Source organism: Pelagibacterium sp., from assembly GCF_035555455.1.
In the GTDB taxonomy this organism is placed as follows: Bacteria; Pseudomonadota; Alphaproteobacteria; order Rhizobiales; family Devosiaceae; genus Pelagibacterium.
Genome location: NZ_DATMGM010000037.1, coordinates 1 through 55,658, shown reverse-complemented (window position 1 = coordinate 55,658; position 55,658 = coordinate 1). Strand labels below are relative to the sequence as shown.

Annotated in this window: 56 protein-coding genes, 1 tRNA gene and 1 pseudogene (1 of these 58 running past the window's edge); 17 read left to right on the top strand and 41 right to left on the bottom strand. The window is 63.4% G+C overall.

Translation table 11 applies throughout. The annotated features are described in order from the left end of the window. The 11 genes from VNS12_RS06685 to ccoN form a co-directional block, all read right to left on the bottom strand. Positions 1 to 183 carry the 5' portion of a glycosyltransferase family A protein gene (locus VNS12_RS06685; RefSeq protein ID WP_325487135.1) on the bottom strand. 855 nt of this gene lie to the left of the window's left edge, so 183 of the gene's 1,038 nt are visible here — the first part of the coding sequence; its start codon is at positions 181 to 183; its stop codon lies off the left edge, out of view. A gap of 44 nt (positions 184 to 227) precedes the next feature. Continuing rightward, a complete protein-coding gene (locus VNS12_RS06680; protein ID WP_325487067.1) occupies positions 228 to 1,292 on the bottom strand; it encodes an endo-1,4-beta-xylanase in 1,065 nt (354 codons plus the stop codon). A gap of 235 nt (positions 1,293 to 1,527) precedes the next feature. Continuing rightward, complete coding sequence (locus VNS12_RS06675; RefSeq protein ID WP_325487066.1) at positions 1,528 to 2,901, bottom strand: aminotransferase-like domain-containing protein; 1,374 nt, start codon at positions 2,899 to 2,901, stop codon at positions 1,528 to 1,530. Positions 2,902 to 2,979: 78 nt separating this feature from the next. Continuing rightward, entirely contained in the window at positions 2,980 to 3,135 is a 156-nt protein-coding gene (ccoS, locus tag VNS12_RS06670) for a cbb3-type cytochrome oxidase assembly protein CcoS (protein WP_325487065.1), read from the bottom strand. Next, positions 3,132 to 5,354, bottom strand: a complete 2,223-nt coding sequence (locus VNS12_RS06665; RefSeq protein ID WP_325487064.1) for a cation-translocating P-type ATPase — start codon at positions 5,352 to 5,354, stop codon at positions 3,132 to 3,134. Before VNS12_RS06665 ends, ccoS begins: the two co-directional genes overlap by 4 nt. Next, complete coding sequence (locus VNS12_RS06660; RefSeq protein ID WP_325487063.1) at positions 5,351 to 5,848, bottom strand: FixH family protein; 498 nt, start codon at positions 5,846 to 5,848, stop codon at positions 5,351 to 5,353. Before VNS12_RS06660 ends, VNS12_RS06665 begins: the two co-directional genes overlap by 4 nt. After that, a complete protein-coding gene (gene ccoG, locus VNS12_RS06655; RefSeq protein ID WP_325487062.1) occupies positions 5,845 to 7,404 on the bottom strand; it encodes a cytochrome c oxidase accessory protein CcoG in 1,560 nt (519 codons plus the stop codon). Before ccoG ends, VNS12_RS06660 begins: the two co-directional genes overlap by 4 nt. A 34-nt stretch (positions 7,405 to 7,438) precedes the next feature. Then, complete coding sequence (gene ccoP / locus VNS12_RS06650; RefSeq protein ID WP_325487061.1) at positions 7,439 to 8,308, bottom strand: cytochrome-c oxidase, cbb3-type subunit III; 870 nt, start codon at positions 8,306 to 8,308, stop codon at positions 7,439 to 7,441. Next, a complete protein-coding gene (locus VNS12_RS06645) occupies positions 8,301 to 8,462 on the bottom strand; it encodes a cbb3-type cytochrome c oxidase subunit 3 (RefSeq protein WP_325487060.1) in 162 nt (53 codons plus the stop codon). Before VNS12_RS06645 ends, ccoP begins: the two co-directional genes overlap by 8 nt. Before the next feature lie 11 nt (positions 8,463 to 8,473). Continuing rightward, complete coding sequence (ccoO, locus tag VNS12_RS06640) at positions 8,474 to 9,205, bottom strand: cytochrome-c oxidase, cbb3-type subunit II (RefSeq protein ID WP_325487059.1); 732 nt, start codon at positions 9,203 to 9,205, stop codon at positions 8,474 to 8,476. A gap of 11 nt (positions 9,206 to 9,216) precedes the next feature. Further along, positions 9,217 to 10,836: a cytochrome-c oxidase, cbb3-type subunit I gene (gene ccoN / locus VNS12_RS06635; protein ID WP_325487058.1), complete on the bottom strand. Its 1,620-nt coding sequence runs from the start codon at positions 10,834 to 10,836 to the stop codon at positions 9,217 to 9,219. A 465-nt stretch (positions 10,837 to 11,301) separates the two neighbouring features. On the opposite strand from ccoN, the gene hemA reads away from it, so the two are divergent. Then, on the top strand, positions 11,302 to 12,525 hold the full coding sequence (gene hemA / locus VNS12_RS06630; protein ID WP_325487057.1) for a 5-aminolevulinate synthase: 1,224 nt from the start codon (positions 11,302 to 11,304) through the stop codon (positions 12,523 to 12,525). Between the two features lie 391 nt (positions 12,526 to 12,916). Here the strand turns inward: hemA and VNS12_RS06625 are convergent, their stop codons facing one another. Both VNS12_RS06625 and VNS12_RS06620 read right to left on the bottom strand, forming a co-directional pair. Continuing rightward, positions 12,917 to 13,852: an isocitrate lyase/PEP mutase family protein gene (locus tag VNS12_RS06625; protein ID WP_325487056.1), complete on the bottom strand. Its 936-nt coding sequence runs from the start codon at positions 13,850 to 13,852 to the stop codon at positions 12,917 to 12,919. Positions 13,853 to 13,896: 44 nt separating this feature from the next. Further along, the gene (locus VNS12_RS06620; protein WP_325487055.1) at positions 13,897 to 14,562 is read right to left on the bottom strand and encodes a GntR family transcriptional regulator; all 666 of its coding nucleotides are present in this window, start codon (positions 14,560 to 14,562) and stop codon (positions 13,897 to 13,899) included. 124 nt (positions 14,563 to 14,686) lie between these two features. Between VNS12_RS06620 and acnA the strand changes: the two genes are divergently transcribed. The 8 genes from acnA to VNS12_RS06580 all read left to right on the top strand — a co-directional run bounded on the left by acnA (position 14,687) and on the right by VNS12_RS06580 (position 24,384). Next, the gene (gene acnA / locus VNS12_RS06615) at positions 14,687 to 17,419 is read left to right on the top strand and encodes an aconitate hydratase AcnA (protein ID WP_325487054.1); all 2,733 of its coding nucleotides are present in this window, start codon (positions 14,687 to 14,689) and stop codon (positions 17,417 to 17,419) included. Beyond that, positions 17,416 to 18,774, top strand: coding sequence for a dihydroorotase (locus tag VNS12_RS06610; protein WP_325487053.1), 1,359 nt, complete (start codon positions 17,416 to 17,418; stop codon positions 18,772 to 18,774). The genes acnA and VNS12_RS06610 overlap by 4 nt, the downstream gene beginning before the upstream one ends. Then, positions 18,771 to 19,505, top strand: a complete 735-nt coding sequence (locus tag VNS12_RS06605) for an isochorismatase family protein (protein ID WP_325487052.1) — start codon at positions 18,771 to 18,773, stop codon at positions 19,503 to 19,505. Before VNS12_RS06610 ends, VNS12_RS06605 begins: the two co-directional genes overlap by 4 nt. A 190-nt stretch (positions 19,506 to 19,695) precedes the next feature. After that, the gene (locus tag VNS12_RS06600) at positions 19,696 to 20,895 is read left to right on the top strand and encodes an FAD-dependent monooxygenase (RefSeq protein WP_325487051.1); all 1,200 of its coding nucleotides are present in this window, start codon (positions 19,696 to 19,698) and stop codon (positions 20,893 to 20,895) included. Positions 20,896 to 20,898: 3 nt separating this feature from the next. Then, a complete protein-coding gene (locus VNS12_RS06595) occupies positions 20,899 to 21,684 on the top strand; it encodes a maleate cis-trans isomerase family protein (protein ID WP_325487050.1) in 786 nt (261 codons plus the stop codon). Positions 21,685 to 21,708: 24 nt separating this feature from the next. Then, positions 21,709 to 22,731 (top strand): ABC transporter substrate-binding protein, encoded by a 1,023-nt coding sequence (locus VNS12_RS06590; protein ID WP_325487049.1) that lies wholly within the window; start codon positions 21,709 to 21,711, stop codon positions 22,729 to 22,731. Between the two features lie 7 nt (positions 22,732 to 22,738). Continuing rightward, positions 22,739 to 23,554 carry an ABC transporter ATP-binding protein gene (locus VNS12_RS06585; RefSeq protein WP_325487048.1) on the top strand — a complete coding sequence of 272 codons (816 nt, stop codon included), beginning with the start codon at positions 22,739 to 22,741 and terminating at the stop codon, positions 23,552 to 23,554. Between the two features lie 62 nt (positions 23,555 to 23,616). Continuing rightward, positions 23,617 to 24,384, top strand: a complete 768-nt coding sequence (locus tag VNS12_RS06580; RefSeq protein WP_325487047.1) for an ABC transporter permease — start codon at positions 23,617 to 23,619, stop codon at positions 24,382 to 24,384. Here the strand turns inward: VNS12_RS06580 and VNS12_RS06575 are convergent, their stop codons facing one another. The 4 genes and pseudogenes from VNS12_RS06575 to VNS12_RS06560 all read right to left on the bottom strand — a co-directional run bounded on the left by VNS12_RS06575 (position 24,385) and on the right by VNS12_RS06560 (position 27,432). Beyond that, a complete protein-coding gene (locus VNS12_RS06575; RefSeq protein ID WP_325487046.1) occupies positions 24,385 to 25,629 on the bottom strand; it encodes a sensor histidine kinase in 1,245 nt (414 codons plus the stop codon). 3 nt (positions 25,630 to 25,632) lie between these two features. Further along, positions 25,633 to 26,329: pseudogene (locus tag VNS12_RS06570) on the bottom strand (response regulator). A 20-nt stretch (positions 26,330 to 26,349) separates the two neighbouring features. Next, positions 26,350 to 26,877 (bottom strand): cytochrome b, encoded by a 528-nt coding sequence (locus VNS12_RS06565; RefSeq protein ID WP_325487045.1) that lies wholly within the window; start codon positions 26,875 to 26,877, stop codon positions 26,350 to 26,352. Positions 26,878 to 26,949: 72 nt separating this feature from the next. Then, positions 26,950 to 27,432: a Spy/CpxP family protein refolding chaperone gene (locus VNS12_RS06560; RefSeq protein ID WP_325487044.1), complete on the bottom strand. Its 483-nt coding sequence runs from the start codon at positions 27,430 to 27,432 to the stop codon at positions 26,950 to 26,952. A 199-nt stretch (positions 27,433 to 27,631) separates the two neighbouring features. Between VNS12_RS06560 and VNS12_RS06555 the strand changes: the two genes are divergently transcribed. Next, complete coding sequence (locus VNS12_RS06555; protein WP_325487043.1) at positions 27,632 to 28,324, top strand: ArsR/SmtB family transcription factor; 693 nt, start codon at positions 27,632 to 27,634, stop codon at positions 28,322 to 28,324. Between the two features lie 59 nt (positions 28,325 to 28,383). Continuing rightward, a complete protein-coding gene (locus VNS12_RS06550; RefSeq protein WP_325487042.1) occupies positions 28,384 to 29,625 on the top strand; it encodes an MFS transporter in 1,242 nt (413 codons plus the stop codon). Between the two features lie 7 nt (positions 29,626 to 29,632). Here the strand turns inward: VNS12_RS06550 and VNS12_RS06545 are convergent, their stop codons facing one another. From VNS12_RS06545 to dsbG, 4 genes are all read right to left on the bottom strand, one after another. After that, positions 29,633 to 30,331, bottom strand: coding sequence for a L,D-transpeptidase (locus tag VNS12_RS06545; protein ID WP_325487041.1), 699 nt, complete (start codon positions 30,329 to 30,331; stop codon positions 29,633 to 29,635). Positions 30,332 to 30,417: 86 nt separating this feature from the next. After that, positions 30,418 to 31,224: a TlpA disulfide reductase family protein gene (locus VNS12_RS06540; RefSeq protein ID WP_325487040.1), complete on the bottom strand. Its 807-nt coding sequence runs from the start codon at positions 31,222 to 31,224 to the stop codon at positions 30,418 to 30,420. Positions 31,225 to 31,226: 2 nt separating this feature from the next. Beyond that, positions 31,227 to 33,035 (bottom strand): protein-disulfide reductase DsbD, encoded by a 1,809-nt coding sequence (gene dsbD, locus VNS12_RS06535; protein WP_325487039.1) that lies wholly within the window; start codon positions 33,033 to 33,035, stop codon positions 31,227 to 31,229. 40 nt (positions 33,036 to 33,075) lie between these two features. After that, a complete protein-coding gene (dsbG, locus tag VNS12_RS06530; protein ID WP_325487038.1) occupies positions 33,076 to 33,858 on the bottom strand; it encodes a thiol:disulfide interchange protein DsbG in 783 nt (260 codons plus the stop codon). 89 nt (positions 33,859 to 33,947) lie between these two features. On the opposite strand from dsbG, the gene VNS12_RS06525 reads away from it, so the two are divergent. Both VNS12_RS06525 and VNS12_RS06520 read left to right on the top strand, forming a co-directional pair. After that, positions 33,948 to 35,318, top strand: a complete 1,371-nt coding sequence (locus VNS12_RS06525) for a MalY/PatB family protein (protein WP_325487037.1) — start codon at positions 33,948 to 33,950, stop codon at positions 35,316 to 35,318. Next, the gene (locus VNS12_RS06520) at positions 35,315 to 35,932 is read left to right on the top strand and encodes an SAM-dependent methyltransferase (RefSeq protein WP_325487036.1); all 618 of its coding nucleotides are present in this window, start codon (positions 35,315 to 35,317) and stop codon (positions 35,930 to 35,932) included. The genes VNS12_RS06525 and VNS12_RS06520 overlap by 4 nt, the downstream gene beginning before the upstream one ends. Before the next feature lie 27 nt (positions 35,933 to 35,959). Here VNS12_RS06520 and VNS12_RS06515 read toward each other — a convergent pair whose 3' ends face one another. Together VNS12_RS06515 and VNS12_RS06510 are read right to left on the bottom strand one after the other, a co-directional pair. Beyond that, on the bottom strand, positions 35,960 to 37,303 hold the full coding sequence (locus tag VNS12_RS06515) for an ATP-binding protein (protein WP_325487035.1): 1,344 nt from the start codon (positions 37,301 to 37,303) through the stop codon (positions 35,960 to 35,962). Further along, a complete protein-coding gene (locus VNS12_RS06510; RefSeq protein WP_325487034.1) occupies positions 37,303 to 37,965 on the bottom strand; it encodes a response regulator transcription factor in 663 nt (220 codons plus the stop codon). The genes VNS12_RS06515 and VNS12_RS06510 overlap by 1 nt, the downstream gene beginning before the upstream one ends. Before the next feature lie 441 nt (positions 37,966 to 38,406). Here VNS12_RS06510 and VNS12_RS06505 point away from each other — a divergent pair, with 441 nt between their 5' ends. Together VNS12_RS06505 and VNS12_RS06500 are read left to right on the top strand one after the other, a co-directional pair. Then, positions 38,407 to 38,886: a gamma-glutamylcyclotransferase gene (locus VNS12_RS06505; protein ID WP_325487033.1), complete on the top strand. Its 480-nt coding sequence runs from the start codon at positions 38,407 to 38,409 to the stop codon at positions 38,884 to 38,886. Positions 38,887 to 38,890: 4 nt separating this feature from the next. After that, positions 38,891 to 39,133 (top strand): gamma-glutamylcyclotransferase, encoded by a 243-nt coding sequence (locus VNS12_RS06500; RefSeq protein WP_325487032.1) that lies wholly within the window; start codon positions 38,891 to 38,893, stop codon positions 39,131 to 39,133. A gap of 148 nt (positions 39,134 to 39,281) precedes the next feature. On the opposite strand, the gene VNS12_RS06495 is transcribed toward VNS12_RS06500, so the two are convergent. The 7 genes from VNS12_RS06495 to VNS12_RS06465 all read right to left on the bottom strand — a co-directional run bounded on the left by VNS12_RS06495 (position 39,282) and on the right by VNS12_RS06465 (position 45,650). Beyond that, positions 39,282 to 40,073 (bottom strand): ABC transporter ATP-binding protein, encoded by a 792-nt coding sequence (locus VNS12_RS06495; protein ID WP_325487031.1) that lies wholly within the window; start codon positions 40,071 to 40,073, stop codon positions 39,282 to 39,284. Continuing rightward, on the bottom strand, positions 40,070 to 41,071 hold the full coding sequence (locus tag VNS12_RS06490; protein WP_325487030.1) for a FecCD family ABC transporter permease: 1,002 nt from the start codon (positions 41,069 to 41,071) through the stop codon (positions 40,070 to 40,072). The genes VNS12_RS06495 and VNS12_RS06490 overlap by 4 nt, the downstream gene beginning before the upstream one ends. A 1-nt stretch (position 41,072) precedes the next feature. Further along, positions 41,073 to 42,023, bottom strand: a complete 951-nt coding sequence (locus tag VNS12_RS06485) for a FecCD family ABC transporter permease (protein WP_325487029.1) — start codon at positions 42,021 to 42,023, stop codon at positions 41,073 to 41,075. 37 nt (positions 42,024 to 42,060) lie between these two features. Beyond that, complete coding sequence (locus VNS12_RS06480; protein ID WP_325487028.1) at positions 42,061 to 43,002, bottom strand: iron-siderophore ABC transporter substrate-binding protein; 942 nt, start codon at positions 43,000 to 43,002, stop codon at positions 42,061 to 42,063. Between the two features lie 198 nt (positions 43,003 to 43,200). Further along, a complete protein-coding gene (gene grxB, locus VNS12_RS06475) occupies positions 43,201 to 43,839 on the bottom strand; it encodes a glutaredoxin 2 (protein WP_325487027.1) in 639 nt (212 codons plus the stop codon). A 58-nt stretch (positions 43,840 to 43,897) separates the two neighbouring features. Beyond that, the gene (locus tag VNS12_RS06470; protein WP_325487026.1) at positions 43,898 to 44,692 is read right to left on the bottom strand and encodes an SDR family NAD(P)-dependent oxidoreductase; all 795 of its coding nucleotides are present in this window, start codon (positions 44,690 to 44,692) and stop codon (positions 43,898 to 43,900) included. Between the two features lie 10 nt (positions 44,693 to 44,702). Continuing rightward, on the bottom strand, positions 44,703 to 45,650 hold the full coding sequence (locus tag VNS12_RS06465) for an aldo/keto reductase (protein ID WP_325487025.1): 948 nt from the start codon (positions 45,648 to 45,650) through the stop codon (positions 44,703 to 44,705). 105 nt (positions 45,651 to 45,755) lie between these two features. On the opposite strand from VNS12_RS06465, the gene VNS12_RS06460 reads away from it, so the two are divergent. Then, positions 45,756 to 46,646 carry a LysR family transcriptional regulator gene (locus VNS12_RS06460; RefSeq protein ID WP_325487024.1) on the top strand — a complete coding sequence of 297 codons (891 nt, stop codon included), beginning with the start codon at positions 45,756 to 45,758 and terminating at the stop codon, positions 46,644 to 46,646. Positions 46,647 to 46,743: 97 nt separating this feature from the next. Here the strand turns inward: VNS12_RS06460 and VNS12_RS06455 are convergent, their stop codons facing one another. From VNS12_RS06455 to VNS12_RS06410, 10 genes are all read right to left on the bottom strand, one after another. Then, a complete protein-coding gene (locus VNS12_RS06455; protein WP_325487023.1) occupies positions 46,744 to 47,586 on the bottom strand; it encodes an MBL fold metallo-hydrolase in 843 nt (280 codons plus the stop codon). A 146-nt stretch (positions 47,587 to 47,732) separates the two neighbouring features. Next, the gene (locus tag VNS12_RS06450; protein ID WP_325487022.1) at positions 47,733 to 48,869 is read right to left on the bottom strand and encodes an NAD(P)-dependent alcohol dehydrogenase; all 1,137 of its coding nucleotides are present in this window, start codon (positions 48,867 to 48,869) and stop codon (positions 47,733 to 47,735) included. Between the two features lie 230 nt (positions 48,870 to 49,099). Next, positions 49,100 to 49,324 carry an FUSC family protein gene (locus VNS12_RS06445; RefSeq protein ID WP_325487021.1) on the bottom strand — a complete coding sequence of 75 codons (225 nt, stop codon included), beginning with the start codon at positions 49,322 to 49,324 and terminating at the stop codon, positions 49,100 to 49,102. A 16-nt stretch (positions 49,325 to 49,340) separates the two neighbouring features. Next, positions 49,341 to 50,306, bottom strand: coding sequence for a glutathione S-transferase family protein (locus VNS12_RS06440; RefSeq protein WP_325487020.1), 966 nt, complete (start codon positions 50,304 to 50,306; stop codon positions 49,341 to 49,343). A 1-nt stretch (position 50,307) separates the two neighbouring features. Continuing rightward, the gene (locus VNS12_RS06435; protein ID WP_325487019.1) at positions 50,308 to 51,180 is read right to left on the bottom strand and encodes a VOC family protein; all 873 of its coding nucleotides are present in this window, start codon (positions 51,178 to 51,180) and stop codon (positions 50,308 to 50,310) included. A gap of 55 nt (positions 51,181 to 51,235) precedes the next feature. Continuing rightward, complete coding sequence (locus VNS12_RS06430; protein WP_325487018.1) at positions 51,236 to 51,679, bottom strand: DoxX family protein; 444 nt, start codon at positions 51,677 to 51,679, stop codon at positions 51,236 to 51,238. Positions 51,680 to 51,704: 25 nt separating this feature from the next. Beyond that, positions 51,705 to 52,337: an NADPH-dependent F420 reductase gene (locus VNS12_RS06425; protein ID WP_414693077.1), complete on the bottom strand. Its 633-nt coding sequence runs from the start codon at positions 52,335 to 52,337 to the stop codon at positions 51,705 to 51,707. Positions 52,338 to 52,452: 115 nt separating this feature from the next. Continuing rightward, entirely contained in the window at positions 52,453 to 53,364 is a 912-nt protein-coding gene (locus tag VNS12_RS06420; protein WP_325487016.1) for a LysR family transcriptional regulator, read from the bottom strand. 84 nt (positions 53,365 to 53,448) lie between these two features. Continuing rightward, positions 53,449 to 53,670 (bottom strand): hypothetical protein, encoded by a 222-nt coding sequence (locus VNS12_RS06415; RefSeq protein WP_325487015.1) that lies wholly within the window; start codon positions 53,668 to 53,670, stop codon positions 53,449 to 53,451. A gap of 167 nt (positions 53,671 to 53,837) precedes the next feature. Further along, positions 53,838 to 53,914, bottom strand: a tRNA-Arg gene (locus tag VNS12_RS06410). A gap of 419 nt (positions 53,915 to 54,333) precedes the next feature. Between VNS12_RS06410 and VNS12_RS06405 the strand changes: the two genes are divergently transcribed. Next, the gene (locus VNS12_RS06405) at positions 54,334 to 55,143 is read left to right on the top strand and encodes a hypothetical protein (RefSeq protein WP_325487014.1); all 810 of its coding nucleotides are present in this window, start codon (positions 54,334 to 54,336) and stop codon (positions 55,141 to 55,143) included. Between the two features lie 181 nt (positions 55,144 to 55,324). Here the strand turns inward: VNS12_RS06405 and VNS12_RS06400 are convergent. Then, positions 55,325 to 55,658: hypothetical protein (locus VNS12_RS06400; protein WP_325487013.1), on the bottom strand; the 334-nt coding region annotated here is incomplete at its 5' end.

Genomic DNA, 55,658 nt, shown 5'->3' with positions numbered 1-55,658 from the left:
CTGGATTTCTTCCAAAGCGGAGAAAAGCGTGGTGCGCGCCTCCTCGTAACGACCGGCGCGATAGCGTCCGGCGCTGGCGAGGCGGGTATCGACGGTGATGACGACGCGCTCCACCTGTCCGCCCCACGCGCGCAACTGGTGCGGCAGGGTGTGAACGACATGCGGCGCATCGAACGGATGCATGTTGATCTGGAGTGCGGTGCGCACCCGCGTTGTGACCTTGCTGCTCACACTATGCTCCGGAATCGGTCGATGACGTCAAACATCGGTTTGCGCTGAAAGTTTTCATCCAGCGGCAGGGGCCGGTTGCCCAACCCGTCGCTTCGCCCATAGGCCCAGCGTATCCAGGTATATGTGTCGCTCAGGCCCCATGTGGTGATGGAGTGGAGGGGGCCGGAGGCGGTGATGGCGCCAAGAAAGTCCTCGACCTGCGCGGCGATGATCGCGTCACGCACGTCGGCGGGGCCGGGCAGATCCCGATCGATCACGTCGAGCTCGGTAACCATGATCTTGAGGCCAAGCTCGCGCATATCCGCAACAAATTGGGCCAGTTCATCCTTTGCGATGGGAACGCCGCCGCGCAGATGTCCCTGCAGGCCGACGGCATGGACCGGAACCCCTTTGTCCACCAGTTCGCGGATCAGGTGGGCAAACGCCTGGCGCTTGGCCGGAAAATACCCGGTGGCAAATTCGACATCATATTCATTGATGACGAGCAGCGCGTCGGGGTCGACGTCGTGGGCGATGCGAAAGGCCTGCGCGATGTGGTCGTCGCCCAAAAGGGCGCGCCAATGGCTGTCACGCCGGTCGGTTGGCCGGCGGGCGGCGTCGGGGATCGGTTCGTTCACCACATCCCAGCTGCGCGCCACATCCCCATAGCGCTGCATGGTTGTCACGATGTGTTCGGTCAGCGCGCGCTCGGCGTCCGCTGCACTGGTGAGCCGGGTCACCCACTCGGGCAGTTCGGCATACCAGACCAGCGTGTGTCCGTGCATGGCCAGAGCGTTGGTCCGGGCGAAATCGGCGATCTTGTCGCTGGCGGCAAAATCAAACAGGTCAGGGGCCGGGCGGGTGCTGATCCATTTGAGTTCGTTGACCGGCGTGACGGCCTGGCAATGGGCGACGATGGCGTCTCCCAGCCGGGGATCGGCTTCAAGGTCTGGCAGATAGACGGCGCCGCCAAAAGGAACAGGCCGGTGTGCAGGCTGGGCAGAAGCTGCTGTCCCTCCGGCAGCCGCCCAGCCGCACGTTGCAAGTCCCATTGCCAGAACGTCGCGTCGCGTCGGCCCCATGATATCGAGCACCCCTCATCTGGAGCATGTCATTGTTCGAAAGCAAACCATGAGATGCCCTGCGGCCCCGGTTTGCCGCGTTGGCAGCAGCAACGGTGACAGGCCAAAGACAGATTTGAAGACGAAATTGCCATGGCGGGCTGCAAAGCGACATCCGATTCGATATTCAGAGTTAACGCCGGTCCGCAGGCCCGCGTGCGTATCCTTTCTGTGCGGCCCTGGCCTGTGCATAGGGTCAGACCACGGCTCTGATGCCGATCGGGGGGTGCGCGATAAGGTTGGCCAATTGCGTGAGCCCATCCTCCAGATCGCCACGGTCGGGCGCGACCCCGAGGGAAATCCGCACCGCTTCGATAGGGTGGGGGACGGTGGCGAAGGCCGACGCCGGGACGATGGCGACCCCGGCCCGCTCCGCATGTTCGGCAAAGTCATTGGCGCGCCAATGGGACGGCAGGCGCAGCCACACATGATGGCCATGGGGATCGGCGGCAAAGCCGGTATCGCCAAGGATCGCAGCGGCCAGGTGCTGGCGCTCGGCATTTTCGGACCGGATCGCCTCGGTGATCTCGTTGAGGGTCCCATCGGCAATCCACCGGCTGGCCAGCGACGCCAGCAAGGGCGGCGCCATCAGCACTGTAGCCCGCAAGGTTCCGGCGAGCCGCAGCGCATCGGTTGCGCCCGGCGCGACCACATAGGCAACCCGCAAGGCCGGGGTCGCGCATTTGGAGAGGGTCGCGATGTGCCAGGTGATATCGGGCGCAAGCCCGGCAATGGCGGGAATGGGCTCGGGCCGCAGCGGGGCGTAGGGATCATCCTCGATGATGGTGATCCCGTGCTTGCGCGCGATCTCGATGAGGGCGCGGCGGCGCGCTTCCGGCAGGGTCGCCGTCGTCGGATTGTCGATGCTGGGGATGACGTAAAGGACCTTCGGCGCGGCCGTGCGGCACAGCTGTTCGAGGGCGTCGGGCACGATGCCCTGCCCATCCATGGCCAGCGGGGCAAGCGCGAGATGCTTTTGCAGTGCGACCGCCTTCAGGCCCGGATAGGTCATGGCGCCGGTGGCAATCACGTCACCGCGATCGAGCAGGGTGTCGCAGATGGCGAACAGGGCGGTTTGCGCGCCGCCGGTGACCACGACCCGCTCGGAGGTCACCCCATCGATCCTATTGGCGAGCCAGCCTGCCGCCGCGCGCCGGTCCGGCTCGGTGCCGGTGCTGTCCTGATAGTGCAGGCTCAGCAAACCCCGTGGCGTGGCCAGCACGCTGCCTATGGCCTGCGGTAACAGTTTGCGGAAATCGATCGCCGCGGGCTGCGGGGGGATGTTCATGCTCAGATCGATGAGGGACTGCGCCGGATGGGCGCCGCCCTCCAGCGTATCGCTGATGAAGGTGCCGCGTCCCGCCTGGGCCTGCACCAGACCACGCCGCCGCGCTTCGTTGAAGGCGCGGGTCACCGTGGTGAGGTCGACGCCCAGCGCCTCGGCAATGGCGCGCTGGGCCGGCAGTCTCTCACCCGGCGCGACCATGCCGGAGCGAATATCGGCCTCAAGCGCTTCGACAATGCCGAGATATTTCATCCGGGCCTGTTCGACCAGCCTCGGCTTCCACATGCGTTTCTCCCGATATGTATGGCTTCGTCGCCCTACACGATCTCTATCATGTGGGGTCCTGCAAGAACAGGGAGCCCGTCAGGATGCCGTCGAATCGTCGTCCTCGATGAGGATGCGCTCGCTCGCCCCGTCCAGATCGTCATACTGCCCGCTGCGTATGGCCCAGAAGAAGGCTGCCAGACCGGCGAGACCGAACAGCAGGGCCAGGGGGATGAGGTAGATCAGGATGCTCATGCCGGACGCGCCTGTGGCTGGGAGGGCGTTGCGGGCGCTCGGTCCGCTGTCGGGGCGGATATTTTCCGGCGGCCAAGGAGCAGGCGCAGCGCATTGGTGGTGACCAGAAGCGAGGAGCCCGACATGGCGATCGCGGCGACCAGCGGCGTCACATGGCCGAAAACGGCGATGGGCACCGCCACGATGTTATACGCGATGGCCAGGCCGATATTCTGCCGGATCAGCCGGCCAGCGCGCCGCGAGATATCGATGGCGAGGGGCACCGCGGCAAGGCTGTCGCGCAGGAAGACGAGGTCGGCGACAGAGCGGCCGATATCGGCGGCCGACGCGGGCGCCATCGACACATGGGCCGCGCCGAGGGCGGGCAGATCGTTCAGCCCATCGCCAACCATCAGCGTCCTGTGTCCGGCGTCGGCCTTTTGGGCGATGCGCTTGACCTTGTCGGTCGGCATCAGGGCAGCGGCGTAGTGCTCGATGCCGATACTGGCTGCGACCGCGCGGCAAGCCGCTTCGCTGTCGCCGGAGAGCATTTCGACCGACAGGCCCGCCTGCTGGAGACCTCGGACCGTCCTCGCCGCGTCGGGCCGAAGAGCGTCTTTGAATAGGAAACGGGCCTGCTCCTCCCCGTCCCGGGCAAGAACGGTTCCCGGCTGCGAGGCAGATGAAACCCCCTGTTCCGGCCCCAGCGCCCATGCCGCCCGGCCCAGCCGCCACACCGATCCGTCCGCTTCGCCCTCGATGCCGTAGCCGGGCACTTCGGTGATGCCGGTGAAATCGACGACAGACTTGTTTTCATCCACGCTGCCGGCGATGGCCTGGGACAGCGGGTGGCGCGATTGTCCGCCCAGATGGGCTGCAACAACAAGCGCTTCCGCGGGGATATCGCCTTGATTGACCAGAAGAGGGCGCCCCATGGTCAGGGTGCCGGTCTTGTCGAACATCACCGTGTCGATTTCGGCCAGCCTTTCCATCGCTGATCCGTCCCGCGCCATCACCCCCTGCTCGAACAGGCGGCGGGCGGCGACCACCTGAACGATGGGCACGGCAAGGCCCAGGGCGCAGGGGCAGGTGATGATGAGCACGGCAATGGCGATGGTGATGGCCTTGTACCAATCGCCATCGATCGCCATCCAGCCCAGAAAGGTGAGGAAGGCCGCCGAATGGACGAGTGGGGCATAAAGCGCCGCAGCGCGGTCCGCGATGCGCCGGTAGCGCGAGCGTCCGCCTTCCGCCGCCTCCATCATGCGCAGCATTTCGGCGAGAAAGGACTCGTCCGCGCTTGCACTGGCTTTGAGTGTCAAAGGTCCGGTGAGGTTGAGGGTGCCCGCCTGCAAATCCGACCCCGGCCCGACCGGTTGGGGCGTGCTTTCGCCATTGACGATCGAATAGTCGAGATCGGAAACCCCCGCGCTGACCTGCCCATCGACGGGAATGCGCTCGCCCGCCGCGATCAGCACATGGTCGCCCGCCTCGATCTGGTTGACCGGCCGGTATTCACGGCTGCCGTCAGCCATGAGCACGATGGCGCCGCGCGGGGCGAGACGCGCCAGATTCTGCACCGCCGAGCGGGCCTTGTCGCGCATCATGTGGTCGAGCGTGCGCCCGATCAGGAGAAAGAAGATCAGCGACACCGAGGCATCGAAATAGGCGTGCTCGCCATGGTTCATCGTCTCGTAAAGCCCCAGCGCATAGGCGAGGGTTATGCCGATGGCGATGGGCACATCCATGTTCACACGCCCATATCTGAGCGCCTGCCAGGCGGAGCGGTAGAAAAACCCGCCGCCCAAGGCCAGGGCGGGCAGGGCGAGCAGGGCCGAAACCCAGTGGAACAGGTCGCGCGTCGCGCCATCGGCCCCCGACCAGACCGAGACCGAAAGCAGCATGATGTTGCTGGCGGCAAAGCCGGAAACGGCCAGGCCGAGCAACAGGCGCGAAAACGTCCTGTCCTTCTTCTCGCTCGCCTCGTCGAACAGATGGGGGGGATAGCCGAGCCGTGTCAACGTCTCGACCAGCGGTGGCATGCGCGCGTCCGCAAAGCGGATGCTGACGCGCCGTGTCGAGAGGTTCACCCGCGCGCTGACGACGCCGTCAAGCCTGCCCAGTCCCTGCTCGACCTTGCGCATGCAGCCACCGCAATGGATGGCGGGCACCGAGAGATCGATCTGCGCGGTGCCGTCCCCCAACCGCCGGGCGGCATGTCGGAGTTCGTCACTGTTCATTGGAGGACCCCGTCTTTCAGGGTCAGCCGCCGTATATCGCGATAGGGACGCTCGATACCGGCCTCGGATTCGAACTCGGCGATCCAGGCCCCGTCACCCAGGAAATCGACCGGGGCGGAAAACCAGCCATCCGCTTGCGGGGTTAATGCCAGCTCGCTGTCTTCCGCGGCGGAAACGGGCCGGTGGAAAATAGCGGTTACCCGGCTCGCCGCCACCACGGCGCCGCCGCTGTCGACCAGGCGGTAGCGGACCATGCCGTCCGCCAGGATCAGTTCCGGCATCCAGCCCAACTCCGCCTGTGCCCGGCCCTCCGCTGCTTTCTGGTTGAACTGCTGGGAGGCAACATAGGTGTTTTCGACCACAAAGCCGGTCCAGCTAGACCGGGCGAACAGGGCCATGGTCAGGTTCACCGCGATGATGACCGAAAAGAACGCCACCATGATCACCAGCATATGCCGCCCGGTGAATTGACGCTGGTTTGCCTTGTCGATCATCTTCTTGTCTCCGGTGCGTCGAAGGTGGCGTCGTAGCGGTCGCTGTCCGACCCTGCTTCATCCGCGACCGTGAACGTGAAATGCTGCGTCTGGCCCTGGACCTCTTCGCGCGGCTGGCGCACGAAGATTTTCAGCGTGGTGAGTTGGTCGGGATCGGCTTCAACCGCAAACGAACGCGCTGGCGGCAGGTCCAGGCCAACGACATTCATCTCGGCACCCGGCAGGCCTTCGAGGGTGACGGTGAGGGTGCGCGGCTCGGGGATCATGTTGAGGAGCTTGACCGTATAGCCGTTGCGGACCGACCCGTCCGACAGCACCACATATTGCGGGTTGCGGTCGGCGAGCACGTTGACCTGAAGCCGGTCACGCGTCAGCAGGGCAAAGAGCAGCGCGAGCCCGACCAGCGACCATGCCGCGAAATAGATGAGGGTCCGGGGCCGCAGCAGCTTTTTCCAGTTGAAGGTGACGATCTTGTCCGACAGTGTCCCATCGGCGCCGCGGATGTTTTTCGGGTCGATCGCGGTCGTGCCACCCGCCGTCGCCAGCGCCATGTTGGACTGGTATTCGGCCAGCGTCGTATAGGAGATCAGACCCTGATCCCGGCCCAGCCGGTCCATGACGTCATCGCAGGCGTCGATGCACAGCGCGCAGGTGATGCATTCGAGCTGCTGGCCCTCGCGGATGTCGATGCCCATCGGGCACACCGCCACGCAGGCATTGCAATCGACGCAATCGCCGACCACCTCGCCCGCCGCAGCCGCCTTCTTGGAACCACGGCTGCGCGGCTCCCCCCGCCAGTCATTATAGGTGACGGTGAGCGAATTTTCGTCGAGCATCGCCGCCTGGATGCGCGGCCAGGGGCACATATAGGTGCAGACCTGCTCACGCAGCAGCCCGCCAAAGATGTAGGTCGTGGCCGTCAGCACCGCGATCGTCATATAGGCCACGGTGGCGGCCTGGCCGGTGACAAGGTCAATCAGTAATGCGGGCGCGTCGGCGAAATAGAACACCCAGGCGCCGCCGGTCGCAACGGCTATGGCCAGCCAGATCGCGTGCTTGGACAGCCTTTTCGTCAGCTTGCCGACCGACCAGGGCGCGCCGTCCAGCCGGATGCGGGCATTGCGGTCGCCCTCGATGGCGCGCTCGATGACGAGGAACAGATCGACCCAGATGGTTTGCGGGCAGGCATAGCCGCACCAGGCGCGCCCCACGGTCGAGGTCAGCAGGAAAAGCCCGAACCCCGCCATGATGAGCAGGCCCGCGATGAAATAGAATTCCTGCGGCCAGATTTCGATGGGGAAGAAATAGAAGCGGCGATTGGCGAGGTCGATGAGGACGCCCTGATCGGGGGCATAGGGACCGCGATCCCAGCGCAGCCACGGCGTGATATAGTAGATGCCGAGGGTGATCAGCATCACCAGCCATTTGAAGCGCCGGAACTGGCCCGACGTTCGTTTGGGGAAGATTTTCCTGCGCGCGGCGTAGAGAGGTTGCCGCATCCGCGCCGAGTTTACCGGCGTCGCATCAAACGTTTCGATGTCTGACGTATCGTGCATGTCTTTCTCCTGCCGTTTGTGTCAGGCGGGCCCGCTATTCGCCGCCGCCGAGCGAATGGACATAGACCGCAAGTTCCTTGACGGCGCTCTCGCCCAGGCGATCGTTCCAGCCTGGCATGACCCCGTGCCTGGGCGCCCGGGTCTGGGCGGCGATTTCCGCCGGGGTCGATCCGTAAATCCAGATGGCGTCGGTGAGGTCCGGGGCGCCAAGGTCGCGGTTGCCGGAGGCGTCATCGCCATGGCAGGCGGCGCAGTTCAGCGCGAAAATCTCCTTGCCGGCGGCGATATCCTCGCTGCTGGCGGTGTCGGCTGTGCCAGCGAAGGTCGCGACAAAGGCAGACACCTGGGTGATTTCCCTGGATTCGAGGATGCCGGCAAAGCCCGGCATTTCCGAATACCGCGTATCAGGATCGTCGGCGAAACGAATGCCATGCGCGATGGCGGTCCGGATGGCCTCCACCGTGCCGCCCCACAGCCAGTCGTCATCGTTGAGGTTGGGATAGCCGGGCGACCCCTGGGCGCCGGAGCCATGGCATTGGACGCAGTTGATCCGGAACGAGGCCGCGCCCGCCGATGCCGCGAAAATGCGCAACTGGTCGTCGGCGAGGATTTCCTCGACGCTCAGCGAGTCAATTGCGGCCACATAATCGGCCCTGGCGACCTCCGCCGCATCCAGCTCCGCCCGAATCTCGGCGCGGCTGGAATAGCCCAGCAATCCCGTCGTCGCCGTGGTGACCAGGGGCCAGGCCGGATAGAGCACCATATAGACCAGCGCCCAGGCGATGGTCACATACCAGGTGATCAGCCACCAGCGCGGCATCGGGTTGTCGAGCTCCCGAATGCCATCCCATTCATGGCCGGTGGTTTCGACGCCGCTATAGTCGTCGATATGCTTTTCACTCATGTCCATCGTCCCTGAGGGGAATGCGCGCGGCCTCATCGGCCTTGGAGCGGCTGCCGGGCCGGAAGGCGAAGAGCACCGCGCCAAGGAAAAACAGGGTCATGCCAAGCAGGGCCCAACTGTCGGCGAAGGTGCGCAGGGCGGTATAGGTTTCCATGGTGTTCGTCCTCAGCGATAGCCGGCGGTTTCGTCATAGGTCGAGAAATCGACCAGCGTTCCGAGCATCTGGAGATAGGCGACCAGCGCATCCATTTCGGTGAGCGCGCGCCGGTTGCCGTCGAAGTCGGCAATCTGAACCTTGGGGTATCGCTCCTGGAGGCCACTGGTATCGGCATCCGGATCGGCCTGGGCCCGCATATCCGCCTCGGCATTGGCGACCATATCTTCGGTGTAGGGGACGCCCACAGCCTGGTTGGCGATGAGATGAATGGAGGCGCCGTGCACGTCGAGCACCTTGTCCTGCAAGAAGGCGTAGCTCGGCATCACCGATTCCGGCACCACCGAGCGCGGCTCGATCATGTGCTGGACATGCCATTCATTGGAATAGCGGCCCCCGACCCGCGCCAGGTCGGGGCCGGTGCGCTTCGAGCCCCATTGGAAGGAATGGTCGTACATCGACTCCGCCGCCAGGCTATAATGGCCATAGCGCTCGACCTCGTCGCGGAAGGGGCGGATCTGCTGGCTGTGGCAGGCATAGCACCCTTCACGCACATAGATGTCGCGCCCGGCCAGTTCGAGCGGCGTGTAGGGCCGCATGCCGTCGACTTCTTCCACGGTGTTCTGCAGATAGAACAGCGGTGCGATCTCGACGATCCCGCCGATGGCGACCACGGCCAGCGAGGCCAGCAGCAGCACGGTCGCGTTTCTTTCCAGCTTGGAATGGTGCTTGAGGATAGACATGGATCGCGCTCCTATTTGGCGGGCTGCATGACGGGGGTTGCCGGTGCGACGCCGCCCATGGACACTTCCTCGCGCAGCCGGCCACGGATGGTCTGATAGACGTTCCAGGCCATCAGGAAGCCGCCGGCCAGGTAGAACAGGCCGCCGCCCACCCGCATCACATAATAGGGGTGCATGGCCGCCACGGTTTCGGCGAAGGAATAGACCAGGAAGCCCTGATCATCGTATTCGCGCCACATCAGGCCCTGCATGACGCCCGACACCCACATCGCCGAGGCGTAGAGCACGATGCCCAGCGTCGCGAGCCAGAAGTGCCAGTTGACCATGCGGATCGAATACAGCCGCTCGCGGCCCCACAGCTTGGGGACGAGGAAATAGACGGCGGCAAACGAGATCATGCCGTTCCAGCCCAGAGCGGCGGCATGAACGTGGGCGATGGTCCAGTCGGTGTAGTGCGAGAGTGAGTTGACCGCCTTGATCGACAGCATCGGCCCTTCGAAGGTCGCCATGCCGTAAAAGGCGATGGCGGTGACCATCAGGCGCACGATCGGGTCGGTGCGGATCTTGTCCCAGGCCCCCGACAGCGTCATCAGCCCGTTGATCATGCCGCCCCAGGAGGGCATCCACAGCATGATCGAGAACACCATGCCCAGCGTCTGCGCCCAATCGGGCACGGCGGTATAGTGCAGGTGGTGCGGGCCGGCCCAGATATAGAGGAAGATGATCGACCAGAAGTGCACGATCGACAGGCGATAGGAATAGACCGGGCGGTCCACCTGCTTGGGCACGAAATAATACATCATGGCCAGGAAGGGGATGGTGAGGAAGAAGGCCACTGCATTGTGGCCGTACCACCATTGGGTCACCGCATCCTGCACCCCGGCAAAGGCCGAGTAGCTTTTCGAGCCGAAGATCGACACGGGAAACGCCAGGTTGTTCATCACATGCAGCATGGCGATGGTGATGATGAAGGACATGTAGAACCAGTTGGCGACGTAGATATGCGGTTCCTTGCGCCGCAGCACGGTGCCCATGAACACCACGAGATAGGCGACCCAGACGATGGTCAGCCAGATGTCGACATACCATTCGGGCTCGGCATATTCGCGGCTCTGGGTGATGCCCAGCAGATAGCCGGTGGCCGCCATGACGATGAACAGCTGGTAGCCCCAGAAGACGAACCAGGCGAGATCGCCGCCGAACAACCGCGCCCGCGAGGTGCGCTGCACGACATAGAACGAACTGGCGATCAGGATATTGCCGCCAAAGGCAAAGACCACGCCCGAGGTGTGCAGCGGCCGCAGCCGGCCGAAATTGAGCCACGGTTCGAGGTTGAGGTCGGGAAAGGCGAGCTGCGCGGCGATCGCCACCCCGGCGAGAAAGCCGATGACGGCCCAGAACACCGTGGCGATGACGCCGTAACGGATCGGCCCGTCCAGATAGGCTGAGGGATCCTCCGGCTTTTCCGGTGCGAAGCCGGTGTTGCGCATCAGCAGGACGGTGAAGGCCACGAGCACGAAGAACGTGATCCACATATGCTGACGGAACGGCTCGTCAACCGCAAAGCCCGCAGCCACGAGGGCCATGAAACTCAGCAGCGCCGAGAAGGCGATCGCTTTTGCGTACTTCATGAAATGACGTCTCTCGCTATGTTTGCATTCGAAAATGAACCGGAGCGCATGGTTCTGCGGTGAAGCCGCCCTCGCCGATTGGCCGACAATGCAGGCAGCAACGAGGGCGCATAGGTAAACTCACTCTCTACTATCCGCTATATACGCATACAATGCGACATAATGTATGGCAATAAGCATGGCGGCAAGCATGGGTTGCCTGATGCTGGCCTCTATGCGGCCCGAGCGCGTCCGGAGTGGATGGCAGCGCTCGGCCTCGCCCAAATCGAGGTCGGCCAGGCGGTTGGTGCGGGTTTATCGCGATTTCCATATCCAGTGACCAGAAAAGGCCTTGCGGCATTGTGTCCGTCGTTGCGAGGGTGGGGTGTCTTGTTATGTAAGGCTTATAACCATACACTTTGTCCCTGCATGGTGTCCGGCCTGTATGCAGGGCGCCGCTCGCCGCAAGCCAATGAGGTAATCCGCATGGACTATGATGCCCGGTTCGAAAATCTCCTCGCCGAGATGAAGCGCGACGGCCGCTATCGCACCTTTGCCGAACTCCAGCGCCTCGCCGGCGCGTTCCCCACCGCGCTCCGGCACGGCCCCGATGGGGAGGCGCAGCGCGTCACCGTCTGGTGCAGCAACGACTATTTGGGGATGGGGCAGCACCCCGATGTCCTCGCCGCCATGCATGAAGCGATAGACGCATCGGGTGCCGGAAGCGGGGGCACGCGCAATATCTCGGGCACCAACCGCGAGCATGTCGCGCTGGAGGCCGAACTTGCCGACCTGCATAGCAAGCAGGCCGCGCTGATCTTCACCTCGGGCTGGATCTCCAATCTCGCCGCGCTGGGCACCCTGGGACGCGTGCTGCCCGATTGCGCGATCTTTTCCGATGCCCTGAACCACAATTCGATGATCGAAGGCATTCGCCGCTCCGGGGCGGAACGGTTCATCTTTCGTCACAATGACGCGGCGCATCTCGATGAACTGATGAGCAGCATCGATCCGGACCGGCCCAAGATCGTGGCCTTTGAGAGCGTTTACAGCATGGACGGCGATATCGCGCCCATCGGCGCGATCTGCGATGTTGCCGAAAAGCACAATGCGATCACCTATCTCGATGAGGTCCACGCCGTCGGTCTTTATGGCCCGCGCGGCGGCGGCATCGCCGAGCGCGACGGCCTGGCTCATCGCCTGACCGTCATCGAGGGCACGCTGGCCAAGTCATTCGGCGTCATGGGCGGTTATATCACCGGCTCCACCCAACTGATCGATGTGGTGCGCAGTCTGGCCGACAGCTTCATCTTCACCACCTCGCTGGCGCCTCACCTCGCAGCCGGGGCGCGGGCGGCGATCCAGCACGTCAAGGCCCACCCCCAATTGCGCGCCCGCCAGGCCGCTAATGTGGCGCAACTAAAGGCCATGCTGATCGCGGCGGGGCTTCCCGTGCTCGACACGCCAAGCCACATCCTGCCCGTCATCATTGGCGACGCCCATCTGTGCAGACAAATCAGCGAGCGCCTGCTCTCCGAGCACGCGATTTACGTCCAGCCCATCAATTATCCCACGGTGGCGCGCGGACAGGAACGGCTGCGCCTGACGCCGACGCCCTATCACACCGAGGCGGACATGCGCACACTGGTCGATGCGCTTGTTGCGGTCGGACGCGATCTGGGCTGGTCGGGGGCGCGACAGGCCGCATGATTGGGCCCTGACCCGAGCCTGACCCGGGGCGCAGTCGGCAAATGACGACTCACTGGCGCAAAAAGGGCAGGGATAATCTTATCTGCCGGAATTGAGCTGGCGGGTGGCGCGTGGCACGGCCAAACCTGATCGACGAGATTCTCTCGACCAGGCCAACAAGGCCGGCAATTATACGGTGCTCCGCGATCTGGGTCGCCCGCTTTCCAGAATAGCAGCGCCGCCCAGCTGGGCGAAATCTTTGCCACCCAATGCGCCGCCGGAGTTGGCCCCCGAAACGTCAGGTGAGCCGCCCATCGCTCCGTCAACGGACGTCAACCCGGCCCAAGCGCCGGGCCAGTGAGGGAAAGTTCGGGCCCCCCCCCACACACAGAGGGGCGGGCCCGAACCTCTTTCAGGTGGCGTCCAGCACGCGCGGGCGCAGCGTTGCGTCGTGGGGGTGGTTGTCCAGATCAAGGCCGTCGAAGGTATTGTAGCGCGCTTCGAGGGCTGCGAAATCCGCCGCACCCATCAGGTCCCAGATGTCGTCTATGCTCGCCAGCAGGTCAGGGCGGTCAACGATCTCACCGGTGGGGATGGACGCTTTCAGCACTTCAAGCGCGGTTTCCATGGCCTTTATGGCAGCGGCGGGCAGCATGCGGGGCAGGGTGACCCGCTTGACGCCCAGCTCCGCCAGCCGCTTGATGGGGATCAGCGGGGTGGTCGGGCGGTTGCGGATGCCAAAGCCCATATTGACCGATACGGGAATATCAACAGCATCCACCAGCGCCTTGATCTGATCTTCCCCCTTAATTGCGTCGGCGAAAATCAGGTCGGCCCCGGCCTTTTCATAGAGCCGGGCGCGGCGAATGGCGCCTTCGAGCCCTTCAATGGCAATCGCATCGGTGCGGGCCAGGACGACGAAATCGTCGTCGCGGCGGGCGTTGCAGGCGGCCTCGATCTTGCGGGCCATTTCGCGCGGGTCGACCACATCCTTGCCGGCCATGTGCCCGCAGCGCTTGGGGCTGACCTGGTCTTCAATGTTGACGCCGGCGACCCCGGCAGCCTCGAACAGCTGAATGGTGTGATAGACGGTGGCCGGGGTGCCATACCCGGTATCGGCGTCGGCCATGACGGGAATCGAGACGCTGCGCGCGATCATCCGGCAGGCTTCGACGTTGTCGCTCAGGCCCATGATGCCCACGTCTTCGACGCCGAGCCGTGCATTGGACAGTCCCGCACCCGTGGTGCAGGCGGTCTTGAACCCGGCCTTTTCCACCAGCTTCGCGCTATAGCCATCATAGACGCCGGGCGAGACGAGAATGTCTTGTGAGGCGATGAGATCGCGCATTCGGCGGGCCATGCTGGTCTGAGACGGCGTTTTCTTCATAGTGATCAATGTCCGTATTGGTGCGCGGGCTGAAGGGGAGCGTCCTGCCCAAGCAGGTCCTGCAACGCATGGGTTGCCTGGGCGATATGCGCCCGCATCAGGGATTCAGCCAGTTGGCCGTCACGCGCCTTGATGGCGCGCAGGATCTGCCAGTGTTCGGTGCTGGCCGTGTTGCGCCGCCCGGGAATTTCGCCTGAGCGGGTGCGGTAGAGCTGAAGCAGGTAGTAAAGTTCGTCGCACAGCAAAGAGCGGATGCGCTCGTTGCCGCTGCCTTCCGCGATGCGGGTGTGCATATCGAGCGGCGGCTTGCTTTGCGTGGCATGGGCCTCGTGATAGACGTCCAGCAATTCGTCGATGGCGGCATCGCTCATCCGTTCTGCCGCCAGCCTGGCAGACATGCCTTCGACGGATTCGCGCAGCTGGAATATATCGATCATATTGGCAACGGAGAGCTCGACGATCCGCGCCCTCATATAGGGCTTCTTGACGATCAGGCCCCGGCCTTGCAGCTGGCTGATCGCCTCGCGGACCGGGCCGCGACTGACGTTGAACCGCTCGGCAAGCGCCACTTCATTGACCACGCCATTCGTCGGCAGCTGGCCACTCAGCAACAGGTCAAATATCTTGTGGAAGACCTGGTTGACCAAAGTGGTTTGCTCGCGCTCTGACATGTGCTTTCCTGTTGACACTTTGAACGACATCTTCAAAAATGCGGCCAAGATACGGGACAAAGATGCTTTGCGCAAGCCGATTTCGCCAAAGTGTTGACACTTAGCATCGGCTTGGCTATCCCATATGATTATGGACGAACGCATCGTGATCCCAGACGCCCTTCTGCGCAACTTCGATATCCCCGGACAGTCGCCGGGAAGGATGATTTGCCTTGCCGAACTGATGGGCGCGCGCGCCGCGCCGCTGCCCTATGCCCTGCGGGTCGTGGCCGAAAATCTGGCGCGGCAGACGCTGGCGGGCACGGCGGGCGCCGAGCTGTTGGGCGCGGTGTTGGGCTGGACGCCCGAGAGCGGCGAGATCGCGGTGCCTTTGAAGGTCAGCCGCCTGATGTTGCCCGATTCCTCGGGCTTGCCGATGCTGATGGATCTGGCGGCCGCACGCGACAGGGTGGCCGAACTTGGTGGCGACCCCCAAACGATTGAGCCGAAGCTGCCGGTGACGCTGGTGATCGATCACTCGCTCAGCGTGGACCGCGCCGGGCATCCTAGCGCGCGCCAATTCAATATCGAAGCTGAATATCGCCGCAATCGGGAACGCTATTCCTTCTTTAAATGGGCCGAGCAGGCGTTTGAGAGTTTGCGCGTCGTGCCGCCCGGTGCCGGGATCATCCATCAGGTGCATCTGGAGCGGCTGGCGCGGCTGGTCGATGTGCACGACATGCCAGGGGAGGGGCCGGTAGTCGCGCCGGAGTTCGTGCTGGGCTGCGACAGCCACACCACCATGGTCAACGGCATCGGGCTCCTGGCCTGGGGCGTGGGCGGGATCGACGGCGAGGCGGTCGCGCTCGGGGAGGATTATGTCGTGCGCATTCCGCGCGTGGTCGGGGTGCGGCTCGACGGGCGGATGCCCGCAGGGGCCACGGCCACCGATCTGGTGCTGACGCTGACCGAGCGGCTCCGCCAGTTTGGCGTGGTGGGGGATTTCGTTGAATTTTACGGCCCCGGACTTGCGACGCTTTCCGTGCCCGACCGCGCCACTATCGCCAATATGGCCCCGGAATACGGGGCGACGGTGGGCTATTTTCCGATTGATGCGCAGACGATCCACTATCTTCGGACCTCGGGGCGCGATGATGCGCATGTGGCGATGGTTGAAGCCTATGCCCGGGCGGCGGGACTGTTTGCCGAAAGCCAAAGCCCCGATCCGGCCTATAGCGCCGTTCTGACCTTTGATCTGGAGCAGGTCTCGCCTTGCGTGGCAGGGCCGAAGCGTCCCCAGGATCGCGTGCCCCTCAACAGGCTCAAGGACTCTTTTCTCGCGGACCTGACCAAGCCGGTCAGTGCGCGCGGTTTCGGGCTTGTGCCCGATGAATTGGAGGCCAGCGCCGACGTTCCAGGCCTCGACGGGCCGCTGCGCCACGGCGCCATCACCATCGCCGCGATCACGTCGTGCACCAACACATCCAATCCTTCGGTGATGATCGGGGCGGGCCTTCTGGCGCGCAATGCCCGCGCGCGCGGATTGAGGGTGCCCAACTGGGTAAAGACCTCCATGGCGCCAGGATCGCGGCTGGTCGAGGATTATCTCGACAATGAGGGCCTGCTGACCCCGCTGGAAGAGCTGGGCTTCGGCATTGTCGGCTTCGGGTGCACCACATGTTCGGGCAAATCCGGCGCGGTGGGCGAGGGCATCGCCGAAGCGGTTGCCGACCATGGGCTGGTTGCTGCGGCGGTGCTCTCGGGAAACCGCAATTTCGAGGGCCGTATCCACAAGACCTGCCGGGCGGCCTATCTCGCGTCGCCGCCCCTGGTGGTGGCGCTGGCGCTCGCGGGCCGCGTCGATATTGATTTCGAAGCCGAGCCGCTCGGTCATGATGAGGACGGCGAGCCGGTCTTTCTGCGCGATATCTGGCCCGATCCGCACGAGCAGGCCCGCCTGGCCGCCCAGAGCCAGAAGCCGGCGCAGTTTACCCGGAGCTATGCGGGCCTGTTCAATTCGACCGGGCTGTGGGAAGACCTGGAAACCGCCACTGGCCCGCGCTTTGCCTGGGATCCCGCCTCCACCTATATCTGCCGTCCACCTTTTTTCGAGACGGTCGGCGAAGGTGTGCCCGATGTCATCGACGGCGCGCGGGTGCTGGTGCGTGCGGGCGATTCCCTGACCACCGATCATGTCACGCCCAGTGGTGAAATCCTGCCTGCCAGCCTTGCCGGGCAATATCTGCTGGAAGCGGGCGTGCCGCCCGAGGCGTTCAACGCCGTGACCCAGCGCCGCGGCAATCATGAGTTCATGGCGCGGGTGACCTTTGCCAACCAGCGCATGCGCAATCTGCTGGTGCCCGGGCAGGAAGGCGGCTTCACCCGGCTGACCCCGGACAGCGAGGTGGTCACCATCCACTCCGCCGCCATGGCGCTGCGCGATGCGGGCCAGCCCGCGATGGTGCTGGCCGGGGTGGATTATGGCATGGGGTCATCGCGCGACTGGGCAGCCAAGGGGCCTTTGCTGCTCGGCGTCAAGGTGATCCTTGCGGGCGGGTTTGAGCGCATTCACCGCGCGAACCTGATCGGTATGGGCATCCTGCCGCTGGTCTTTGCATCGGGCGAAAACCCCGAAAGTCATGGACTGAGCGGGTTTGAGACCTTCCGCTTCGAGGACATCCACGGCGCGCTGGCGAGCGGCGCGCCAGTCGCGGTCACCGCGACCGCGCCCGATGGCGTCGCCCGCCGCTTTTCCACGATGCTCGATGTCAGCAGTGATCATGAACGAATGCTGTTGCGCAAGGGCGGCATCTTCGCCGCAATCCTGCGCGACGCCTTGTCCGCCCTTCCCGAGCCCGGTGCCGGAGTTGCCCCATGAGCTTTGATCTGCTTGTCAGCAATGGTGAGATTGTCTTTCCCGGCGAAGGGGTGCGGCGCGGCAGCCTGGGGATTCGCAACGGCAGGATCGCGGCGATCCTTGCACCCGGTGAGACGGCCCATGCAGCCCGTGTCATCGATTGCACCGATCGCTGGGTCATGCCGGGCCTGATCGATCCCCACACCCATATCGGGTTTGGCGCGAAGGAGGCCGATTGGGCGACCGAAAGCGCCACCGCGGCCCTCGGGGGCGTGACCGGATTGCTCAGCTTCTGGCGCAGCGAAGACCTGGCCGCCTCAACCGACGCCTGGCGCGAGGCGGCGCTCGCGCGCTCCTGCATTGATTTCGGGTTTCATTTTGGCGTGACCTCGCGCCGCCATGTGGGGGAACTCGCAGAGCTCAGCCGTCGCTTTGGGGTGACCTCGATCAAGGTCTATCTGATGTACAAGGGCGCCACCGGGCAGGCCAAGGGCTTCACCGAGGTTGATGATGCGCTGCTTTTCGCCGCGCTCCAGGCGGGCGCCCGGTTGCGGGGCGGGGTGGTCGGGGTGCATTGCGAGAACACCGAGGTCATCCCGCTGTTCCGTGAGCCGCTGAAGGCTGCCGGACGGAGCGATCTGGCGGCCTGGGACGAGCAATCGCCGGGGTTCCTGGAAACGGAAAATGTCTTTCGCGTCGGCTATTTCGCGCAGAAGGCCGAATGTCCGGTCAATATCGTGCACATGTCCTCGGGGGAGAGCCTTGATGTCGTGCGCCGGTTGCGCCGTCCGGGCGGCGCGCCGATCCATGTCGAGACCTGCGTGCATTACCTCAGCCTGACCCGGGACGCGCCGATCGGCGCGGTCGGCAAGGTCAACCCGCCGCTGCGATCGCAGGCGGATGTGGAGGCGCTCTGGGACGGGGTGGCGCAGGGGGACATCACCACGATCGGTTCGGACCACGTGCCGCGCAAGCTGGCGACCAAGGGGCCGGACCTGTGGCAGGCGAGTGCCGGTTTCCCGGCCATCGCCCAGATTCTTCCGGTGCTGGTTTCGGAAGGCTACCACAAGCGCGGCATCGCGATCGAAACGCTGGCTGCCTGTACCTCGCGCAATGTTGCCGACCTCTATTCGATTCTGAACAAGGGCCGCATCGGGGTGGGGTATGACGCCGATCTCGCTATCGTCGATCCGGATGGGGAGACGCTGGTTGAAGCGCGCAATTACCCCTCGCATTCCGATTATTCGCCGTTCGAGGGGATGCGCCTTCGAGGCGAAGTCACCCACACAATCCGCCGGGGCGACATTCTGATGGAAACGGGCACGCTTGCGCCAGGATTGGCGGCTGGCGGCCATTACCTTCACCGGGCACCATGAAAAAGGACGATACCAACATGGCCGAACGCATCTGGGACAAGTTCCTGACCGAGAAAGACAAGGAGATCTACCAGCTTGCAGGCTATGGCAAGCGGGGCGGTTTCGGAAAACGCCCGGCGCTGTTCATCATCGACGTACAGTATAATTTCTGCGGCGATGAGCCGGGCGAGACCCAGCAGGAAGGCCTGAAGACATACCGCACCCATTGCGGCGAGGCAGGCTGGAACGCGGTTCCTCATATCGAGCGGCTGATGCTGATCGCCCGTGCCAGGAACCTGCCGATCTTTTACACGCAATCCGAGCGCCGGGCGGACATGCTCGACAGCGGTGTGCAGGTGGGCAAGAACCATCGCGGCACTGAAAAGACCTCGCAGGAAGGCAGCCATGCCACCCAGACAGTCGCGCCGTTGGCGCCGCGGCCGCAGGATATCCTGATCGGCAAGCGCAAGCCTTCGGCCTTCTTCGGGACCATGTTCATGAGCCACCTCAACTTTTTGGATGTCGACACGCTGATTCTCACCGGCTGTACCTCTTCGGGCTGCCTGCGGGCGACGGCGGTGGATGCCTATTCCTTCAACTTCAAGACGATCATCCCCGAAGAGACCGCCTTCGACCGGTTCGAGGCCAGCCACGCCATGAGCCTGTTCGATATCAACAGCAAATATGCCGACGTGATCCCCACTGATGAAGTCGCAGCCTATCTCGAAGGGATTACCCCGCGCGAAGCGTGAGCGCAGGGGCACGGCCTGCGGAGGCTCGTAGCCCCTCAACTGTCAACATTTTGTGCTTTAATATGGGATATTTGATATTTGGCGAGCGGTATCCGGAGTCCGGATCGGAAAGTGGGGAATTTTTGCCAAAAGTGTTGACAGTTTTAGGGCGCGGTGTAGAGTTGTAATGCAAATGGAGAGGGGAGCTCTTATGCTGGAGAGGCGAACGGCAGTCGTCAGCGGTGCGGGTCCGGTGGGCCTGGCGCTGGCCCTGCAATTGGCAAGGGCAGGGATCGACGTCGCGGTGCTTGAGTTGCGCGATACCGTCAACCTGGCGTCCAAGGCCTCGACCTTTCACCCTGCCACGCTCGACTTGCTCGATACGCTCGGGGTTGTGCCCCAGATGCTGGCGCAGGGCGTTCGCATCGATCATGTGCAGTATCGCGCTGCGAGCGGGGAAATTCTCGCTCGGCTGGGTTTTGACGCCCTGAAGGGCCGGACGGCCTTCCCCTTTCGCCTGCATTACGAGCAGATTCGTCTTTGCGGCCTGTTGCAGGACTTGCTTGAGGCCGAGCCCCGGGCGGAAATCCGCTTTCTCAGCGGGGTGAACGCGGTGAGCGAAGATGCCGATGGGGTCACCGTCGGTTACGAGCATGCAGGCGAGGCCCGTGAAATTCGCGCCGACTGGCTGTTTGGCTGCGATGGCGGCCTGTCAGGGGTGCGGTCCGCCTGCGGGATCGGCTTTGAGGAAAAGCCCTATCCGGGAATGGTCGTGCGCCTCTATGCCGACCAGACCCTGCCGGAGGCGCTGCCGGGTATCGATGGCATAACCTATATCTATGACGGCGATGATTCCGTGAGCGTGCTGAAAATGCACGATTGCTGGCGCATCATCGTGCGCGTGCCCGAAGGGGTGAGTGCAGCCGAAGCGCTCGGCGATGAATGGCTGATTGCGCGGTTGCGGCATCTGTTGCCGGTGGATGAGATCATGCCCCGCGTGGTGGGCCGCGATACCTATTCCGCCCGGCTGCGGTTATCCGATGCGGCGACATCCGGCCGGCGCGTGTTTCTCGCGGGCGATGCGGTCCATCTGACCAACACCCGCGGCGGCATGAACCTGAACGCGGGGTTGCAGGATGCGTTCGCGCTGGCGCGCGCCGCGATTGCATCCAGGCAGGCCGGCAGCCTTGAGCCCTTGGCGCAGGCAGCCAGGAAACGCGAGCGCGTGGCGCGCGACATGCTCATTCCGCGCACCGATCAGAACGTGAAGACCGGCCGCGCACGGCTGGCAGAGATCATAGACACTGCCAAGGATCCCGCGCTTCTGGCTGGGTTCCTGGAGCGGCAGGCAATGCTGGACATGCTCGATGGCATCGCACCGGCCCGGACCCTGACGACAGCGCAGGCATAATCCATGAACGAGACCTTATCCTCCATGCGCTTTGGCGTCATCGTCCCCCCGGCAAACCCGGCGGTGGAGCCGGAAATGCGCCGCCTGTTCACCCAGGACCAGGCCTATCATGTGGCGCGGTTGCCGGTGTTTCCCAACACGACGCTTTATGAGCGCAACGATCTTTATCTCAAGGCTTACCCCGAGGCGATAAAGGCGTTTGGAAGCCTTGCCCTCGGGGCCATCTCGATCGCGATGACGGGGTCGTCCTATCAGCTTCTTCCCGAAGGGGATCTGGCGCTGTGCCGGAGCCTGTCGGCTTCGGTCGGTGTTCCGGTGGTTACCGCCAGTCTTGCGATTCTGATGGTCCTGCGCGCGATGGACGCAAAGCGATTGGCCATGGTGTCGCCTTACCCGGTGGAGTTGACCGCCAAGGCCCGCGCCTATTGGGAAGCGGCGGGCATCGAGGTGGTGCAGACCTATTCGATCTCGGACGATTTCAAGGCCTATGAGCTGACCGACACCGATATTCAAGGCGCCTTCGCAAAGGTCGATACCGGTCGCGATGCGCAGGCCGATGCAGTGCTGTTGAGCGGGACGGGGGCCAATGCCCTGGAGAGCCAGCTGGCCCTTGCCGATGGCTCTCGCCTGCCGCTGCTGTCATCGAACCTGTGCTCGGCAACCGTGCTTTGGGCGATGACCGGACGCGAGGCCGCGCCGGCGTTGCAAAAGCTCCTCTCCGATGTTGCCCGCCCAACAGGGCCCGCGGCCGCATATCTGAAAACTGAAATGGCCCGATTGCTCGCCTGAATCTGATTTGAAATGGAGATCGAAATGAAACGCATCGTCGTATTGGGTCCGGCATTGATCGCTGCCATGGCCGCTACGTCCGCCGTGCAGGCTGAAACCGTGTCGGTGGGCTTGCCCTCCGCGCACGGCTTTTACGGCACGCCTTTTTATGTGGCGGAAGCCCTGGGCTATCTGGACGGGTTGGACATCGAATATATGGTGTTTGCCGGCGGCAGCGATGTCGCGCGTCAGGTGTCCAACGGATCCGCTGATATCGGCTTTGCCCAGCCGACCGAGATTTTGCTGAACGCGCTGGGGGAAAGAAGCCAGACCCTGCCGATCAGCTATTGGTATATGGCGGAGCCCTATAGCTCGAACCAGATCGCGGTGCCGACCGATAGCGATGTCCAGTCGCTGGCGGATGTACGCGGACGGGTGATCGGCATTTCCTCGCTGACCGCCTCGAACGTGGCCCAATTCCGCATTGTGCTGGAGCGCAACGGCATGAACCCGGACACGGATGTCATCTGGCGCGCCGTGGGCCTGGGGGCCGAGCATCTGATGGCCCTCAGCAATGGCACGATCGATGTCAGCGCCACCAACAACATGCGCCACGCCTCTTATGAATTCGCTGGCGTTCCGCTGCGGGTGGTTTCGGTCGATGATACGGCCAATCAGTTTGGCAACGGCTTGTTCTCGCACAATGATAACCTCGCGGACGAGGCGAAACGCGCGCAATATGTGACCGTGGCACAGGCCTTCCACAAGGCCACCCAATATTGCCTCGCCGACCCGGAAGCCTGCGTGCAGATTCTTTATGACCGCTTTCCCGAATTGATGTCGAGCGAGCGTGACGATGCCGAAAACATGGCCTTTGGCGTGTCGCAGCTCGATGCCCGGCTGGCCGTTCTGGCTTTGCGCGACGATCAAAATGGCGTGCCGGGTTATTTCCCGGATAGCGTTTGGGATGCTTCGATCGATTTTCTGGCATCGGTGCAGGAATTCCCTGCCGATATCGATGCTTCGGTCATCTACACCAACGATATCGCCCTCGCGGCGGCCCGATGATATGAGCATGGCACAGACTGCAACCAATCTGGCCGGTTCGCCGGGAGAGCGTCTTGAGCAACCGGTGATCCGACTTGACGGGGTCGATGTCGTCTATGGCAGCGGTGCCAACGCGGTGCGCGCCGTCGAGGGACTGAATCTGGAAATCCAGGATGGCAAGTTCTTTGCCATCCTGGGGCCTTCGGGGTGCGGGAAATCCACACTCCTCAAGATGGTCTCGGGCCTCTTGTCCGCCACAGCGGGCACCGTGCACGTGGATGGACGGCTGGTGCAGGGACCCCAGGCCGAGGTCGGACTGGTTTTCCAGGCACCGACCTTGCTGCCATGGATGACCGTGCGCGAGAACGTCATGCTGCCCGGCAAGATCTTGAAACTTGACCCGGCCGATACGGCGCGCCGAGCCGATGAAATTCTTGAACTCGTGGGCCTGGCCAAATTCGCCGACAGTTATCCCAGCCAGCTTTCAGGCGGCATGGCGCAGCGCGCCGGCATCGCCCGCGGATTGGTGCAGGATGCGCGCGTGATGCTGATGGACGAACCTTTCGGCGCGCTCGACGCGATGACCCGCGAGCGGATGAACATGGACCTGCTCGATATCTGGGCGCGGTCCAACAAGACCATCGTGTTCATCACCCACAGCATCGGCGAGGCTATTCTTATGGCGGACCGGGTGGCGCTGATGTGCCCGCGTCCGGGCCGTGTGGTGGAAGTGGTCGATATCGATCTGCCGCGTCCGCGCACACCCGAAATGATGTCCACGCCCGAGTTCGGGAAATACACCCGCCATTTCCGCGACTATTTCAAGAAATTGGGTGAGCTATGACCAATGAGCCTCAAACCCTGTCCATGACTTTGGATGCATCCGCCCCGCAGCGGACATTCCACGTGCCCCGCTGGCTTTTGCCCGCGAGCTTTTTTGTCGGGCTGATCATCCTGTGGGAAGTCGGTATCAAATGGGGTGAGGTGCCGTCTTATGTCGTGCCCGCTCCCAGCGACATCTGGAACGCGGCGATGCGCAATATCGAGCGCGGTCTGTACCCACCACACATCTGGGCAACCATGCAGTCGGTGGTGATCGGCTATTCGCTGGGCGTACTCGGCGGCATCGTGCTCGGTACGCTTTTTGCCGAAGTGCGCCTGTTCGAGCGGCTGGTCTTTCCGCTGATCGTTGCCCTGCAATCGATGCCGAAAATCGCCCTGGCCCCGCTGTTTGTGATGTGGTTCGGCTATGGGTTCACCTCAAAGGTGGTCACGGTGATCCTGATGTGCCTGTTCCCGGTGCTGGTGAACACGGTAACCGGCCTGAAAAGCGCCGATCCTGATCGGATTTCGCTGATCCGCGCCATGACGGGCAGCCGCTTTGAGGTGTTCCGCTACGTCAAGCTGCCCTCGGCGGCCAGTCACATCTTCGCTTCGATGCAGGTAGCGGTGGTCATGGCGCTGATCGGGGCGCTGGTGGCTGAATTCGTTGGCTCGGACCGCGGACTTGGCATCCTGATCCAGAGCGGTCAGCTCAACCTCGATACGCCGGGCATCTTTGCGGTGCTTGTGGTCCTGTCGGCACTCGGCATCGGATCGACCGCGCTTGTGCGGTTCTTTCACGGCAAGGTGGTGTTCTGGGAGCGTCGCAATGATCGGCCCAACGCCCAATAGCTAAGGCCGGTCTTTGACCCGTTGTCCGGCATCCGCCTGCGGCAGCGTGACCACGAAGCGCGCGCCGCCATCGGCTGGGGTTTCCACCCGGACCGAGCCGCCATGGCCCTCTGCGATCTGGCGGACCAGCGCCAGGCCAAGGCCCCAGCCCCCGGCGGCCTCCCCGTGCCCGCCGGGCCGATAAAAGGGGTCAAAGACCCGGCTCATGTCCGGTTCGGGAACCCCGGCGCCATGGTCGCGCACCGCCAGTTCGACCTGGGCTTCCCCAAGTCCCACTTCGATCTCGACCGGTGGCAGGCCATGGCGCAGCGCGTTCTGGATCAGATTGCGCGCCAGGCGGTCCAGCAGGCGCGGCGCGCCCAGAACCTCCGCCGATATGCCGGTGACAGCAAGCCCGGCCTGCGCGGCCTCCTCGGCCACCAGCGCCAGAAGATCGACGCGCTGCCAGGGCTCGCTCATCCCGGCATGGCTGAGTTGGCTCGACAGCAGGATTTCGCCCACCAACTCGTCGAGTTCCCCAAGATTGCGGTCGATCTCCTCGCGCCGCGCCGGGCTGGGATCGGTTTCGAACAGCTCGACGCCCAGGCGCAGACGGGCGAGGGGGGAGCGCAATTCATGGCTGGCATTGGCCAGGAGCGCCCGATTGGCCGCAATCATCGTTTCAACCCGTTCCGCCGCGTGGTTGAAGCTCTCGGCGACCACGGCGATCTCGTCGCTGCCCAGGATTGGGGCGCGCGCCCCCAGATCGCCCGCCCCCCAGGCCTCGACGCTGAACCGCAGCTTTTCCAGGCGCCGGGTCAGATGGCGGACCACCGGCCAGGCGATCAGCGCAACCAGGCCACTGACCACGGCAAGCGGGATCAGCGGGTTGCCGCGGGGCGGCCCGAAAGGCGGTTCGAGCCGGATGCTCAGCACCCGCCCATCGGGTAGGGGGACCAGCACCGGATCGAAACGCCGCGCTATCGGTATTGGCGGCTGGAATTGCGCCAACATCGAGCCGTTCACGTCCAGCACCGCCAACTCGCCCCCGCTTGCCGGCCCCAGGCGATCCAACATGGTCTGGAGCAAGGCGGGATCCGCCCCCTCCGGCAGGGCAGCCGCGATGAGGGCCGCGTGCTCGGCAAAGGTGCCCCGATCCTCGTTCGCGCCGATCAGGATGGAGACCACTGCAATCCCGGTGATCGCCAGAATGGCGATGCTGCCCAGAATGGTGAGATAGATCTTGAGAAACAGGCGGCTGCGCATTGCTCAGCTTTCCTCGTCCTGGCGGCGGGCGAAGACATAGCCCGCCCCGCGCACCGTCACGATGCGGCGGGGATGTCTCGGATCGTCTTCAATGGCGGCGCGGATGCGCGAGATGTGAACATCGATCGAGCGGTCGAAGGCGTCGCCATCGATGCCGCGCACCCGATCGACCAACTGGTCGCGCGACAGAATCCGCCCGGCGCTTTCGGCCAGGGCGAAAAGGATATCGAACTGATGGCCGGTGATGTCGCAATGGCGGCCATCGAGCCGGGCCGCGCGCGCCGGGATCGATCTCCAGCCGACCGAAGCGCAGGACGCCCGATCCACCGGTTCCACCGCTGCGGCGGCGCAGGATCGCCCGCAGCCGCGCCAGCAGTTCCCGCGCGCTGAACGGCTTGGGCAGATAGTCATCGGCACCGATTTCGAGCCCGACGATACGGTCGGTCTCCTCACCCTTGGCGGTCAGCATCAGCACCGGCACATCCGAATCCGTTCGTATCCGGCGCAACACTTCAAAACCATCGAGATCGGGCAGCATGACATCGAGGATGACCGCGTCGGCCTGGTGGCGGGCGATGGCGGCGAGTCCCGCCTTCGCATTGGCGGCGGTCTGCACCGCAAAGCCGTTGCCTTCAAGGTAGTCGCGCAACATGGCGGACAGCCGGATATCGTCGTCGATGATCAGGATCGTGTCCGCCATGCCCAGCCCTTCGTTCTTTATTATCGCCCATACCACATGCGCAGGAAAATAGCGTCGCGCCGAACCAGATGATGGTAAAGCGCCGCGCCGATATGGGCGGCCAGGAGCGCGATCAGCAGCAGGGCGCCAAGCCCATGGGCGATACGTGGCGCGAACAGGGTGAAATCGGGCAGGGTGCCCGCGCCGCCGAGCAGCGCGGCTCCGGCGCCGCTGGCTGCCAACAGGGCGATGCCGCTGCCAAGCATGACGAACAGTACGACATAGAGCAGCAGGTGAACGGCGCTAGCACCAGCCTCCTGCCAGCCAGGCGCGTTGGCAATCGGGGCCGGCTTGCGATCCGCCAGCACCCACCAGGCGAGGCGGCCGAGGGTCAGAATCAGGACGATGATCGCCAGGGGCACATGCAGGCGCAGTAGGCCGATCCTGGCGACGGGATCGACGGCAATCGCCGCCCCGAAGCCGGAACCAAGCAGGACGAAAATGGCGATGGCGCTGAGCCAGTGTATGGTGACGGCAACGCCGCTGTAACGGTCGGGGCGACTTTTCATTTGCGGTATGAACTCCCACAGAGCAATGGCCTGCCCGGCACCGAGAGGTCATCGGTGCCGGGCAGGGGGCAATCAGCGGCGGCCGAAGCGCGGGCCGAAACCCCTCTGCTGTTCCAGCAGCTTGCCCCGCTGATCGGGGGTGAGCACTTCGGCGGCATCGAGGAAGGCTTCCAGCGCCCGCGCCGAAACCGCGTCGCCTGTTGCGAGCACATCTTGGCGCAGGGCTTCGAACGCGGCACGATCGATGGTCTGGGCGGCAAGCAACGTCTTGATCTGATCGTGCAGGTCATCGATATCGCCGGTCATCGCGCCGATATCGGTGCTTGCCTGATCCACGATGCCACGGATTTCCGCGCGCTGCGTGTCATTGGCATCGACCGAGCCCAGCGCATGATCGAGCATCGACCCGATCATCGGGCCGCCAAAGCCGGGGCCCCATCCGTTAAAGGGGCCGCGCGCCTGGGCCGCTCCGACGGCGCCGATGGCGCCCAGGCCTAAAACCACAACGATGCCCGCTAGCAGCGCTACGCGAAAACCTTTGCGTTCCTGTGCCATGTTCTATCTCCTTGTCCATTTCGGCCTGATTGCCGTGATGACGCGAAGATGGCGCGGCGGTGTTGCTCGCGTTCATGGCCAATGTGAAGATTTGTGAAGACGGGACGCGGGAGGGAAACCCGGATGGGGCGGTGGGTTTCTGGGGATTGCGCTTCGGGGATGCTCTTGCTAGTAGTCACTCAATCGTTCTGTTGAATGAATGGATGATAGAGTTTCCATGCCGGACATCCACCCCAAGCAGGTCATTTTCGAACACCTTGCCGGAATCGCCCAGGCGCTGGGTCATGCCAACCGGTTGGAGTTGCTGGAATCGCTGGCTCAGGGGCGGCACTCCGTCGAAGACCTCGCCCACCAGTCGGGCATGAGTTTCGCCAACACCTCACGCCATCTGCAAATCCTGCGCCGCGCGCGGCTGGTGAACACCGAGCGGCGCGGCAAGCATGTGCTCTACAGTCTTGCCGGCAATGCGGAAGTGGTGACGCTGCTCAGCGCGTTGGGCCGGACGGGGGAACGCAACATTGCCGAAGTGAATCGGGTGGTGGACGACTATTTCAACGCCCGTGACACCATGGAGGCGGTGTCGCGCGAGGAATTGTCGGGCCGGCTGGAGCAGGGGGGCGTCTTGGTGCTCGATGTGCGCTCCCCGGATGAGTTCGCCCAGGGCCATCTTCCCGGCGCCCGCAATATTCCATTCCGGGAATTGGAAAAGCGCCTCGATGAACTGCCCGTTGACGCCGAGATCGTTGCCTATTGTCGCGGACCGTATTGCATTTTTGCGGTGGAGGCCGTCGCTGCCCTGCGCGCCAGGGGATTCAGTGCCCTGCGGCTGGAGGATGGCTTTCCCGAATGGAAATTGGCTGGGCTCGCCGTTGAAGCCTCCCCGGCCGCCTGAGAGTATTTCACGCCGTTCCGGCAGTTTTTCGCATTCCGTTTTTCCGGTGGAAAGTCCCCATGTCGCAAATTGCCGAGAACCCAGCGCTCGCTCCATCGCCCGCCACGCCCTATCCCCATGGACGGAGCAATGTCGCCAGATTGACCATCGCCCAGGCGTTGGCCGGGGCCAATTCGGTGGTGGTCTATGCCACTGGCGCCATCGTGGGGAGCGAGTTGGCGCCCGATCCGGCGCTGGCAACGCTGCCGATTTCGATCTTCGTCGTCGGCATGGCGGCCTGCACCCTGCCAGCAGGGGCGATCGCCCAGCGCTATGGCCGCCGTGCGGCCTTCCTCGCTGGAACCGGGGCGGGGGTGCTGGTCGGCTTGCTCTCGGCGCTGGCGGTGATGATTGGCTCATTCTGGCTGTTCTGCGCCGCCACCTTTTTCGGGGGAGCCTATGCCGCGGTGGTGCTGTCGTTCCGCTTCGCTGCCGCCGATTGCGTCGAGCCGGAAAGGCGCGCGCGTGCGCTGTCCTTCGTCATGGCCGGTGGGGTGTTCGCGGGAGTGATCGGGCCGCAACTGGTCACCCACACCATGTATCTGTGGATGCCGCATATGTTCGTTGCGACCTTTCTGGCGCAGGCGGGGGTGGCGGCGCTCTCCGCGATCATCCTCTTTGGCGTACGGCTGCCGGCTCCCAGCGCCGAGGAACGCTCCGGCGGCAGGCCGCTGGGGGTGATCGCGCGCCAGCCGCGCTTCGTCCTCGCTGTGGTTTGCGGGGTGGTCTCTTATCTGCTGATGAATTTCCTGATGACCGCTGCCCCGCTGGCCATGCAGATGTGCGGTCTGCCGCAGGAAGCGGCCAATGACGGGCTGCAATGGCACGTCATCGCCATGTACGCGCCCAGCTTTTTCACTGGCCGACTGATCGCGCGTTTCGGAGCGTCCAACGTGGTGCTGGCGGGGCTCGCCTTGATCGGCGCCTCGGCGGGGATCGGCCTGCTCGGCATCGACGTCGCCCATTTCTGGGGCACGCTGATCCTGCTCGGGGTCGGCTGGAATTTCGGCTTCATCGGCGCGTCCGCCATGGTACTGGAAACCCACCGCCCGGAAGAAAAGGCCCGCGTGCAATCACTCAACGATTTCATCGTGTTCGGCACCATGGCGGTCGGCTCGTTCCTTTCGGGCGGGCTGCTCAGCGCCTATGGCTGGAACATGGTGTTGTGGCTCTCCTTCGTGCCGCTGGCGCTGGCCGTTGTCGCTCTGGGGTGGATGATGGCGATGCGCCGCGACACGATGGGAGAGGAAACCGCGGGCTGACCGCAGATCAGGCGATCTGCTGGCTGCCCGAAGGATCGGGAATGACCACGATGGTGCTGCCGTCGCGGACATTGTCGGCCAGGTGGATGACGTCCTGGTTGAGCATGCGGATGCAGCCCGAAGAGACGGCCCTGCCGATGGTCCAGAATTCGGGCGAGCCGTGAATGCGGTAGATGGTGTCGCGATTACCCTGGTGGATATAGAGCGCCCGCGAGCCCAGTGGATTGTCGAGCCCCGGCGCCATGCCGCCATTGGCGATGCTGACCGGTTCGAGTTCAGGCTGGCGCGCCACCATCTCGTTGGGGGGATTCCAGCGCGGCCATTCGCGCTTATAGGCGATGTGCCCGCGCCCCGACCATAGGAAGCCATCGCGCCCGACGCCGACGCCATAGCGCATGGCACGGCCTTCGGGCCGGATGTGATAGAGATAGCGATTGGGCGTGTCGACGATCACCGTGCCCACTTTTTCAACGCTCGGATAATCCACCTCGGTTCGCCACCATTGCCTGCCGACCTGGGCGACGTCGACCTCAGGAATCGGAAAGCGCTCATCGGGCAGGGCGTAATACATCGGCGGCGTGACCGGCGGTGGCGGCGCGACCGGCTGGGCCAGGCGTGGTGTTTGCTGCGTCGAAGTGCAGCCGGCAAGCGCGAGTGCGCCGACCCCGGCAAGGAAAGTGCGGCGTCCGATGGCGAAAGAAGTCAAGGCAGTTTCCTCATTTGTCCAGGCAATGCCCCGCTATAGGCGACGCCCAGCTTAAGCCGACCTTAAGGACCGCAGCGTTGCGACGATCACAATTGCGGGCGCAATTGCGCAATGCCGCTCAGCAGCACCTCGCGCGAGATTTCGCCCATATGGACCGATCCCAGGTGTCCTTCGTTATCGATGAACAGCGTAGCGGGCAGGCCGGGGGCGTCGTAATGGCGCCCGAATTCGCCGAAGGAATCGAGCACGACATGGTCGAGATCGAGGTTTTCGGAGGCCAGGAACTGCTCGATCATCGCCGCACTTTCCCCCTGGTTGACGAAGATGAAGGTGGCATCCCCGGTGGTCTTGGCGATGTCAGCCATCATCGGCATTTCGCGGCGGCAGGGCGGACACCATGTGGCCCAGAGATTGATGACGAGAGGCCCTTCCAGATCGGCGGCGTTGAATGTCTCGCCGGAGAGCGTCTGGAACATCTCGGCGGTCGGCAGTGCGGTGGCGGGGACGCCAGCCGTGAGCTGGAGCACGAAGATTGCGACATAGGCCGCGACGGCTCCGGGCAGCGCGGTCCATGGGGCGAGGCCCAGCGCGCGCCGGAAGTGCAACAGCGTATAGAGCAGCGCCAGCCCAACCCCGGCGGGGATGAGAAAGCCGCCCTGCCAGAGAAAAAATACCCGCAGCGGCTCGGCGAGAAAGCTTTCGGCGTGCATGACGACGTGCCCGGCCCGCGCCCCGACGATGAACGCAACGACAGCGCCCCAGGACCAGGGCGAAAAACGGCGGTCGACCTTGCTGGAGAGGATTTCACCGAGAAAGAGGAAGGCCGCGATCGCGAGGATCGCGGCGAACCGGTCGGGGGCGAAAACCAGGGGCCCGATGGCGACGGCGTTCATGCTTACCGATCCGCCAGGGCGATCGAGGCCTGCAAGGTTTGGGTGGTGACGTCGCCGACGAGGCGCGAGCCACTGGCTTCCGCCGCGGTGCGGTCGAAAAAGATCATTGTCGGCGGTCCGATGACGGCGAGATCGTTCATCAAGCCCTGGTTCGCGTCATTGAGCGTCGTCAGATCGATCTCGACGCGCTGGAACTCGGACAGACCCGCGACGATGTCGGCGGCGGGCAGCACGTCGCGCTCGATGGATTTGCAGGTGACGCACCAATCGGCGGTGAAATAGACAAGCGTGGGCCGATCATTGGCGGTGGCCAGGGCCTGCTCCACTTCCGGCGTCGAGTGTGCATTGAGGAAGGCCATTTCGGCCTGGCCCGCCGGTTGCCCGCCACCGCCCGCGCCGAAATGGGCGAGCGGACGCAGCGGATCGGTTGCGCCTGAAGCCGCGCCGATGGCGACGATGACCCCGCCGAGGGACAAGACCAGGCCCGCCGCCTTGCGGAAGCGCGCTCCCGCAGGGGCATCCACCGTCAGCCGGTCGGCGACGCCGATGAAGACGGCGGCGGTGAGCAGGAGGATGGCCCAGAGCGTCATGGTGACCTGCGCAGGCAGGATGCGCTCGGCCATCCAGATGGCGGCGGCGAGGAAAACGAAGCCAAAGACGTATTTGACCTGCACCATCCACGCCCCGGCGCGGGGCAGGGCCTTGCTGCCCATGGTGCCGAAGGCGATCAGGGGAATGCCCTGACCCAGTCCCAGCGCAAAGAGCGCCGCTGCGCCCAGAACCGCATCGCCGGTCTGGGCGATATAGAGCAGCGCAGCGGCGAGCGGGGCGGTGACGCAGGGGCCCACGATCAGCGCCGAGAGAAAGCCCATGCCGGCGGCACCGCCGATCGAGCCGCGTTTCCCCGCCTGCACACCGGTCAACCGGCTGACCCAGGCCGTCGGCAGTTCCAGCTCGAACAGTCCGAACATCGACGTCGCCAGGACCACGAACAGCAGAGCGACGGCGCCGACCGCATAGGGCGATTGCAGCACCATTTGCAAATTCTGCCCCGACCAGGCGGCGACCACGCCGAGCAGGCCAAAGGCGGCAGCCATGGCGAGGACATAGCTCGACGAGAGGACGAAGCCGCGCCGCGCCGTCAGCGCCTCACCCTCGCGCGCCAGGGTGGCGCTGAGGATCGGGTACATGGGCAGGACGCAAGGGGTGAAAGCCAGCAACAGGCCGAAGACTAGGAAACTCGCGATCACCCACATCGCGCCACCGCTCTCCAGCAGCGCACCGATCATGCCGCCCCCGAGGCTTTCCTCGGCCAGCGAAAAGCCGCTGCCAGTACCCGATGGCGCCGGCGTGGGAATGCCAAACCCCATGACGGGTTCGGAAACCTGCAAGCTGTGCGTATCCACGGTCAGGGTCAGCGGCGGGTAGCAGATCGAATCCTTCTTGCAGCCCTGATAGGTCACCGCGATTTCGGCGGGCGCCGTGTCGCCGAGCCGCGCCACAGCCTGGTGGTAATAGACTTCGGAGGGTCCGAAATTGCTGTCGTCGGTCTCGACGACGCCCGGCTCGGTCTCCAGCACGATCGCGTTGCCGGAGGTGCTGTCGCGCGCGCCCAGATGGTCGCGATAGAGATAGTAGCCGTCCTCGATCTCCCAGTGCAGCACCAGCTGGTCGTCGGCATCGCGCGCGACGGAGAACGAAAACGCATCCTCGGCGCGAAGGATGTCGTCCTGCTGGGCTTGAATCGAAAGCGACGGGACAGCGAAAAGCAGGATGGCGAATAAGCGCAACAGCGGTTTCAGGGGCATCATCGGGCTCAGGTCTTGTCGGTGCTGGGGAGATTTGGAGAGGTCAGAGCGGGCCGAACAGGCGTTCAAGGTCCGGGCCGCGCGGCACCCCGCTTTGGAAGATCAGCGAACCATCGTCGGCCCTGGCGATCACGCCGGGCGTGCCGGAAAAGCCCAGTTCTCCCATCAACTGCATATTCCTCTCAAGCTCGGCACGGGTCTGGGCGGAAATACTGTCGAGCGGATCGATGCCGCCCTCGCCATGGTGCACCTCGTTGTAAATGAGCGCCGCCGACGGATCGTCGGCTTCGAGAATGGCTGCCGCCTTGGCCGGGGAATCCGCCCGGATCACGCCCACCATCAGATGACGGAGCTGTACCTTGCCGGCCTCGACCCAGGGCCGGGCCGAGTGCCACATCTCGTTGCAGAACGGGCAATTGGCGTCGGTGAAGGTATAGACGACCCGCTCGGCATCCAGATCGCCATCCGCGACCCAGCGCGCCGATTCGAGCGCTGCCCAGCTCGCCTGATCGATCGGGACACTCGCCAGCCGGCGCAGTTCTTCATCGGCGACCGCCTTGCCCTCGCTGTCGATCAGCGTGCCGATCAGGGCGTAATTGGCGTCGGGCATGACATAGACGGCCAGCGGCTGGGTTCCGGCGCTGGCGGCAAATCCGTCCAGACCACCCGGAACGGCCATAGGACTGTGAATGGTCAGCCCCTGGCGTTCCAGCGCCCGCAAAACCGGGGCATCGGCGCTGACGGCCTGGGTGACCGTGGCGGTTTCGGTGTCGCTGCACCCGGCCAGAATCAGCGCTGAAAGCGCGACAAGAACCAGCTTTTTCATTTCGAGCATACCCGTTGGACAATCATGGGAGCAGCGCTCGGCTGGCCAGCTTAAGGCAGGCTTAAGGAACGGTTGCTCCATGCGGTCCGGTGGGTACGCGCGTCACAGTGTCCGATTCGCCCGGCTTGGAATTTCTCATTCTTTCCGGCAGTCTCGATATCGCAGTGCGGGGGCATCCCGAGGTTGTGTTGCCGGTGAGACAGGAGATCGCCAAAGCCATGACGATGAACACCATGACCAGTGATCCTGTTGGCGCGGACCTCTCGATCTTCGATGAGCTCATTGAGCGCAGGATGTCCAACTCGATTAAATGGGCCTATGCGCACGAAATGCTCGCGCCCGACGAGGCGGCGGCAGAACCCCTGCCGATGTGGGTCGCCGATATGGACTTCAGGGCGCCGCAGGTGGTGCGCGATGCCCTGCACGAGGCCGTCGATTACGGTGTGTTCGGCTATCCCTTCGGCGCAACGCAATCCTATCTGGACGCCGTCGTGGGCTGGCAGGGCAGGCGCTTCGGTTGGGAAATCGACCAGAACTGGATCGTCCAGACCGCTGGCATCATCACGACGCTGAAGACCATCGTGCAGGCTTTTTCCGCACCGGGCGACAGCGTTCTGATCCAGCCGCCTGTCTATGGGCATTTCCATAGTGATGTGCTGCTGAACGGACGGCATCTGACCTATGCCCCGCTCGACTATACGGGCGCGGGCTATCGCTTTAACGCCGAAGTGTTCGAGGCGGCGATCCGCCCCGATACCAGGCTCTTCATCCTCAGCCATCCGCACAATCCAACCGGCAATGTCTGGTCGGAAGCCGATTTGCGCACCATGGGTGAAATCTGCCAGCGCCACGATGTGCTGGTCATCTCCGATGAGATCCACGAGGATCTGATCCTCGATCCGGCAAAAAAACACATCCCCTTTGCCTCGCTCGGCGAAGCTTTCGCCATGAACAGCATCACCTGCACCGCGCCCAGCAAGACCTTCAACCTGCCCGGCTTGCAAAGCGCCAATGTCATCGTGCCGAATGGACGGCTGCGCGATGAATTTCGCCGCCAGGGCGACCGCAATGGCTTTGGCTTCGTCAATGTCCTGGGCATGGTCGCCGCCGAAGCCGCCTATACGCATGGCGAGCCCTGGCTTGAGGACCTGCTGGTTTATATCAGGGCCAATCACGAACGCTTCGCCGCGGCGATCAACGCGGCGGATGCCGGGTTGAAGGTGCTTCGCGCGGATTCTCTCTATCTGGCCTGGATGGATTGCCGTGGCCTTGGCCTCGATGCCGAAGCGCTCGACAAGTTCATGCTGACCAAGGCCCGCGTCTGGCTCGACAAGGGGCAGAAGTTCGGGATCGAGGGGCACGGTTTCATGCGCGTCAATCTTGGCTGCCCGCGTGCTACCGTCGACGAAGCCATTCGCCGCATCACCTCGGCTGTCGGGTCGGAAGGTTTGCGGCAATGACGGCAAATGGGTGGGACGAACGCTATCGCGGTGAGGAGTACGTGTTCGGCAAGGAGCCGAACGCCTTCCTCAAACAAGAGGCCCACCGCTTCGAGCCTGGCGGCAACGTGCTGGCGGTGGCCGATGGAGAGGGACGCAATGGCGTCTTTCTCGCCAGCCTCGGGCTTGCGGTGCACGCCATCGACGCGTCCTCGGTGGCGCTCGAAAAGAGCGCCAAGCTGGCCCGGGACTCCGGGGTGGAGATCGAGCTCGAACTGGCCGATCTGTCGGATTGGTCCTGGCCCGACGCTCAATATGACTATGTCGTCGCCATCTTCATCCAGTTCGCCGATCCCGCAGGCCGGGCGCGCCTCTTTGAGGGCATGCAGCGCGCGGTGAAGCCGGGCGGACTGGTGCTCCTGCACGGCTACCGCCCCGAACAGGTCGATCTGGGCACCGGGGGACCGCCGCAGCGCGAGCATATGTACACCCGGTCGCTTTTGCTGGAGGCGTTCTCGGATTTCGAAATTGTGAGCCTCAAGGAATATGACGCAGAAATCCACGAAGGCCAGGGGCATCATGGTCTATCGGCGCTCATCGATCTGATTGCCCGACGGCCAGCCGGCGATCCTTGACGCCCCGGCGGACGGCTGGCGCCCCGCTTAGGGCGTGTCGATAATGACCGCGCTGAGGCCACCGGCCTTCCGGTTATGAAACTGCAATCGCCAGCCGCTGCGTCCCAGCGCCAACTCGACGATGGCGAGCCCGAGGCCGCTGCCGATGGCGGCCTTGTGGCGGCCCCGAAAGAAGCGTTCCGTGATCATGGGCAATTCCTCAGCCGGAATGCCCGGTCCATCGTCCTCGATGATGATGCAGCCATGTTCCGTCCCATCGGCTGTGCGGCAGCGCACCACGCCGCCGGGCGGGGAGTGGTTGACGGCATTCTCCATCAGGTTACGGGCGACCAGGGTGAACAGTTCCGGTTCGATCCCGAGGCTTAAGCCGTCGAGATCGGGCGCAATGGCGATGGTCACGTTGCGGGCCGGATCGGCCAGTTCCTGCGCCAGCGATTTGAGTATCGCGCCGGGCTGTACCACGCCGCCGCTCCGCTCCGCCGGATCGAGCGCTTCTATGGCCGACATGTCCAGCAACTGCCGGACCAGCCTGCCGGTGCGGTCGACCCCCAGCACGATCTGTTGCAGCGCCTGGTCCCGGATGGCACCGTCGCCGCTGGCCAGCGCCACCTGCGCTTGGGTCTTGAGCCCGGCGAGGGGCGTGCGCAACTCATGGGCAGCGAAGGCGGTGAAATTGCGCTCGCGTTCGCGCAGTTCCTCCACCCGGGCAAACAGCCCGTTCAGCGATTGCAGCACCGGCGTGATCTCGGTGGCGGTCCCGTCATCGGCGATCGGGCTGAGATCGGAGGCAGGCCGGGTTTCGAGGTCTCCGGCAATCTTGCGCAAAGGCTCAAGGCCCCGGCGTACGCTGAGCCAGATCAACAGGGCCAGCACGGGCAGGATGAGCAGGGCCGGAAGCAGCAGGCCGCGGATGACGTCGTTCACCAGCCCGTCGCGGATCTGCATGCTGTCGCCGATAAGGACGCGGACGCCGAGTTCGGCATTGGTGATGGCATAGACCCGCCAGCGTTCGCCCTCGATCACGGTCTCTGAAAACCCGTCCGCGTGCCCGGAGAGTTCGGCATCGGGGGCGCCCTGGGACCGGCCGATCATTGTGCCTTGCAGCGACCAGATCTGGCAGGAAAGCTGGCGCTCATAGGTGTTGAGGGAACGTCCGGGCAGGGCGGTTACAAGGCTCTGGTTGGGATCGACCGCGATTTCCTGACTGGCGATCAGCGAGGAAACCATGCGCCCCGCTTCCATCAGGCGCGCGTCGAGCACCCGTTCGACCTCGGCGCGGGTGGACATGAAAATCCAGACCACGGCCGAGAGCCAGACAAGGCCGGTGGTGATGACGAGAATGAGGAACAGCCGCCGGGAGATCGATGCCATCACGCTTCCCCTCCCAGACGATAGCCGAGCCCGCGCACGGTCTGGATCAATCCGGTGCCGAGCTTGGCGCGCAGATGATGGATATGGACCTCGACGGCATTGCTTTCCACTTCCTCCTGCCAGCCATAGAGCTTTTCCTCGATCTGGCTTTTGGAAAGAATCCGGCCCGGATGGACCATGAGAGCGTGCAGGATCGCATATTCGCGCCGCGACAGGCTGATGGGCCTGCTGTTCTGCTCCAGGGTCTTGCTGGCCGGATCAAGGCTGAGGCCGCCCCATTCGAGCAGCGAGGAGGAGTGCCCCGAGGCGCGGCGGACGAGGGCGCGCAGGCGCGCGGCGACTTCGTCAAGATCGAAGGGTTTACCCAGATAGTCGTCGGCCCCGGCGTCGAGGCCGGCGATCCGGTCGGCCACGCGGTCGCGCGCGGTGAGCAGCAGGACCGGCACCATGTCGCGCCGGGCGCGCAGAGCGCGCAGAATATCGAGGCCGGAGCCGTCCGGCAGCATCAGATCGAGGACCAGCGCGTCGAATTGGTGGTTCTGGAGCACGGCGTCGGCTTCCGCGCAGCCCTCGACGGCATCGGCATTGAAGCCGCCAAGCCCGAGCCCGACCTTGAGCCCGTCCCGCAACACGGCATCGTCCTCGATTATCAAAACGCGCATAAAAACCCTTCGCTGATCTGATCCGCCATTCTACGCCGAGCTTAAGGCAGGCTTAAGGGGGCGGACAGATATGCTTTGTGGCAAGCTGCCGGAGCAGCATTTTGACGGATACGGGAAGTTCCAGATCGAACATCTCGGGCGGATACCCGGGGTTCGGAACATCAAGACAGAAATTCCGCTGCAGAAGATTAAGCACTCGTCCCAAGCGCCGATCTAACGGAATCTCCAGCGGTGTTTGCGGCAGGAGCCGCGCATGGAGTCGGCGGCAACACGCTGTCGGAGGTCGTTGGTTCGCTGATGGAACCTGCTGCGCCGATCAACCCGGCGACGCTGGTGCTTCGCCATTGTCTCTCAGGAGATGGTGGATTTGTTGAAATGGCAATTCTGCCGTATCACTGCTTTAATCCAAGGACTGAAAATCTATCATATGTCGAAAATCTAATGCCTGATCGCATTCCCATCATTTTGAGCGACGACCATCTCGCCCGGGTCACGCCGGGCGAGGGGCCGTTGCATGGTCCGGGCCTGCGCATTCTGGAAGACGCTGATCTCGACGCGCTTGCGGCCACGCTCACACAAGGGTGGACGCGGCCAATCCAGATTTTTGCCTACGGATCGCTGATCTGGAACCCCGGCTTCCCTGTCCAATCGCTCCGCCGCGCGACCGCCATTGGCTGGCATCGCAACTTTTCGATCTCGCTCGATCATTTCCGCGGTACGCCCGAGAGGCCGGGGTTGATGCTCGCTCTCGCCTCGGGCGGGAGTTGCGATGGGTTGATCCTGGAACTGGCTGCCGAAACCGAGATGCAGTCGCTGCGGACGGTGCTGCGCCGTGAACTTGTCGCCCACGAATTGTCAGCCAATGCCCGCTGGATAGAGGTCAACTCCGATCGCGGCCGCGAACAGGCGCTGACTTTCTGATCCGGTGGGTGCCCCTGTTGTCGACCTGACGATCGAGGAACAGGCGCGAAGACTGGCCACCGCGGCAGGTGCCGCCGGATCCGGGGCTGAATATCTGCTGCGGACGGTTCAGGGATTGGAAAAATACGGCGTTCACGACCCGTATATCTGGCAACTCCAGCATCTCGTTGCCGAAGAAATCGAGAGAGCCATTCCAACCGGGATGAACCGGGTGAATGATCGGGAGCGGGAAATCGGCGAGGCGTAGGCTGGCGTTATGGCCGGTCACGCCTCAGGGTGGCAATCGGGCCCGGCATGCCGACAAAGGGGCATCACCCTTTTGATAGCTTCCCACCATCGCTACCGGCGTCGTCCTCTCCATGAAATCTCCCGCCTGCGTGTCGGTGATCCCCGGCTCATTCGCCCGTCGCGACGAGGCCGTAGGGAACGCAGATGCGCCGTCCGCTGCGGGGATCGTGGATGAGGTCGGCGCGGATGCCGAAGGCGGCGGCCAGGGTTTGAGGCGTCAAGACCGCGTCGGGCGCTCCGCTGCCGATGACTTTTCCGGCGTGCAGCACGATGACGTGATGGGCATGGCGCAGCGCCTGGTTGAGGTCGTGCACCACCATGACGATGGTGCGGCCTTGCTCAATATTGAGCCGGTCGAGCAGGCTCAGCACTTCGAATTGATGGGCCATGTCCAGAAAGGTCGTCGGCTCGTCCAGCAGCAGGATGCGGCTGTTTTGCGCCAGCGCCATGGCGATCCAGGCCCGCTGCCGCTGCCCGCCCGACAAGGTCCCCACCGGCCGGTCGGCCAGCTCGGTCATGCCGGTCAGGATCAGAGCTTCCCTAACGGCAGCCTTGTCCTCGGCGGTCATGGCTGTGAGCGGCTTCTGCCAGGCGAAGCGCCCATATCCGACCAGTTCGCGGACCAGCAGGCCAGCGGGCGCTTCGGGATTTTGCGGCAATACCGCCATGGCGCGGGCGATGGCTTTGGTGGGAAGCTGAGCCAGCGACCGGCCATCGAGATAGACCGCGCCGTGGCTGGGCCTGAGGATGCGGGCCAGGTTCTTGAGGATGGTGGTCTTGCCCGAGCCGTTGGCCCCCACTAGGGCGGTGATCCGGCCGGGAGGAATGGCCAGCGCCAATTCGGCAAAGACGGGCTCGGCCCCATAGGCAAAGCTCAGCTCTTGGGTTTCCAGCGTCATGCGGTGAAAGCCTGGCGGTTGGTGCGGATAAGCAGATAGAGGAAATAGGGCGCGCCGAGCACGGCGACGACCACGCCGGCGGGAATTTCGATCGGGGCCAGCAGGTTGCGGCCCACAGTGTCGGCGAGCAGCATCAATCCTGCGCCCACCAGCGCGGCGGCGGGCAGCAGCAGATGATGGCGCGGGCCCACCAGCCGGCGGGCGATATGGGGTCCGAGCAGGCCGACAAAGCCGATGGCGCCGGCCAGCGCCACGGCGGTGCCGGCAAAGGCGACGGCGACGGCCAGCAGCGCCAGCCGCCCGCTTTCGACGCCGACGCCCAACCCGGTGGCAGTGTCGTCGCCCACCCCAAGAATGTCGAGCACGCGCACCAGCCCGGCCAGCAACGGCGCCAGCACCACCAGCCAGGGCAGGATGGCGAACACATCGGCCCATCTGGCGCCCGACAGGCTTCCCGCCAGCCATACCGAAGCGGCGTCGTAAAGTCGCCGGTCCAGCCGCATGGACAACACCAGCATGGCCGCCGATGCGCCGGCATTGATGGCAATGCCGGCCAGGAGCAGGCGGCCGGGTTCGACCCGTCCCTGCTTGCGGGCCAGCAGGTAGATGGCGATGGCCGTGGCCAGCGCGCCGACAAAGGCGACCGGCGGCCACAGCGCGCCGGGCAGGGTGACAATGCCCTGCTGGCGCAGATAGAGCAGGGCGAGGATGCTCAGCCCCGCCCCGGCATTGAGCCCCAATATTCCCGGATCGGCGAGCGCGTTGCGCGATACGCCCTGGAGCAGCGCGCCCGATAGAGCCAGCCCCGCGCCCACTAGCATCGCCATGACGAGGCGTGGCAGGCGGATCGTATAGAGCGTCAGCTCCTGCTTGGCGGTTCCCTGACCGAACAGCGTGGCCAGCACATCGCCGGGGCCGATTGCGAAGGACCCCATATTGAGGCTGACCACGGCCGTTGCCGCCAATAGCGCGACGAGGATGCAATAGCGCAGCGCCATGTCACATGCCCCTTTGGTCACGGCGCGCCAGCCAGAGAAAGAATGGCACCCCGATCAGCGCGGTGATCAGCCCCACCGGTGTCTCGAAGGGCGGATTGACCATGCGCGCGCCCAGATCGGCCAGCACCAGCAGGGTAGCGCCCAGCAATACCGAGCAGGGGATGATCCAGCGATAGTCGAGCCCGACGAGGAAGCGCGCCAGATGGGGCACCACCAGGCCGACAAAGCCGACCCCGCCCGCCACGGCGACGGCGCTGCCGGCCAGCAGCAGCGTGGCGATGACGCCACCGGCGCGTACCAGCGCGGTGCGCTGGCCCAGACCGATCGAAACCTCTTCGCCAAGACTGAGAAGGGAGATGCCGCGCGCCAGCGCCAGCGCCAGCAGCAGGCCGATCCCCATCCAGGGCAGGGCCAGCAACAATTGCGGCCAGCGCACGCCCTGCACGCCGCCGGCGGTGTAGAACAGCACGTCCTGGGCAATCCCGGTATAGAGCACCACACCGGTGGTCAGTCCCCCGAACAGGGCCGAAACTGCGGCGCCAGCCAGCACCAGCCGCACCGGCGTCAGCCCGCCCGGCTGCAAGGCGCCAATACCAAAGACCAGCCCGACCCCCAGCCCCGCGCCCAGAAAGGACAGCAGGATCAGCCCGGTGAAGTCGAGCCAGGGGAACAGTACCAGGCCCAGCACCAGCAGCAGCCCGGCGCCGGCATTGAGCCCCATCAGCGACGGGCTGGCCAGCGGATTGCGCGTCATGCCCTGCATGATGGCGCCGGCAACGCCCAGGCTGGCGCCCACGGCAGCGGAGGCGACGACGCGCGGCAGGCGGAATTCCTGAATCACCAGATGGTTGGTCTGGGCCGGATCGAAGCGGAACACCGCCAGCCACACAGTGACCAGGTCGATGCCCGCCGCGCCCACCGATATGGAAGCGAACAGGCTCGCCAGCAGCACCAGGCCGCCGGCGAGCAGGACCAGCGCGCGCAGCGGACTAGTCGGCCGTGCCGAGATGGGCCGCCACGTCGTCGACGATGGCTGCGAAGCTGATCGGCCCGGTCGAGCGGTTCCAGGGTTCCATGTTGACGCGATAGACATGACCAGCCTGAACCGCGGGCAGCGCCTGCCACAGCGCCGTGGCTTCGATACCGGCCATCTTGTCCTCGTCCTCGACCATCAGGAACAGGTGATCGGCAGTCAGTTCGGGGATGATCTCGTTGGAGACGGTAACGCTGTCCTCATTCAGATCCACCAGCGGGTGCGGATTGAGCCCGAGATCCTGATAGAGCACCAGGCCCGAGCGCCGCGCGCCGCCATAGACCCGCAAATCCTTTTCGCGCACCCGCAGCACCAAGACGGTATCATCCGGCCGCACCGCGGCCACCTGCGCCTTGACCGCGGCGGCATGGGCATCATAGGCGTCCACCGCGTCATGGGCCGCGTCGGGCTTGCCGACCGCCTCGCCCAGCCCGATCAGCCATTGCCTCCAATCCACATTGGGTTCGTCCAGCAGAAGTGTCGGCGCGATGGCGCTGAGCAGCTCGTAATTATCGCCGATCTCGTCGGCCTGAGCGAGGATGAGATCGGGGTCGAGCGCCAGGATCGCCTCGAAATCGGGCGCGCTCTGGTCGCCCACCAGGGCGGTGTCGGCCAGGGCGTCGGCCAGTTGATCGGGCAGGCCGCTGGGACGCACCACCGCGCCAACCGGCGCCTCGCCCAGCGCCACCAGCGCTTCGGAGAAGATATTGTGCAGCGCCACGATCCGGTGCGGATGGACCGGCACTTCGGTCTCCCCCTGCGCGTGCAGCACCACGCGGGCGGCCTCATTTTCCGAAACGACCTGCGCGACCTGCGCCTGGGCGGGCGCGAGCCCCAGAGCGAAATAAAGCAAAGCGGCGCCGAGCGCGGCGCTATGGCGGCGAGAGAGATGCATCATGGTCCCAAACCTGACTAAAATAATCCTGTTTATGGAATTAGCAGCAGCGCATGTGGCGGTCAACGGGTCATGATCTATCCCGGGGCGCGGTGTTGCGACCGCTGCGCACTGCCAGGCCGCTGCGGTCGCATTTCTTGCAATCAGTTGATGGCCGGAGGCCTCCAACGCTCAGTGAAGTTCTGGTCGCTTGGGTTGCCTTCAGCTTGCTTGACCAAAATGCAGGCCGACGCCGGTGGCCTGCTCCATGCGCTCCATATAGCGCTTGACGTTGGCCGGATATTGAACGCCCTTCACGATACTGAGCATCCTCAATGACGGGTAAAGCACGAAGTCGTCGGCATCCACGTGCTCGCGTCCGGCAAGCACGCTATCCAGCTCTGCCAATCGCTCTTCGATGTCGCGGATAAGGTCGGGGGTCTGGCCGAGCAGGTCCTCGAACGCCCCGAAATTCTTTGTCTGGCGGGCCTTGAATGCGGCGCGCGCGGTTTCCGTTGCAAACTCGGGAAGGTCCGCATCGGCCAGACGGGGAATGGAAAGATTGAGGATCGGTCGCCACGCTGCGTCGTGCCACAGCTTGATGGGGCTGTTTTCTTCCACCGGGGCGACGATAGGAGTGCCGTGCAAGCCGTCGACATAGTGCACGATATCCATGCTTTCGGCCATATGAGTGTTATCAGCCTTTTGCAGAATAGGCGTCGTCTTCTTGCCGACCAGATTGGTCGGGGTGTCGACATCGTCTTCCAGAACGAAATGCAACTCGACCGGTAGCGATTTGAGCCCGAAGATCATGCGCGCCTTGGCGCAAAACGGACAATGGTCATAAACATACAATTTCATCGGTAAAGCTCCTTGTAGATTCGGATTCGGGGTAACGCGGCTGGTGTTTTGGCGGGGTTCAGCTTGGGCTCTCGACAATGCCGCCTTCGACCCGAAGCGCCGCGCCGGTCGTTGCGCTCGACAGCGGCGAGGCGACATAGACGGCGAGATTGGCGATTTCCTCCGGCTCAGCGAAGCGGCCGATCAGCGTGGAGGGGCGGTTTTCGGCAAGAAACCGGCTTTCGGCCTCGGACGGGTCGATGCCGCCCTCACGCGCCAGATCCGCGATGAAGGCGACTGAGCTTTCCGTCCGCGTCGGTCCGGGCAGTATCGCGTTCGATGTCACGCCAGTGCCGGCCAGGGCCTTGGCGTAACCGCGAGACAGAGCCTGCAACGCCGCTTTGGAGACGCCATAATGAATCATCTCGACAGGAATGTTCTGCGCGGATTCGCTGGAGATGAAGATCAGCCGGCCCCAGCCCTTTTCCTTCATCACCGGCGCATAGTGGCGCGCAAGGCGCGCGGCGCTGGTCACATTGACGTTGAAGATGTGCGCCCAGTCGGCGTCATCGAGTTCAAAGGCGGGCTTGGCGCCATAAATGCCGAGATTGCTGACGAAAATATCCGCCTGTGGCACCTTGGCGATCAGTTCCGCAGCACCTTCCGGGGTGGCGAGGTCGGCAGCGACGCCTGAGACTTTGGCGTCCGGCTGCGCCCCGGCGATGGCCGCCACCGCCTTGTCCACCGCGGCCTGCGTGCGCCCGGTGACCACCACTTCGGCTCCCGTCCCCACCAGACCTTTGGCGATGGCAAAGCCGATGCCGGCGGTGGAACCGGTGACAATGGCGCGTTTTCCTGCAAGATCGATTTTCATAATGGTCTCCTTATACGGCGCTGGCGTCATCGAGCCGGGCGATGTCGGACGCAGACAAAGTGAGCTTGGCGGAGCGGATCAGGCTTTCCAGTTGTTCGAGACTGGTTGCGCTGGCGATCGGGGCGGTGACGCCTTCTCGCGCCGTCAGCCAGGCAAGGGCGATTTCCGCCGGGGTTGCGCCATGCGCGGCGGCCACCTCATCCAGCACCGCCAGGATACGCAGACCGCGTTCGTTGAGATAGTTGCCCATGCCGCCGCCGCGTGGACTTTTGCCAAAATCTTCGGCGCTGCGATATTTACCGCTGAGGAAGCCGTTGGCGAGGCTTGAATAGGTGATAACACCGAGCCCCTCGGCAATCGCCAGATCGCGCAAAGCCCCGTCATAGCCATCGCGGTCATAAAGGTTGTATTGCGGCTGGAGCACTTCGTAGCGCGGCAGGCCGTTATCGGCGGCAACCTTCAGCGCCTGCGCCAGTTGCCCGGCCGAATGGTTCGACGCGCCGATGGCGCGGACCTTGCCGGCATTGATCAGGCGGTCATGGGCTTGCAGCGTTTCCTCGACCGGCACGCTGTCGTCAAAGATATGTGAGAAATAGAGGTCGATATGGTCGGTCTTCAGCCGACGCAGCGAATCCTCGACCGAGCGCTCGATCCAGGCTGCCGACAGGCCTTGGCCCTGCGCCATTTCCATGCCGACCTTGGTGATGACAACCACCTTGTCGCGATTGCCGCGCGCCTGCATCCATTCGCCGATAATGGCTTCGGATTCGCCGCCGTTATTGCCCGGAATCCAGTTCGAATAGATGTCGGCGCTGTCGATCGTTTCGAAACCGGCGTCGACGAAACGGTCGAGCAGGTCGAAGGAGCGGGCCTTGTCCGCTGTCCAGCCAAAAACATTGCCGCCGAACACCAGCGGCGAGATCGAGAGGCTGGAGCGGCCAAGCGGTCTTTTCGTCATGGTCGTGTTCCCTTCGTATGAATTGGTCCATCCGTATCTAATTGCATTGATATTCCCATTAAATGGCGGTTTTATTGTTTGATTGAAAACGTAGGGTGTTTAATCATGGATCGCTTCACCAGCATGCAGGTGTTCGTCAAGGTCGCCGACCTCGGCTCCTTCGCGGCGGCAGCGAGTGAACTGAAACTATCGCCGGCCATGGTCGCCAAGCATATCCGCACGCTGGAGGAGCGGCTTCAGGTCACGCTGATCCGCCGCACGACGCGGCGGCAGAGCCTGACCGATGTGGGCTTGAGTTTTCTGGAGCGCTGCCGTTCGATCCTTGGTGAAGTGGAGGCGGCTGAGAACCTTGCAGCCGAAAGCCAGAGCGCGCCACGGGGCCTTCTGCGGGTCAATGCCCCGATGACCTTTGGCAGCACCAGCCTTGCCCGCGCGCTGCCCGACTATCTGCGCACCTATCCGGACGTCAGCGTCGAATTGACCATCACCGACCGGATGGTCGATCTGGTCGACGAGGGTTTTGATGCGGTGATCCGCATCGGCGCGCTTGCCGATACCTCATTACGGGCCCTGGCGATGACGCCCTATGAAATGGCGTTGTGCGCCGCGCCCGCCTATCTGGCGAGCCATCCTGCGCCACAGCACCCCGCCGATCTCGCCGGCCACGCCTGCCTCGGCTTTGCCCACTGGGCTCCGAGCAATGAATGGACGTTCGAGGGGCCGGGCGGCGTGACGGAAACGGTCACCGTTCATGGCCCGCTCACCGTCAATATCGGGCACGCATTGCGGATGGCGGCGCTGGCGGGGTTGGGGATCATTCTTCAGCCACGCATCCTGCTTCAGGACGATATCGATGAGGGGCTTCTGGTTCCCCTCCTGCCGGACTGGCGGCACACGGCCCGCCCGATGCATATCCTTACCGCGCCAGACCGACGTCGAACCCGCAAGCTCGGCAGCTTCGTCGAATTTATTTCCCAACGCTTCCCGCTGCGTTGACAATAAACACGCATCGCGATCGTGGGCCGTTATAGCAGAAGGCTGGCATGGTGCCGTGTATTCGCACCACGCCAGCCTCAAAGGATGCAACGGTCTTTTACGGGTTGATGATGCCGTAGAGCAGTAGGCTGGAGAAATCGACCCAGCCACCGCCGTAATAGCTCGGATAGGCATCTTTCAGCGCCTTGGCGTAGCTGTCCGCGTCGCCATTGGCGGCGTGAATCTGCTTGGCCTTTTCCAGATAGGAAATATTAGCGTCGATCACGTCATAGCCCACCGGATTGCCATGGCCGACCATGAGCGTGTCATAACCCTTGGCCACATCGCTCTTGAGCGCATCGAGAATTTCGATCCAGTGGTCGAAATGACTTGCGACCGTAAAGAGGTGATGTCCGGCAGGGAACACCAGGTCAAAGACCATCACCACGCCCGCGTCAGGCAGGCGAACGATGGTTTGCCAGTCACTTTCGCCATCGGGCTGGCGCTCGAATTCGAAGCGCACGCCGCCGATGGTCTGGGCGCCGACCGCCAGCTCGTGATCGGGAAGGGTCGGGGTCTTGGCCACAACATTGCCAAAAGCCTGGTTGCGGGCATCGAGGATTTTCTGGCCGTTTTCCTTGATGTAGCCGATGATTTCCGGCAGCGCATAGATCGGCGCCTGCGGGAAGCGCTGATGCAGCACGCTTAGGCCCGACCAGTGATCGGGGTGGATGTGCGACAGCACGATGCGATTCACGGGCTTGCCAAGCCCGGCGATATAGTCGGCCAGGTCTTCGGCGTGCCTGGTGTGGAACACCGCGTCGAAGACGACGAGGCCGTCATCGGTCTCGACGATCTGCGAGGTGACGTAAAGCCCTTCCTCGGGCGACTTGTAGGTGTGGATGGTCACCCCGCGGTAATCCTTGGTGATGACCTGTCCCAGTTTGGCTTGCGCAGTCATGTCAACGTCCTTTCAAAAGAAGAGTGCAGCAGAGGACAAAACGCTTGGCGTCGTGTTCTGGGGATAAACATGACTCTTTCGGACGAAGTTGATAATCCATCTCTCCAGAAGATGATTGCTTCCGAATCGGGAGCAATGACCGTCCCTCAGGCAGCCGCAATGCGAATGATCGGCTTCAGCGTTCCGCCCTTTTCGCTGTCGGCGGCGGCCTCGTTGATCTGGTCGAGGGGGTAGAATTTGACCAGCTTGTCAAAGGGGAAGCGACCGGCAAGGTAAAGGTCGATCAGCTTGGGGATGAAGATATCCGGAACGCTGTCGCCTTCGACAACGCCGCGAATGCTCTTGACGCTCTGCATCAGATCATTGGCATCGAGGTCGAGCAGCGCACCCGGCTTGGAGGCACCGACGACAGCAGCCGACCCCATGGGGCGCAGCGCCAGCACCGCGTTGCGGATCACCGCCGGGATGCCGGTCGAATCCATGGCGAAATCGACGCCCTTGCCGGTCACCTTGCGGATCGCCTCGACCGGATCATCTTTCGAGCTGTCGACGATGTGGGTGGCGCCAAGTTCGAGCGCCAGCTCCAGCCGCGAGGGCACGACGTCGATGGCAAAGATGGTGGTCGCGCCGGTCGCAGCCGCCGCCATCACGGCGGAGAGCCCGACCGCTCCCGCACCGAAGGCCGCGAAGCTTGAGCCCGGCTCGACCTTGAGCGCGTTGAGCACGGTCCCAGCGCCGGTCTGGATGCCGCAGCCCAGCGGCCCCAGCAGCTCCAGCGGCGCGTCTTTGCGCACCTTGACCACATTGCGCACATTGGCGATCGCATAGGCGCCGAAGGACGACTGGCCGAAGAAGCGGTCGTTGAGCGGCTTGTGGTCATGCCCGCACAGCGCGTGCGACCCGTCCTCCGGCCGCGCTCCGGCGAAATTGTACTCGTTGAAATTCTCGCAATAGGCCGGATGGCCCTCCTGGCAAGGCCGGCAGCTTCCGCAGGAATGGAAGGAAAGGACGACATGGTCGCCCTTTTCGACCTTCGTTACGTTCTCGCCAACCGCCTCAACGATGCCCGCGCCCTCATGGCCGAGCACGATCGGCTGCGGCACGGGATAGATCTGGTCGCGGGCCACCATGTCGGTGTGACACATGCCGGTTGCCACCACCCGCACCAGCACCTCGTCATGGCGTGGCGGGGTGATGCTGGCCGTCTCGATGACAAACGGGCCGCCCTTCTGGCGGACGACGGCGGCCTGGAAGTCTTTTGCTGCAAATTCTGATATCGACATCGGAACTCCCTCTCATTTGGGCAGATTGGTGCGTGGATTTGATAGAGTACAATCAGGGAGACTGGCGAACAGTGAGGTTCTGGTTTCGTCTGTCAAAGTGAGAAAATCACTCGCGTGGCGCTGATGCACCCAATGTCCTGTTCAGAAATTAGTTCCCGCAGTTTGATGGCCCGCATGAGGTCGATTGCGGCACCTCAACTTCCGTTGGTGCGCCCCCAAGATCGGATGCTTCATTCTCTGCTACGCGACGCATGACGGCGAGCCAGCTCCTGACGATGATGAACCGTCGAAAACAGCACGGCAGCGCTGATGCCGATTGCCGCTCCAAGCATTGTATGGATCACGCGTTCCGGCACCATGGCCGTATCCGCGCCTGGACTGGCCAGATAGGTCATGAGCAGCGCCATGGGCGCGACCAATATCTGGCCGAGCCCATAACTGCTGCCGATAATCATCTCCGCCGCGCGCCCTTCAGGCCACCTTCAGCATGGCTGGCAGTTCCGGGCCCAACGGCACGATGCCGGTGGGATTGAGGGCCTTGACCGAATAATAGCCGGTCTTGATGTGGTCGATATTGACCGTCTCCCTGATCCCCGGAATGGCGAGAATGCGTTCGAGATAGCGGCTGAGATTCGCATAGTCGGCAATACGGCGCAGATTGCACTTGAACAGGCCATGATAGGCCACGTCGAATCGTACCAGCGTCACGAACAGCCGGATGTCGGCCTCGGTGAACGTGTCGCCCGAAAGGAAGCTGCGGCCATCGGCCATCCTGCCCTCGAGTTCGTCGAGCATGGCGAAGACCTCGTGGAATGCCTCCTCATAAGCAATTTGGGTGGTCGCAAAGCCGGCGCGATAGACGCCGTTGTTGAACCGGGGATAGATGCGGGCGTTAAGCGCATCAATTTCCTCGGCAAGTTCGGTTGGGTAGAGATCGTAGGTCGAATCCGCCAGTTCGCCGAACCCGGAATTCATCATCCGCAGGATATCGGCCGACTCGTTGTTGACGATGGTGTTGCGCTGCTTGTCCCAGAGCACCGGCACCGTCGCCCGGCCCGAAATGGTCGGATCGGCGCGCGCATAGAGCTCGTGCATATAGGTCGCGCCATTGACCGTGTCGCGGTCCGAGCCGGGATAATCGCCGAAGCGCCAGCCCTGCTCGGTGAGCGCCGGCTCGACCACCGACAGCGAGATGACGTCTTCGAGCTTCTTGAGCTTGCGCCCGATCAGCGTACGCGAGGCCCAGGGGCAGATCAGCGCCACATAGAGGTGATAGCGGCCGGGTTCTGCCTTAAAGCCGCCCTCGCCAGTCGGACCGGCGCTGCCATCGGGCGTCACCCAGTTGCGAAAGCTCGAGGTCTGGCGCACGAAACCGCCTTTCTCGTCCTTGGCCTGTACCGGCTGCCAGTTTTCTATCCATTTTCCATTGACCAGCATGTCAATTATCCTCACTTGTCAGCGTGATGGCGGTGCCCCACGGGTCGCGCAGCGTCGTGCCTTCAGCGTTTTTGGTAACGTCCAGCCCGGCCTTTTCCGCCCGCGCCAAAATGGCGGCGATTTCGCCGGCATCCTTGGCGACGAGGTCGACCCTGTCGAGCCCGGCCATGTTTTGCGGCCGTTGGGACGCCCCCCGGCTGTTCCAGATATTGCCGGCCAGTTGGTGATGATAGCCGCCGCTGCCATAGAAGCTCGCGCCGGGATAATCCACGGTCACCGCAAATCCCAGCACGTCGCGGTAGAAGCGATCGGCTTCCGCCGTGTTGCCGACCTGCATATGGACGTGGCCGATGCTGCCCGCTTCGGGAAAGCCGCTCCACACGCTGGTTCCGGCAGTGCTCAGCAAATCCTGCACGTCCAGTGGATCGGTGCTCATCTGGATATGACCGCCAGCGTCCAGCCATTGCGGCACGGGCCGGTCGACATAGACCTCGATGCCATTGCCTTCCGGATCAGCGAGATAGAGCGCTTCGCTGACAATGTGGTCCGACGCCCCTTGCAGCCGCAGGCGCTGGTCGGCGACATATCCGAGCCAACGGGCGAGGTCGGCGCGGCTCGGCAGCAGGAAGGCGGTGTGAAACAGCCCCGCCTGGCGCCGATCATTGGCCGTGAGGGCCGGATCGGCGTCGAGAACGAGCAGCGGTGTCTTGCCCACGCCCAGCACGGCCTGCCGGTCACTGGAGGCGATTTTACCGAGACCCAGGACCTGCTGGTAAAAACTCGAAACGGTGTCGAGATCGCGGACTTTGAGATGCACCTTGCCGACGCGCAGCGGGGCAGTGCTCATATCGAAAAAATCACTCGTCATAGTCATGACTGTTGCTCCCGGAAAAGATGCGGCCGCGATGTGTTCCGCGGCGCGCGAGATGTCAGGCGCGGTTGCGCTTGAGGGCGAAGGCTCCATCCCCGAGCAGGGCCTGGGCGACCAGAACGATGGCCCAGAAAGCGGGGAATTCCCAGCCGCCGCCCTGGCTGTCGAAATAGAAGCCGGCAGCGCCATGCGGGGCGTAGATCGAGCCGAGCAGGATCGGCACCAGGGCGAGCGAGGCCCACCGCGTCCAGACGCCTGCGATCAATGCCACGCCGCCGATAAACTCGGCTGCGATGACGAGATAGGCAAGAAAGCCTGGAAAGCCGAGGCTTTCGAAGAAACCCACCGTGCCGGCCGGCGTATAGATCGCCAGTTTCAGCCAGACGTGGGCTAGGAACAGCACGCCGGTCGAGACCCGCAGGATCGTCGCGGCGAGATCGGCGCTGGAGACGCCGGCGAGAGGGCCGGGACGGGTGGTGTCAGTGGAAGATATGGTGGTCATGATGATTTTCCTTGCAAAAAGAGGGTCAGGCCACACCCTGCCAGGTGGGGGCGATATCGGTGCCGTAGCCAAGGCCATAGCCCAGCGCGATGTTGAGGGCGGCGACCGGCTCCAGATAACGGGACGATGCGAGACCACCCGTTTCCACGCCCTTGAACCCGGCGCTTTCGGCGAGGGCCACGACGCTTTTGCGGGCTTCGGCGTCATCACCGGCGACAAACACCGTCGCAGTCTGGCCGCCAGCCTTGGCATCGTTCTGAAGCACCGAGGCGAAGATGGTGTTGAACGCCTTCACCACCTTGGCCGCCGGGGCGATTTTCTGAATTTCCTCGGCGGCGCTGGTCGTAAAGCCCAGGCTCAGGCCGGAGAAATCGGCGGTCATCGGATTGGTGATGTCGATGACGGTCTTGCCGGCCAGGCCACCGGCGGCGGCGATGACATCGGCCGCCGCGTCATACGGCACGGCCAGAACCACGGCCTCGGCAGCCGCAGCGGCATCGGCGAATGAGCCGGACGCGATATTGTTGCCCAGTTCGGCAGCGACGGTGCGGGCCTTGTCCTGGTCGCGCGAGGCGATGGTGATGGTGTGGCCGGCCTTGGCGAAAAGGGTGGCAAGGCCGCTGGCCATGTTGCCGGTACCGAAAATTGCGATGTTCATGTCCATTCTCCTGTTGTGACGCGGCGCGTCTCGTTGCTGAGGAGAACATGACCCTGATCGATCGAAATGATAATGCGGGAAAACGGAAGTTCATTACATCCGTAATGGAAGAAATCTACCAGCCTTCGTCCCAGCGTGGCGTGCCACGATAGCGTTCGACCAGGAAATCGACCAGCACGCGAACCTTGGCCGCCAGATGGCGACTATGTGGGTACAACACATGCACTGTGTAGGGCTCGGGCTCGAAGGCTTGCAGCACCTGCCGGGTGCGACCCGCCCGCAGGGATTCACCGGCGATGAAACTGGGAACGCAGGCCAGGCCAAACCCCGCCTCGGCAGCCTTGAGGCACGCTTCGGCGTTCGAATAGTGGAGCCGACCTTGCACTGGTGCCGTGAACGAAACACCATCCGCCCCGCGGAAGGGCCAATGGTTAGGCTCCCGAAAATTACTGTCGATGATGCAATCGAACTTGGACAATGCGGCTGGCGTCTTTGGCTCTCCGTGCGTTTCGAGATAGGCGGGGTCACCCACAACCACGATACGCATATCGCAGAGCTTGCGCGCGATCATGCTGGAATCGTCCGGCTTGCCGACCCTGATCGCCAGATCGAAGCCTTCATCGACAATGTTCACCACCCGATCGGAAAAGCTCACATCCAGCTCGATATCGACAAAGTTGCGGGCAAAATCGTTTAGCGCCGGTGCGACTTCCCTGGTGCCGAAAGTCAGCGGTGCGGTGAGGCGCAAGCGTCCGCGCGGCGCGTGCGAGGCGTCACGCACAGCAGCGTACAGATTGTCGAACTCCTCGAGCAGTGGCCTCAGGCGATCGAAATAGGCCTGGCCGGCTTCGGTTGGGTTCACTGCCCGGGTGGTGCGGCTGAGCAGCCGCACGCCAAGGATGCCCTCCAGCCGGGAAACCAGCTTGGAGGCCTGTCCGGAACTCGTGCGCAACCGTTCCGCCGCAGCCGTGAAGCTGCCGGTCTCCATCACCGCTACAAACATCCTCTCGGCCTCGAGCCTATCCATCCGCTACGCCTACCTCTGGCTTCCCGACACGTTGGTGGTGGACCCTTATAACAGGGTAGAACGTTCTCTCCAGGCACCTTTGCTTCAAGCGACAGCCGCACCCTCTCCGTGGCACCACATCGCCATCATGGTCGGCATTGATGATCCGAACAGTTGTATCTTTTCGTACCCGACTGTGGTCGCGTGAAATTTGGCCTTAATGGCATCCGCGTTGGTGATTTCGGCTACGAGCGCATCGTAGTCAAAGTCGGGAATGAAGGCCGCCTTGACATTCGACTCTGCGGTGTTCTTTTCCTCGGCAGTCATATCACGAGTGGCATAAGCGCTGTGGACCCCGACAAGCTCTGCCCGCGAGCCAGCCTGCGCTGTTGAAGCCAGCGAACCCCGGCCAGAAAACCGGCCAAACTCAAAAGTGTTGGCGAGAGCTTGCGGAGTAGAAAACGGAAAGTGCTCGGTGGATCGACACGTTAGAATGGCGCGCCCGAAAGGATTCGAACCTCTGACCCCCAGATTCGTAGTCTGGTGCTCTATCCAGCTGAGCTACGGGCGCGCAATGCAAGCGTCGGGAGTGGTCCCGACCGGCAGGCGCAACGCTTATACAAGCTTTTCAGCCAATGCAAGGCATGGAGGGCAAGTTTGAAAGAAAATATGCACAGCCGACGGAGCGCCGGTCGGAAAGCGTGTCGGGAGAATGAAGGGGATTGATTCCCGACCCCTGCTTTTTCGGCAAGAGCCGATTGGGGCCGCGCAGCCCATTGTGATGTTCGGCAGGCCAGTGCCGGAGTGCAGGAAAAACCACTCTATATATAGAAGCGATTATTGCCGGTGATACGAAGTCCGGGTAGCGCCAGGCTGACTGGGCGGAGGAATGGGACGCAAATCACCCTATACCTACGTATTTCAACCGATGTTCAACACGGCCCCGCTGCCGCAATCTCCCGTAGGCAGCAGTCCCATCGGGAGGGTGGAATGAGATTGATTTTCAATGTTCGGGATTGGGATGGGGAGCGCCGGGAAATTACGGTGTCGCTGGTGAATGCCGATGCAGCCGACATCGCGGCGGATTTTCAGGGCGAGCGCGTCGCGCTTGGCACCTCGCCTTCTCCCGGATGGTGGGTGGTTTGGGGCGAGGGTGTGCTGGCCGGACATCGGAATCAGAATGATGCCACCAGCTTTTTGATCACCGATGTCGCCGCACTTTCCCGATTACATTCGATGAAACGGGGGGATCCCGGTGATTCCTCTAAAATCCCGTATGGACTGGACGTGCTGGAGCCAGAGGAAGCGGGCGCGATCTTCGGTGACCTCTCTCTATATAGACAGATCGACAGCCCGCGGGCCGCAGCTGCCGAACAATCTGAGTCGGGCTGGAACCATTTTCGTTTTGCTGGGCCGGAGAATCGGCTCGCCGCCACAGTCTTCGGTCGCTTGAGGAGCGCCTATAACGAAAGGTGCGCATTTATTGGCGTCTGGCAGGCACCAGCCAACGGACAGATTGGCGAGGGCATGACGGTCGCGGTGGATGCTGGGGCGCATCTGGAGAGTGAAGCACTTTCAATGAGCCTGTTCGTCAGCAATATGGTTGGCCCACTCTATCAAAGCGGTCGTCTCGCCATAGGGGAGGAGTACGGCATTCTCTATCATCCGGATCTGGATGCCAGCGTGGCTCTGGCTATCGAGGCCAAAAACCCGACAGGCAAACTGATACTACCACAAGATCGCAACGCATGGCCGGATCTGGAGGCAGCGCGCCGCCATAGGGAGCGCTTCGGTTATTAAGGGAGTGAGCAGGAGGGGCCGAGAGTGGATAAATCGATATATGACAGAATTTTAAAAACGACCTGTTGACTCGGGAAAAGCCTCCCCCTATATACTCGAAGCGCTGGCAACGGTGGGTCCCAAAAAGACCGACACAAACCAGCCAAGGTTTTGAAAAAAAAGAGTTTTCGATTTTTCAAAACTAGGTGTTGACAGGCTGATAGCTCAGCCCTATATACCACAAACGCTGATGACGCGGTGCCGATCTGGCCACCACCGAGGCGGGCTTCATAAAAGATGGCAGTCGCTTCTGCCGGTTCGCAAGGCCGGAAGAAACGAGTTTGTGCCAAAGTTTAAGAAGTTGAAAATTGACGCTCAGGAGTGGGCGTCCGCTGTTTGACATTGTTATTTTGTTTGGAAAGGGAAACGTGGCCGGCGGGCGATTGTTTTTGCGGATCTGGTTTATCTGGATCGTAGAGACTTGTTGTTTGATGGGTGCACGTTTTTCTAAGAGGTACACTCTTTCCGTTCTGTCG

Excerpts from the sequence above, each read along its gene's own strand:
- VNS12_RS06660 (WP_325487063.1), bottom strand. The coding sequence starts at position 5,848 with ATGATCGACAAGGCAAACCAGCGTCAATTCACCGGGCGGCATATGCTG.
- VNS12_RS06565 (WP_325487045.1), bottom strand. The coding sequence starts at position 26,877 with ATGAAAAGTCGCCCCGACCGTTACAGCGGCGTTGCCGTCACCATACAC.
- VNS12_RS06595 (WP_325487050.1), top strand. The coding sequence starts at position 20,899 with ATGAACGAGACCTTATCCTCCATGCGCTTTGGCGTCATCGTCCCCCCG.
- VNS12_RS06430 (WP_325487018.1), bottom strand. The coding sequence starts at position 51,679 with ATGACCACCATATCTTCCACTGACACCACCCGTCCCGGCCCTCTCGCC.
- VNS12_RS06440 (WP_325487020.1), bottom strand. The coding sequence starts at position 50,306 with ATGCTGGTCAATGGAAAATGGATAGAAAACTGGCAGCCGGTACAGGCC.
- VNS12_RS06480 (WP_325487028.1), bottom strand. The coding sequence starts at position 43,002 with ATGATGCATCTCTCTCGCCGCCATAGCGCCGCGCTCGGCGCCGCTTTG.
- VNS12_RS06610 (WP_325487053.1), top strand. The coding sequence starts at position 17,416 with ATGAGCTTTGATCTGCTTGTCAGCAATGGTGAGATTGTCTTTCCCGGC.
- VNS12_RS06420 (WP_325487016.1), bottom strand. The coding sequence starts at position 53,364 with ATGGATAGGCTCGAGGCCGAGAGGATGTTTGTAGCGGTGATGGAGACC.
- dsbG (WP_325487038.1), bottom strand. The coding sequence starts at position 33,858 with ATGAAAAAGCTGGTTCTTGTCGCGCTTTCAGCGCTGATTCTGGCCGGG.
- dsbD (WP_325487039.1), bottom strand. The coding sequence starts at position 33,035 with ATGATGCCCCTGAAACCGCTGTTGCGCTTATTCGCCATCCTGCTTTTC.
- VNS12_RS06540 (WP_325487040.1), bottom strand. The coding sequence starts at position 31,224 with ATGAACGCCGTCGCCATCGGGCCCCTGGTTTTCGCCCCCGACCGGTTC.
- VNS12_RS06445 (WP_325487021.1), bottom strand. The coding sequence starts at position 49,324 with ATGATTATCGGCAGCAGTTATGGGCTCGGCCAGATATTGGTCGCGCCC.
- ccoP (WP_325487061.1), bottom strand. The coding sequence starts at position 8,308 with ATGAGTGAAAAGCATATCGACGACTATAGCGGCGTCGAAACCACCGGC.
- VNS12_RS06425 (WP_414693077.1), bottom strand. The coding sequence starts at position 52,337 with ATGAACATCGCAATTTTCGGTACCGGCAACATGGCCAGCGGCCTTGCC.
- VNS12_RS06665 (WP_325487064.1), bottom strand. The coding sequence starts at position 5,354 with ATGAACAGTGACGAACTCCGACATGCCGCCCGGCGGTTGGGGGACGGC.
- VNS12_RS06605 (WP_325487052.1), top strand. The coding sequence starts at position 18,771 with ATGAAAAAGGACGATACCAACATGGCCGAACGCATCTGGGACAAGTTC.
- VNS12_RS06675 (WP_325487066.1), bottom strand. The coding sequence starts at position 2,901 with ATGTGGAAGCCGAGGCTGGTCGAACAGGCCCGGATGAAATATCTCGGC.
- VNS12_RS06450 (WP_325487022.1), bottom strand. The coding sequence starts at position 48,869 with ATGTCGATATCAGAATTTGCAGCAAAAGACTTCCAGGCCGCCGTCGTC.
- VNS12_RS06465 (WP_325487025.1), bottom strand. The coding sequence starts at position 45,650 with ATGACGAAAAGACCGCTTGGCCGCTCCAGCCTCTCGATCTCGCCGCTG.
- VNS12_RS06415 (WP_325487015.1), bottom strand. The coding sequence starts at position 53,670 with ATGACTGCCGAGGAAAAGAACACCGCAGAGTCGAATGTCAAGGCGGCC.
- hemA (WP_325487057.1), top strand. The coding sequence starts at position 11,302 with ATGGACTATGATGCCCGGTTCGAAAATCTCCTCGCCGAGATGAAGCGC.
- VNS12_RS06600 (WP_325487051.1), top strand. The coding sequence starts at position 19,696 with ATGCTGGAGAGGCGAACGGCAGTCGTCAGCGGTGCGGGTCCGGTGGGC.
- VNS12_RS06575 (WP_325487046.1), bottom strand. The coding sequence starts at position 25,629 with ATGCGCAGCCGCCTGTTTCTCAAGATCTATCTCACCATTCTGGGCAGC.
- VNS12_RS06555 (WP_325487043.1), top strand. The coding sequence starts at position 27,632 with ATGGATGATAGAGTTTCCATGCCGGACATCCACCCCAAGCAGGTCATT.
- VNS12_RS06505 (WP_325487033.1), top strand. The coding sequence starts at position 38,407 with ATGCCTGATCGCATTCCCATCATTTTGAGCGACGACCATCTCGCCCGG.
- VNS12_RS06585 (WP_325487048.1), top strand. The coding sequence starts at position 22,739 with ATGGCACAGACTGCAACCAATCTGGCCGGTTCGCCGGGAGAGCGTCTT.
- VNS12_RS06680 (WP_325487067.1), bottom strand. The coding sequence starts at position 1,292 with ATGGGGCCGACGCGACGCGACGTTCTGGCAATGGGACTTGCAACGTGC.
- VNS12_RS06590 (WP_325487049.1), top strand. The coding sequence starts at position 21,709 with ATGAAACGCATCGTCGTATTGGGTCCGGCATTGATCGCTGCCATGGCC.
- VNS12_RS06620 (WP_325487055.1), bottom strand. The coding sequence starts at position 14,562 with ATGTCAGAGCGCGAGCAAACCACTTTGGTCAACCAGGTCTTCCACAAG.
- grxB (WP_325487027.1), bottom strand. The coding sequence starts at position 43,839 with ATGAAATTGTATGTTTATGACCATTGTCCGTTTTGCGCCAAGGCGCGC.
- VNS12_RS06625 (WP_325487056.1), bottom strand. The coding sequence starts at position 13,852 with ATGCGCGATCTCATCGCCTCACAAGACATTCTCGTCTCGCCCGGCGTC.
- ccoO (WP_325487059.1), bottom strand. The coding sequence starts at position 9,205 with ATGTCTATCCTCAAGCACCATTCCAAGCTGGAAAGAAACGCGACCGTG.
- VNS12_RS06490 (WP_325487030.1), bottom strand. The coding sequence starts at position 41,071 with ATGGCGCTGCGCTATTGCATCCTCGTCGCGCTATTGGCGGCAACGGCC.
- VNS12_RS06460 (WP_325487024.1), top strand. The coding sequence starts at position 45,756 with ATGGATCGCTTCACCAGCATGCAGGTGTTCGTCAAGGTCGCCGACCTC.
- VNS12_RS06550 (WP_325487042.1), top strand. The coding sequence starts at position 28,384 with ATGTCGCAAATTGCCGAGAACCCAGCGCTCGCTCCATCGCCCGCCACG.
- VNS12_RS06510 (WP_325487034.1), bottom strand. The coding sequence starts at position 37,965 with ATGCGCGTTTTGATAATCGAGGACGATGCCGTGTTGCGGGACGGGCTC.
- VNS12_RS06520 (WP_325487036.1), top strand. The coding sequence starts at position 35,315 with ATGACGGCAAATGGGTGGGACGAACGCTATCGCGGTGAGGAGTACGTG.
- VNS12_RS06515 (WP_325487035.1), bottom strand. The coding sequence starts at position 37,303 with ATGGCATCGATCTCCCGGCGGCTGTTCCTCATTCTCGTCATCACCACC.
- VNS12_RS06560 (WP_325487044.1), bottom strand. The coding sequence starts at position 27,432 with ATGGCACAGGAACGCAAAGGTTTTCGCGTAGCGCTGCTAGCGGGCATC.
- VNS12_RS06470 (WP_325487026.1), bottom strand. The coding sequence starts at position 44,692 with ATGAAAATCGATCTTGCAGGAAAACGCGCCATTGTCACCGGTTCCACC.
- ccoS (WP_325487065.1), bottom strand. The coding sequence starts at position 3,135 with ATGAGCATCCTGATCTACCTCATCCCCCTGGCCCTGCTGTTCGGTCTC.
- VNS12_RS06455 (WP_325487023.1), bottom strand. The coding sequence starts at position 47,586 with ATGACTGCGCAAGCCAAACTGGGACAGGTCATCACCAAGGATTACCGC.
- ccoN (WP_325487058.1), bottom strand. The coding sequence starts at position 10,836 with ATGAAGTACGCAAAAGCGATCGCCTTCTCGGCGCTGCTGAGTTTCATG.
- VNS12_RS06405 (WP_325487014.1), top strand. The coding sequence starts at position 54,334 with ATGAGATTGATTTTCAATGTTCGGGATTGGGATGGGGAGCGCCGGGAA.
- VNS12_RS06495 (WP_325487031.1), bottom strand. The coding sequence starts at position 40,073 with ATGACGCTGGAAACCCAAGAGCTGAGCTTTGCCTATGGGGCCGAGCCC.
- acnA (WP_325487054.1), top strand. The coding sequence starts at position 14,687 with ATGATTATGGACGAACGCATCGTGATCCCAGACGCCCTTCTGCGCAAC.
- VNS12_RS06645 (WP_325487060.1), bottom strand. The coding sequence starts at position 8,462 with ATGGAAACCTATACCGCCCTGCGCACCTTCGCCGACAGTTGGGCCCTG.
- ccoG (WP_325487062.1), bottom strand. The coding sequence starts at position 7,404 with ATGCACGATACGTCAGACATCGAAACGTTTGATGCGACGCCGGTAAAC.
- VNS12_RS06435 (WP_325487019.1), bottom strand. The coding sequence starts at position 51,180 with ATGACTATGACGAGTGATTTTTTCGATATGAGCACTGCCCCGCTGCGC.